This window comes from Oerskovia gallyi, assembly GCF_014836745.1.
Taxonomy (GTDB): Bacteria; Actinomycetota; Actinomycetes; order Actinomycetales; family Cellulomonadaceae; genus Oerskovia; species Oerskovia paurometabola.
This window is the reverse complement of sequence record NZ_JACSQE010000001.1, coordinates 199,005-256,092: the sequence shown is the minus strand read 5'-3', so window position 1 is coordinate 256,092 and position 57,088 is coordinate 199,005. Positions and strand designations below refer to the sequence as shown.

56 protein-coding genes, 1 other RNA gene and 1 pseudogene are annotated in these 57,088 nt (G+C 72.1%); 19 read left to right on the top strand and 39 right to left on the bottom strand.

The annotated features are described in order from the left end of the window. Window positions 1-25: 25 nt before the first annotated feature. The 5 genes from H9640_RS01130 (at window position 26) to ppk2 (ending at window position 5,405) form a co-directional block, all read left to right on the top strand. Window positions 26-1,450 (top strand): MFS transporter, encoded by a 1,425-nt coding sequence (locus H9640_RS01130; protein ID WP_318243590.1) that lies wholly within the window; start codon window positions 26-28, stop codon window positions 1,448-1,450. Then, a complete protein-coding gene (locus H9640_RS01125) occupies window positions 1,437-3,095 on the top strand; it encodes a pyridoxal phosphate-dependent decarboxylase family protein (protein ID WP_191788896.1) in 1,659 nt (552 codons plus the stop codon). Before H9640_RS01130 ends, H9640_RS01125 begins: the two co-directional genes overlap by 14 nt. A gap of 109 nt (window positions 3,096-3,204) precedes the next feature. After that, complete coding sequence (locus tag H9640_RS01120) at window positions 3,205-3,774, top strand: NUDIX hydrolase family protein (RefSeq protein ID WP_191788895.1); 570 nt, start codon at window positions 3,205-3,207, stop codon at window positions 3,772-3,774. Window positions 3,775-3,785: 11 nt separating this feature from the next. Next, entirely contained in the window at window positions 3,786-4,469 is a 684-nt protein-coding gene (locus tag H9640_RS01115; RefSeq protein WP_318243589.1) for a Pr6Pr family membrane protein, read from the top strand. Between the two features lie 87 nt (window positions 4,470-4,556). After that, a complete protein-coding gene (gene ppk2 / locus H9640_RS01110; protein WP_191788894.1) occupies window positions 4,557-5,405 on the top strand; it encodes a polyphosphate kinase 2 in 849 nt (282 codons plus the stop codon). A 16-nt stretch (window positions 5,406-5,421) separates the two neighbouring features. Here ppk2 and H9640_RS01105 read toward each other — a convergent pair whose 3' ends face one another. Next, window positions 5,422-7,143: an ABC-F family ATP-binding cassette domain-containing protein gene (locus H9640_RS01105; protein WP_191788893.1), complete on the bottom strand. Its 1,722-nt coding sequence runs from the start codon at window positions 7,141-7,143 to the stop codon at window positions 5,422-5,424. Window positions 7,144-7,277: 134 nt separating this feature from the next. Between H9640_RS01105 and H9640_RS01100 the strand changes: the two genes are divergently transcribed. Beyond that, window positions 7,278-7,703 carry a DUF3054 domain-containing protein gene (locus tag H9640_RS01100; protein WP_191788892.1) on the top strand — a complete coding sequence of 142 codons (426 nt, stop codon included), beginning with the start codon at window positions 7,278-7,280 and terminating at the stop codon, window positions 7,701-7,703. A gap of 217 nt (window positions 7,704-7,920) precedes the next feature. Here the strand turns inward: H9640_RS01100 and rdgB are convergent, their stop codons facing one another. The 7 genes from rdgB to clpS form a co-directional block, all read right to left on the bottom strand. After that, entirely contained in the window at window positions 7,921-8,586 is a 666-nt protein-coding gene (rdgB, locus tag H9640_RS01095) for an RdgB/HAM1 family non-canonical purine NTP pyrophosphatase (protein ID WP_191789144.1), read from the bottom strand. A 14-nt stretch (window positions 8,587-8,600) separates the two neighbouring features. Then, a complete protein-coding gene (gene rph / locus H9640_RS01090) occupies window positions 8,601-9,359 on the bottom strand; it encodes a ribonuclease PH (protein WP_191788891.1) in 759 nt (252 codons plus the stop codon). A 20-nt stretch (window positions 9,360-9,379) separates the two neighbouring features. Then, window positions 9,380-10,228 carry an MBL fold metallo-hydrolase gene (locus H9640_RS01085; protein ID WP_191788890.1) on the bottom strand — a complete coding sequence of 283 codons (849 nt, stop codon included), beginning with the start codon at window positions 10,226-10,228 and terminating at the stop codon, window positions 9,380-9,382. After that, window positions 10,228-11,031, bottom strand: coding sequence for a glutamate racemase (gene murI, locus H9640_RS01080; protein WP_191788889.1), 804 nt, complete (start codon window positions 11,029-11,031; stop codon window positions 10,228-10,230). Before murI ends, H9640_RS01085 begins: the two co-directional genes overlap by 1 nt. 247 nt (window positions 11,032-11,278) lie before the next feature. Further along, window positions 11,279-11,434, bottom strand: coding sequence for a hypothetical protein (locus H9640_RS01075; protein WP_168210118.1), 156 nt, complete (start codon window positions 11,432-11,434; stop codon window positions 11,279-11,281). 155 nt (window positions 11,435-11,589) lie between these two features. Further along, window positions 11,590-12,270, bottom strand: coding sequence for a DUF2017 family protein (locus H9640_RS01070; RefSeq protein ID WP_318243587.1), 681 nt, complete (start codon window positions 12,268-12,270; stop codon window positions 11,590-11,592). After that, on the bottom strand, window positions 12,240-12,503 hold the full coding sequence (gene clpS, locus H9640_RS01065) for an ATP-dependent Clp protease adapter ClpS (protein WP_307824305.1): 264 nt from the start codon (window positions 12,501-12,503) through the stop codon (window positions 12,240-12,242). Before clpS ends, H9640_RS01070 begins: the two co-directional genes overlap by 31 nt. Window positions 12,504-12,689: 186 nt before the next feature. On the opposite strand from clpS, the gene H9640_RS01060 reads away from it, so the two are divergent. Beyond that, window positions 12,690-14,090, top strand: coding sequence for a nicotinate phosphoribosyltransferase (locus H9640_RS01060; RefSeq protein WP_191788887.1), 1,401 nt, complete (start codon window positions 12,690-12,692; stop codon window positions 14,088-14,090). Between the two features lie 77 nt (window positions 14,091-14,167). Here H9640_RS01060 and H9640_RS01055 read toward each other — a convergent pair whose 3' ends face one another. From H9640_RS01055 to H9640_RS01015, 9 genes are all read right to left on the bottom strand, one after another. Continuing rightward, window positions 14,168-15,922, bottom strand: coding sequence for a DEAD/DEAH box helicase (locus H9640_RS01055; RefSeq protein ID WP_225226564.1), 1,755 nt, complete (start codon window positions 15,920-15,922; stop codon window positions 14,168-14,170). Window positions 15,923-16,014: 92 nt separating this feature from the next. After that, window positions 16,015-16,365 carry a DUF3039 domain-containing protein gene (locus tag H9640_RS01050; protein ID WP_138823974.1) on the bottom strand — a complete coding sequence of 117 codons (351 nt, stop codon included), beginning with the start codon at window positions 16,363-16,365 and terminating at the stop codon, window positions 16,015-16,017. 112 nt (window positions 16,366-16,477) lie between these two features. Further along, entirely contained in the window at window positions 16,478-17,260 is a 783-nt protein-coding gene (nagB, locus tag H9640_RS01045; RefSeq protein ID WP_191788885.1) for a glucosamine-6-phosphate deaminase, read from the bottom strand. Further along, window positions 17,260-18,240: an ROK family protein gene (locus H9640_RS01040; RefSeq protein ID WP_307824141.1), complete on the bottom strand. Its 981-nt coding sequence runs from the start codon at window positions 18,238-18,240 to the stop codon at window positions 17,260-17,262. Before H9640_RS01040 ends, nagB begins: the two co-directional genes overlap by 1 nt. 1 nt (window position 18,241) lies before the next feature. After that, entirely contained in the window at window positions 18,242-19,171 is a 930-nt protein-coding gene (locus H9640_RS01035) for a carbohydrate ABC transporter permease (RefSeq protein ID WP_372440741.1), read from the bottom strand. Then, complete coding sequence (locus H9640_RS01030; protein WP_191788884.1) at window positions 19,168-20,121, bottom strand: carbohydrate ABC transporter permease; 954 nt, start codon at window positions 20,119-20,121, stop codon at window positions 19,168-19,170. The genes H9640_RS01035 and H9640_RS01030 overlap by 4 nt, the downstream gene beginning before the upstream one ends. Before the next feature lie 158 nt (window positions 20,122-20,279). Then, window positions 20,280-21,578 (bottom strand): extracellular solute-binding protein, encoded by a 1,299-nt coding sequence (locus H9640_RS01025; RefSeq protein WP_191788883.1) that lies wholly within the window; start codon window positions 21,576-21,578, stop codon window positions 20,280-20,282. A gap of 134 nt (window positions 21,579-21,712) precedes the next feature. Then, window positions 21,713-22,873, bottom strand: coding sequence for an ROK family transcriptional regulator (locus H9640_RS01020; RefSeq protein ID WP_191788882.1), 1,161 nt, complete (start codon window positions 22,871-22,873; stop codon window positions 21,713-21,715). 174 nt (window positions 22,874-23,047) lie between these two features. Then, entirely contained in the window at window positions 23,048-24,025 is a 978-nt protein-coding gene (locus H9640_RS01015; protein ID WP_318243586.1) for a PfkB family carbohydrate kinase, read from the bottom strand. A 58-nt stretch (window positions 24,026-24,083) separates the two neighbouring features. Between H9640_RS01015 and H9640_RS01010 the strand changes: the two genes are divergently transcribed. From H9640_RS01010 to H9640_RS01000, 3 genes are all read left to right on the top strand, one after another. Next, on the top strand, window positions 24,084-25,130 hold the full coding sequence (locus tag H9640_RS01010) for an LLM class flavin-dependent oxidoreductase (protein WP_191788881.1): 1,047 nt from the start codon (window positions 24,084-24,086) through the stop codon (window positions 25,128-25,130). A 189-nt stretch (window positions 25,131-25,319) separates the two neighbouring features. Next, window positions 25,320-26,309, top strand: coding sequence for a DUF4349 domain-containing protein (locus H9640_RS01005; protein WP_191788880.1), 990 nt, complete (start codon window positions 25,320-25,322; stop codon window positions 26,307-26,309). Continuing rightward, complete coding sequence (locus H9640_RS01000; protein ID WP_191788879.1) at window positions 26,302-26,679, top strand: hypothetical protein; 378 nt, start codon at window positions 26,302-26,304, stop codon at window positions 26,677-26,679. Before H9640_RS01005 ends, H9640_RS01000 begins: the two co-directional genes overlap by 8 nt. Before the next feature lie 107 nt (window positions 26,680-26,786). On the opposite strand, the gene ssrA is transcribed toward H9640_RS01000, so the two are convergent. From ssrA to H9640_RS00920, 16 genes and pseudogenes are all read right to left on the bottom strand, one after another. Continuing rightward, window positions 26,787-27,155: a transfer-messenger RNA gene (gene ssrA, locus H9640_RS00995) on the bottom strand. A gap of 129 nt (window positions 27,156-27,284) precedes the next feature. Further along, window positions 27,285-27,698: a hypothetical protein gene (locus H9640_RS00990; RefSeq protein ID WP_191788878.1), complete on the bottom strand. Its 414-nt coding sequence runs from the start codon at window positions 27,696-27,698 to the stop codon at window positions 27,285-27,287. A 134-nt stretch (window positions 27,699-27,832) separates the two neighbouring features. Further along, window positions 27,833-28,303: an SsrA-binding protein SmpB gene (smpB, locus tag H9640_RS00985; RefSeq protein ID WP_030151535.1), complete on the bottom strand. Its 471-nt coding sequence runs from the start codon at window positions 28,301-28,303 to the stop codon at window positions 27,833-27,835. A 111-nt stretch (window positions 28,304-28,414) separates the two neighbouring features. Next, the gene (locus tag H9640_RS00980; RefSeq protein ID WP_191788877.1) at window positions 28,415-29,776 is read right to left on the bottom strand and encodes a M23 family metallopeptidase; all 1,362 of its coding nucleotides are present in this window, start codon (window positions 29,774-29,776) and stop codon (window positions 28,415-28,417) included. A 1-nt stretch (window position 29,777) separates the two neighbouring features. Beyond that, entirely contained in the window at window positions 29,778-30,689 is a 912-nt protein-coding gene (ftsX, locus tag H9640_RS00975; protein ID WP_191788876.1) for a permease-like cell division protein FtsX, read from the bottom strand. A gap of 204 nt (window positions 30,690-30,893) precedes the next feature. Further along, window positions 30,894-31,574 (bottom strand): annotated as a pseudogene (gene ftsE, locus H9640_RS00970) (cell division ATP-binding protein FtsE); the annotation flags it as partial. 181 nt (window positions 31,575-31,755) lie between these two features. Further along, window positions 31,756-32,880 (bottom strand): peptide chain release factor 2, encoded by a 1,125-nt coding sequence (gene prfB / locus H9640_RS00965; RefSeq protein ID WP_191788874.1) that lies wholly within the window; start codon window positions 32,878-32,880, stop codon window positions 31,756-31,758. Between the two features lie 73 nt (window positions 32,881-32,953). After that, window positions 32,954-34,186 carry a WxL protein peptidoglycan domain-containing protein gene (locus H9640_RS00960; RefSeq protein WP_191788873.1) on the bottom strand — a complete coding sequence of 411 codons (1,233 nt, stop codon included), beginning with the start codon at window positions 34,184-34,186 and terminating at the stop codon, window positions 32,954-32,956. Window positions 34,187-34,299: 113 nt separating this feature from the next. After that, entirely contained in the window at window positions 34,300-34,905 is a 606-nt protein-coding gene (locus tag H9640_RS00955) for a hypothetical protein (protein ID WP_191788872.1), read from the bottom strand. A gap of 221 nt (window positions 34,906-35,126) precedes the next feature. Beyond that, complete coding sequence (locus tag H9640_RS00950; protein WP_191788871.1) at window positions 35,127-35,552, bottom strand: pilus assembly protein TadG-related protein; 426 nt, start codon at window positions 35,550-35,552, stop codon at window positions 35,127-35,129. An 86-nt stretch (window positions 35,553-35,638) separates the two neighbouring features. Continuing rightward, on the bottom strand, window positions 35,639-36,049 hold the full coding sequence (locus H9640_RS00945) for a pilus assembly protein (protein WP_307824143.1): 411 nt from the start codon (window positions 36,047-36,049) through the stop codon (window positions 35,639-35,641). Window positions 36,050-36,210: 161 nt separating this feature from the next. Beyond that, the gene (locus H9640_RS00940) at window positions 36,211-36,633 is read right to left on the bottom strand and encodes a TadE/TadG family type IV pilus assembly protein (protein ID WP_318243585.1); all 423 of its coding nucleotides are present in this window, start codon (window positions 36,631-36,633) and stop codon (window positions 36,211-36,213) included. Then, a complete protein-coding gene (locus tag H9640_RS00935; RefSeq protein WP_204809523.1) occupies window positions 36,630-36,812 on the bottom strand; it encodes a hypothetical protein in 183 nt (60 codons plus the stop codon). Before H9640_RS00935 ends, H9640_RS00940 begins: the two co-directional genes overlap by 4 nt. 148 nt (window positions 36,813-36,960) lie before the next feature. Further along, complete coding sequence (locus H9640_RS00930) at window positions 36,961-37,857, bottom strand: type II secretion system F family protein (protein ID WP_191789137.1); 897 nt, start codon at window positions 37,855-37,857, stop codon at window positions 36,961-36,963. A gap of 50 nt (window positions 37,858-37,907) precedes the next feature. After that, window positions 37,908-38,768 (bottom strand): type II secretion system F family protein, encoded by an 861-nt coding sequence (locus H9640_RS00925; RefSeq protein WP_191788869.1) that lies wholly within the window; start codon window positions 38,766-38,768, stop codon window positions 37,908-37,910. 1 nt (window position 38,769) lies between these two features. Next, window positions 38,770-40,017: a CpaF family protein gene (locus tag H9640_RS00920; protein WP_191788868.1), complete on the bottom strand. Its 1,248-nt coding sequence runs from the start codon at window positions 40,015-40,017 to the stop codon at window positions 38,770-38,772. Between the two features lie 254 nt (window positions 40,018-40,271). On the opposite strand from H9640_RS00920, the gene H9640_RS00915 reads away from it, so the two are divergent. Then, window positions 40,272-41,540 carry a pyridoxal phosphate-dependent aminotransferase gene (locus H9640_RS00915; protein ID WP_191788867.1) on the top strand — a complete coding sequence of 423 codons (1,269 nt, stop codon included), beginning with the start codon at window positions 40,272-40,274 and terminating at the stop codon, window positions 41,538-41,540. 7 nt (window positions 41,541-41,547) lie between these two features. On the opposite strand, the gene H9640_RS00910 is transcribed toward H9640_RS00915, so the two are convergent. From H9640_RS00910 to H9640_RS00895, 4 genes are all read right to left on the bottom strand, one after another. Beyond that, the gene (locus H9640_RS00910) at window positions 41,548-42,870 is read right to left on the bottom strand and encodes an LCP family protein (RefSeq protein ID WP_191788866.1); all 1,323 of its coding nucleotides are present in this window, start codon (window positions 42,868-42,870) and stop codon (window positions 41,548-41,550) included. Window positions 42,871-43,059: 189 nt separating this feature from the next. Beyond that, the gene (locus H9640_RS00905; RefSeq protein WP_307824146.1) at window positions 43,060-44,343 is read right to left on the bottom strand and encodes a multidrug effflux MFS transporter; all 1,284 of its coding nucleotides are present in this window, start codon (window positions 44,341-44,343) and stop codon (window positions 43,060-43,062) included. A gap of 108 nt (window positions 44,344-44,451) precedes the next feature. Beyond that, the gene (locus tag H9640_RS00900; protein ID WP_191788864.1) at window positions 44,452-45,252 is read right to left on the bottom strand and encodes a hypothetical protein; all 801 of its coding nucleotides are present in this window, start codon (window positions 45,250-45,252) and stop codon (window positions 44,452-44,454) included. 23 nt (window positions 45,253-45,275) lie between these two features. Next, window positions 45,276-45,650, bottom strand: coding sequence for a PadR family transcriptional regulator (locus H9640_RS00895; protein ID WP_191788863.1), 375 nt, complete (start codon window positions 45,648-45,650; stop codon window positions 45,276-45,278). A gap of 127 nt (window positions 45,651-45,777) precedes the next feature. Here H9640_RS00895 and H9640_RS00890 point away from each other — a divergent pair, with 127 nt between their 5' ends. Beyond that, window positions 45,778-46,521: an SOS response-associated peptidase gene (locus tag H9640_RS00890; protein WP_191788862.1), complete on the top strand. Its 744-nt coding sequence runs from the start codon at window positions 45,778-45,780 to the stop codon at window positions 46,519-46,521. A gap of 9 nt (window positions 46,522-46,530) precedes the next feature. On the opposite strand, the gene H9640_RS00885 is transcribed toward H9640_RS00890, so the two are convergent. Both H9640_RS00885 and H9640_RS00880 read right to left on the bottom strand, forming a co-directional pair. Further along, window positions 46,531-47,706 (bottom strand): adenylate/guanylate cyclase domain-containing protein, encoded by a 1,176-nt coding sequence (locus H9640_RS00885; RefSeq protein WP_318243584.1) that lies wholly within the window; start codon window positions 47,704-47,706, stop codon window positions 46,531-46,533. A gap of 40 nt (window positions 47,707-47,746) precedes the next feature. Continuing rightward, window positions 47,747-48,715 (bottom strand): biotin--[acetyl-CoA-carboxylase] ligase, encoded by a 969-nt coding sequence (locus H9640_RS00880; RefSeq protein ID WP_191788861.1) that lies wholly within the window; start codon window positions 48,713-48,715, stop codon window positions 47,747-47,749. A 132-nt stretch (window positions 48,716-48,847) separates the two neighbouring features. Between H9640_RS00880 and H9640_RS00875 the strand changes: the two genes are divergently transcribed. The 7 genes from H9640_RS00875 to H9640_RS00845 all read left to right on the top strand — a co-directional run bounded on the left by H9640_RS00875 (window position 48,848) and on the right by H9640_RS00845 (window position 57,036). Beyond that, window positions 48,848-50,467, top strand: a complete 1,620-nt coding sequence (locus H9640_RS00875) for an acyl-CoA carboxylase subunit beta (RefSeq protein ID WP_307824148.1) — start codon at window positions 48,848-48,850, stop codon at window positions 50,465-50,467. 85 nt (window positions 50,468-50,552) lie between these two features. Next, the gene (locus H9640_RS00870; protein ID WP_225226508.1) at window positions 50,553-51,161 is read left to right on the top strand and encodes a hypothetical protein; all 609 of its coding nucleotides are present in this window, start codon (window positions 50,553-50,555) and stop codon (window positions 51,159-51,161) included. Then, window positions 51,158-51,424 carry an acyl-CoA carboxylase epsilon subunit gene (locus tag H9640_RS00865; protein WP_191788859.1) on the top strand — a complete coding sequence of 89 codons (267 nt, stop codon included), beginning with the start codon at window positions 51,158-51,160 and terminating at the stop codon, window positions 51,422-51,424. The genes H9640_RS00870 and H9640_RS00865 overlap by 4 nt, the downstream gene beginning before the upstream one ends. Further along, on the top strand, window positions 51,421-52,404 hold the full coding sequence (locus H9640_RS00860) for a hypothetical protein (RefSeq protein ID WP_191788858.1): 984 nt from the start codon (window positions 51,421-51,423) through the stop codon (window positions 52,402-52,404). Before H9640_RS00865 ends, H9640_RS00860 begins: the two co-directional genes overlap by 4 nt. A 168-nt stretch (window positions 52,405-52,572) precedes the next feature. Beyond that, window positions 52,573-54,234 carry a DUF885 domain-containing protein gene (locus H9640_RS00855; RefSeq protein ID WP_318243583.1) on the top strand — a complete coding sequence of 554 codons (1,662 nt, stop codon included), beginning with the start codon at window positions 52,573-52,575 and terminating at the stop codon, window positions 54,232-54,234. Further along, on the top strand, window positions 54,231-54,947 hold the full coding sequence (locus tag H9640_RS00850) for a Maf family protein (protein ID WP_191788857.1): 717 nt from the start codon (window positions 54,231-54,233) through the stop codon (window positions 54,945-54,947). The genes H9640_RS00855 and H9640_RS00850 overlap by 4 nt, the downstream gene beginning before the upstream one ends. Before the next feature lie 271 nt (window positions 54,948-55,218). Next, window positions 55,219-57,036, top strand: coding sequence for an acetyl/propionyl/methylcrotonyl-CoA carboxylase subunit alpha (locus tag H9640_RS00845; RefSeq protein ID WP_318243582.1), 1,818 nt, complete (start codon window positions 55,219-55,221; stop codon window positions 57,034-57,036). Window positions 57,037-57,088: the final 52 nt, after the last annotated feature.

Here is a 57,088-nt window from a genome sequence, read left to right as displayed (position 1 = left end):
CGAGATCACGTCTAGGCTGTGGCGCGTGGAACGCCTCAGGCCGCGCACGATCGCGGGATACGCCGTCGGTTCGGTCGGCACGGGTGGCTTCGGCACCCTGCCGGGCCTCATGCTCCTGTACTACCTGACCGACGCGCTCGCCGTGCCGGCCGCGGTCGCAGGCCTGGTCGTCACGGGCGCCAAAGTCTGGGACGTCGTGATCGACCCGTTCATCGGGTACGGCAGCGACCGCGACCTGGCGCGCACGGGCTCGCGGCGGCGCTTCATGACGATCGGCGCCTGCACGATCCCGGTGTTCTTCGCGCTGACGTTCGCGGTGCCGGGCGGGGCGTCGACGGTCGCGGCCTCGATCTGGGTGCTCGTGGCCTTCCTGCTCGCCGCGACGGCGTTCTCGCTGTTCCAGGTGCCGTACATCGCGCTGCCCGCAGAGATCGCACCGACGTACGACGAGCGCACGCGCCTCATCAGCTGGCGGGTGGCGACGCTCGCGTTCGCGATCCTGCTGTTCGGGGCGGGGGGCCCGGTGCTGCGCGGCGAGACGAGCTCGCTGTCGGGGTACCTGACGCTGGGCGTGGTCGCGGGGCTGGTGATCGGCGCGGGCATGTTCGTCGCGTCCCGGGTGGCCCCGCGTGGCGCACGAGCAGCCGGCCCGACGGCGTCGCTCCCCGCGGGCGCACAGGCCCCGCAGGCGGCCACCTCGGCCGCGGGCGCCTTCCGCGTCGCGGTCTCGGAGGCCGTCGCGACCCTGCGCCGCAGCCAGCCCTTCCGGGTCCTGCTCACGGCGTTCTTCCTCCAGGCCCTCGCGACGGGCCTCATGCTCGCGGCCGCGAACTACGTCGCGACCTACGTCCTCGAGTCGACCCTTGCGGTGAGCCTGCTGTTCGCGGCGCTCATCGCGCCCGCGCTGCTGGTCATGCCGCTCTGGAACCGGCTCGCGCGCCGGGTCGGCAAGGAGCGCAGCTTCGTCCTCGCGAGCTCGCTGTTCGCGGTCGCGACGCTGTGCATGGTGCCGCTCGCGTGGGCTCCGGGTGACTGGGTGTACCTGCCGACCGCGCTCGCGGGCGTCGGGTACGCGGGCATGCAGGCGCTCCCGCTCGCGATGCTGCCCGACGTGATCGCGCACGACGCCCGTACGGTCCCCGTCGCGGGCCAGGGGCCGTCTGACCGTGGCGGGGCGTTCAGCGGCGTGTGGACCGCGGGCGAGACGACGGGTATGGCGTTCGGCGCCGGGCTGCTGAGCCTCGTGCAGTGGGTCACGGGCTACCAGTCGTCGAGCGCGGGCTTCACGCCCGAGCAGACGACGGCCGCAGTGGACGGCATCGCGCTCTCGTTCTCGCTGGTCCCGGCGGTTCTTGTCGCGCTGAGCCTCCTGGCCCTCGTACGCTATCGACTGCGCAGGGGCGACATCGACGTGCCCACCGAGGAGCCCGCAGCGCATGAGCGCCCTTGACGACACCCCCCTGCCCGCCCCGCCCGTCCTGCGGACCGAGGGCATCCTCGACCGCCTCGCAGCGCTGCGGGCGGCCGACGCCCCGACGCACGGAGGACGCGTCCTGTCGTACGTCTACGACCCGGACCTGGCCGAGCTCGACGCCCTCGCGGGGGACGCGATCCGGGCGGTCCAGCCGCTCAACGCCCTGGACCCCACGACGTTCTCCTCGGTCGCGGTCATGGAGCGCGAGCTCGTGGCCTTCGCGCGCGACATGCTGCACGGGACGGGCGCGCAGGACGCGAGCGGCGTCGTCGGGACGGTGACGTCCGGCGGGACCGAGAGCTGCCTGCTCGCCGTCAAGACGGCCCGTGACGCGTTCCTCGCGGCGCAGCCGCCGCGGGCGGACGGCACGCCGCACACGCTCGCGACGCTCGGCCGGGCGCCCAAGGTCGTGGCGCCGAGCACCGTCCACGCGGCGTTCCACAAGGCCGCGACCTACCTGGGGCTCGACCTCGTGCTCGTCCCCGTGGACCCGGCGACGTGCCGCGCGGTCCCGGCCGACCTGGCCGCGGCGGTGGGCGACGGGAGCGACGTCGCCCTCGTCGTGGTCTCCGCGCCGTCGTACCCGCACGGGGTCGTGGACCCGGTCGAGGAGGTCGCGGCGGCCGCGAGCGCCCTGGGGGTCCCGGTCCACGTGGACGCGTGCGTGGGCGGTTGGGTGCTGCCCTTCTGGCCCGACGACGCCGCGCACGTCCCGCTCTTCGACTTCCGCGTGCCGGGGGTCACCTCGATCTCCGCCGACGTCCACAAGTACGGCTACGCCCCCAAGGGCGCCTCGGTCCTGCTCACGCGGGACCGGGACCGGCAGCGCCACCAGCTGTTCGCGACGACGCGCTGGCCGGGCTACCCGGTCGTGAACTCGACGATCATGGGCTCCAAGTCGGCGGGGCCGCTCGCCGCGGCCTGGGCCGTGACGCAGGCGCTCGGCGTGCCGGGCTACCGGGCCGTGACGGCACGGTGCGCCGTCGCGACGCTCGCGCTGCGCCAGGTGCTCGACACGGTCGAGGGCCTGCGCGTGGTCGGCGACCCGGTGGGGCCGCTCGTGGCGGTCGCGACCGACGAGTCGCTGCCCGCGGACCGGCGGGTCGACCCGCACGTGTGGTCGGACGCCGTCCGCGCGAGCGGGTTCGTGCTCCAGCCGCAGCCCGGGTACACCCAGCCCGACGGCTCACGCCTGCCGCACACGACGCACCTCACGGTGACCCCTGTGACGGCGAGCGTGGTCGATGAGCTCGGTGCCGCGCTGGTCACCGCCGCGGAGGCCGTGCGCGGTGTGCCGCGCCCGGACCCGCAGGAGGTCCTGGGCGCCCTGATCGCGAGCCTGGCCCCGGGGATCGAGCCCGCCGAGGCGGTCGCCGGGCTCGGGTCGCTCGACGCGGCCACGGCGTGGGGGCTCGTGCAGGCCACCGTGCTGGGCGGCGCGGACCCGCGCGGCGGCGACGCCCCCGAGCCCGGCACGGGTCCCATGGCTCCGCTGCTGGCCCTCGTCGAGGCGCTGCCGTCCGCGGTCGGCGAGCGCCTGCTCGTCGAGCTCATCGCGCGTCTCGCGGAGCCCGTGGCACCGCCGGTCGACGCCCTGGCGGCGGAGCCCGGGGGCTCCTGAGACTCGACCGGTGGGCAGGGTCCGGGGCTGTGCAGCCACCGCTGCCCGGGAGCCGACCCCGCCCACCGGGTTCAGCGCGAGTCCGCGTCCCGGGTGGTAGAACAGTCAGGTGACGGACACCGCCGACTTCCCGCCCGACGACTTCTCCCGCGAGATCCCCCAGCCCGCCGGGTGGCTGAGCGCGGAGGACCTCGCGGCCGCACGCTCCCACCTGCCCCTCGTCTACGTCGACGCGGTCCCGGTCCGGGTCGACGACTCGGGCGACGTGGTCGCCGTCGGGCTGCTGCTGCGCGTGACGCCCGAGGGGCAGATGACCCGGGCGCTCGTGTCGGGGCGCGTGATGTACCACGAGCGGATCCGCGACGCGCTGCTGCGGCACATCGAGAAGGACCTGGGGCCCGTGGCCCTGCCCCACGTCCCGGCGTCCCCGCAGCCGTTCACTGTCGCCGAGTACCTGCCCACCCCCGGGATCACGGGGTACCACGACCCGCGCCAGCACGCGGTCTCGCTCGCGTACGTCGTCCCGGTCTCGGGCGACTGCCAGCCGCAGCAGCAGGCGCTCGAGCTCGCATGGCTCACGCCGGAGCAGGCGTGCAGCGACCAGGTGCAGCTCGAGATGCACGGTGGGCAGGGCACGCTCCTGCGGCAGGCCATGGCGTACGTCGGCCGCCTCTCGTGACCTCCGCTCCCGTGACGGCGTCGTCAGGCGTGGGCGACCGCCTGCGCGGACCGGCCGCGGCGCGCTGGTGGCACGGCGTCGTCGCGGCCATGGCGCTCGTCGGCGTCGTCTGGGAGCTCTTCGGCACGCTCGGGCGCGGACCGCTCCCGGGCGACACCACCACGGATCTCGTCGTCCACTTCTTCAGCTACTTCACGATCCTGTCGAACGTCCTGGTCGGGGCCACGTGCGCCCTGCTGTTCGTGGACCCGCTGCGGGACGGGCGCGTGTTCCGCGTCGCGCGCCTCGACGCGCTGCTGTGCATCGCCGTGACGGGCCTCGTGTACAACACCGTCCTCGCGGGCCTCCAGGAGCTGAGCGTCGCCGGGATCTTCACGAACCTCCTGCTGCACCAGGCGGGGCCGCTGCTCGCGGTCCTCGGGTGGCTCGTCGTGGGGCCGCGGCCACGCATCGACACCACGACGATCTGGTGGTCGGTCCTCGCACCGCTCGCGTGGATCGTCTACATCTTCGTGCAGGGCGCGTTCTCGCACTGGTACCCGTACCCGTTCATGGACGTGACCGAGATCGGGTACCCGCAGGCGCTGCTCAACACGGGCGTCGTGGCCGTGGTGTTCCTGCTGCTCGCGGCAGGGCTCGGCTGGGTCGACCGGCGGATGAAGCCCGCGCCCTCGCCCGTGGCCACAGGGCGCTGACGGGCGGACGGCCACAGCCCGTGGGGCGCCCGCAGGCGTCGAGCGCGTCCCGCCCGCGTCGTCCCGGCCCAGCGGTAGCGTGACGCCATGTCGAAGACGTCGAAGAAGAAGTCGAAGAAGGACAAGGGGCTGCCCCGCGAGGTCTACGAGGCCGAGCTGTTCCGGCTGCAGGCCGAGCTCGTCAGGCTCCAGCAGTGGACCCAGGCCACCGGGGCGCGTGTCGTCGTGATCTTCGAGGGGCGCGACGCAGCCGGCAAGGGCGGCGTGATCAAGCGCATCACGCAGTACCTGAGCCCGCGCGTCGTGCGTATCGCGGCCCTGCCGACACCGACCGAGCGCGAGCGGTCCGAGTGGTACTACCAGCGGTACGTCGCCCACCTGCCCGCGGCGGGTGAGATCGTGCTGTTCGACCGCTCCTGGTACAACCGGGCCGGCGTCGAGAGGGTCATGGGCTTCTGCACCCCCGAGGAGTACGACCGCTTCATGCGGCAGACGCCCGTCTTCGAGCAGATGCTCATCGACGACGGGATCATCCTGCGCAAGTACTGGTTCTCGGTCTCGGACGGCGAGCAGCTCAAGCGCTTCCGGTCGCGCCTCTCGGACCCGGTGCGCCAGTGGAAGCTGAGCCCCATGGATCTCGAGTCGATCCACCGCTGGGAGGACTACTCGCGCGCCAAGGACGAGATGATGGTGCACACCGACGTGCCCGGCAGCCCGTGGTTCGTCGTCGAGTCGGACTCCAAGAAGAACGCGCGGCTCAACATGATCTCGCACCTGCTCTCGACGATCGGCTACGTCGACGTGCCGCACGACAAGGTCGTGCTGCCCGAGCGCCCGCCCGCGTCGGGCGACTACGTGCGTCCCCCGCGCGAGCTCGCGAACTACGTCCCCGACCACGTGGCCCAGCTCCTGGGCGACCCCGAGAACGGGTTCTGACGCCTCGCCGGGTGCGCTAGAGCTCGAGGGTCGGCCAGTCCGCGAAGTCCTCGCGCATCCTGCGGTCGTGCGTCGCGACGACCACGGCCGCAGGCGTGACGCGCAGCGCCTGGGTGAGCTCGTCGACGAGGTCGATCGAGAGGTGGTTGGTCGGCTCGTCGAGCAGCAGGACGTGCGGCACCGCGAGCAGCGCGCGGGCCAGGTCGAAGCGGCGGCGCTGCCCCGCGGACAGCTCGCGCAGGGGGCGGTCCAGGTCCTCCTCGGTCAGCAGCCCGAGGAACGCGACCGGTACCAGGAAGTCCGGGTCGAGCGTGCCCGCCGAGAGCAGGTCGAGCGCCTCCTGCGCGTACTCCTCGAAGCCCGTGCGCTCCTCGGCGCCCGGCGGTAGCGCGGGCCCCTCCTGCGCGACGATCCCGACCCGCACGCCGTCCGCGACCGTCCTGGTGCCCCGGTCGAGCCCCACCGTGCCCGCGAGGGCCGCGAGCAGGGTCGACTTGCCCGAGCCGTTCGGCCCGGTGATCAGCAGCCGACCCGACGGCGGGATCGCGATGCGCGTCCCGGGCAGGTCGAGCCGGGCACCGGTGGGCACGGCAGAGGGCGCGGCGGGGGTGACGACGCCGGGCAGGGCGGGGCCGCCGTCGGGCAGGTCGCCCGGCGCGCCGCCCCGCTCCCGAGGCGTGGCGTCCACGCGCGGGCTGCGCACCTCGAGCAGCGGGGTGTCGGGCGACCAGCCGGGCGACATGGCCAGCAGGTCGGGGAAGCGCAGCTCGAGCGGCGGGACGGGGACCTCGACGGCCTCGGCCTCGAGCTTCTGCACGAGCCGGTCCGCAGCCTTGACGTGGATGCGCGCGTGCGTCGCACGCCGGTGCTTCTGGCTGCCCTTGGCGGGGCGCCACTCGTCCGAGAGCCCCTCGTACGACGCGTCGAGCCGTTCGGCGAGCTTCTCGGCGCGCTTGCGCTCGGCCCGGTAGCGCTGACGCCACCGGTGCAGGGCCTGGTTCTTCGCGAAGCGGTAGGCCAGGTAGCCGGGCTGGCCGTACAGCACGGGCTTGCCGTCCATCGCGGGGTCGAGGTCGAGGATCTCGGTCGCGACGTCGTCGAGCAGCTGGCGGTCGTGCGTGACCATGACGACCCCACCGCCCCACGCCACGATCTCGCCCGTGAGGAAGTCGATACCGCTCGTGTCGAGGTGGTTGGTCGGCTCGTCGAGCAGCAGCAGGTCGCTCCGCTCGGCCAGGCGGCATGCGAGACGGACTCGGTAGCGCTCGCCCACGGAGAGCGTCGAGAGCTCGCGCAGCGGGTCGCGGCACGCCCCCAGCCGGGACAGCGCGACCTCGACGCGCCGGTCCGCGTCCCACACGGCCAGGTGCTCGGCGCGGGCCAGGACGTCCGAGAGCTCGGCGAGGTTGCCGTGCTCGTGGTCGAAGTCGCGCGTCACGGCGTCGAGCTCGGCGCCCACGGCACGCACCGTCGCGAGGCTGTCGCGGACCAGGTCGCCGACCGTCTGCCCGGGCTGCGGCACGAGCTCCTGCTCGACGACGGCGAGCGAGCCCTGGCGGCGCACCTCGCCCCCGCTCGGGGCGAGCGTCCCGGCCAGGACACCCAGGAGGGTCGACTTGCCCGTGCCGTTCTCCCCCACCACGCCGAGCCGCGTGCCGGCGCCGACGCGCAGCGAGACGCCCGAGAGGACGGGGCGTCCCGGGTAGGAGAAGGAGAGGTCGTCGACAGCCAGGTGCACAGGTCAACCCTAAAGGGAGCAGGTGGACGGGCGCCCCACCCCGCTCCGAGCCCTTCGTCCCGTTCCCCGGACGCGGTACGCGCACCACCTGGCCCGCGCCGGCTCGGGGGCCGTGCTCCGGTAGCGTCGTGGCCATGACCTCGACGCCTGCCACCGCCCCGAGCCCGCCCCGCCCGACCGTCCGGACGGGCATCGTCGCTCTGGCCGTCGTGCTCGATGTCGTCGCGGTCCTCGCGTTCGCGACCGGCGGGCGGGCGACGCACTCCGCCGACAGCCCCCTGACCGCGATCCTGACGATCGCGTGGCCCTTCCTCGTGGGGCTCGCGGTCGGGTGGGTCCTCCTGCGCGCCTGGCGGTGGCCGCTCGCGGCCTGGCCGACCGGGGTCGTGCTGTGGGTCACGACGTGGGTCGTGGGGATGGCGTTGCGCTGGGCCACGGGCGAGGGGCTCGCGACCGCGTTCCTCGTGGTGTCCGCGGCGTTCCTGCTCGCGACGCTCGTGGGCTGGCGGCTCGTCGCCCTCCTGGTCCTCAAGGTGCGCGGGCGTGTCTCGACGTCCTGAGCCCCCTGGTGCCGAGAACGAAGTTGAGGTCGTTCTGCCCGCCTTGGCGACCGCAACCTCGTGGTCGAGCGCACGGAACGTCGTTCTCGACGTGCGGCCCGACGTCCGGGCGAGCGCGACCCGGAGGTCACGCCCGCTCGGACGTCCTTGGCCGATCCGTCCAGTGGGCTGGCACGGGCCACCACCTGCGATCAGGCGGGACCCGGCCGGGGACCGTTCAGGCGAGCGGCTGAGCCTGGGGTTCGTCGACCGTCGTCCCGGTGAGCACCGCGACGACCTGGGGCGCGAGAGCGCGGAACGCCTTGCCCCGGTGGCTGATCGCGTTCTTCTCCTCGGCCGACAGCTCCGCGGCCGAGCGGGACTCGCCGTCGGGCAGGAGGATCGGGTCGTACCCGAAGCCGCCCTCGCCGCGCGGGGCGCCCAGGAGCGTCCCGCGCATCTCGCCCGTGCGGACCCACTCCCCCCCGTCCGGGGTCACGAGCGCGGCCGCGCACACGAAGCCCGCCGCGCGGTGCTCCGCCGGGACGTCGCCGAGCTGCGCGAGCAGCAGGTCGAGGTTCGCCCGGTCGTCGCCGTGCCGACCCGACCAGCGCGCGGAGAAGATCCCCGGCGCCCCACCCAGGACGTCGACCGCGAGGCCCGAGTCGTCGGCCACGGCCGGCAGACCGGTCGCCGCGGCGAGCGCGCGGGCCTTGATGAGCGCGTTCTCCGCGAACGTCACGCCGTCCTCGACGGGCTCCGGGGCACCGACCTCGCGCGCCGAGACCACGGCCTCCGGCGGCAGGTCCAGGCCGGGCTGCGCGGCCAGGATCGCGCGGAGCTCGGCGAGCTTGCCCACGTTGTGGGTCGCCAGGACGAGCCGGGCCCCCGCAGGAACGCTCACACCGGACCCAGCGCTCACCGCGACGCCTCGTCGAGCGCGAGCTGCTGGATGATCGCGAGCTCGGACGTACCGCGCAGGGCGAGGTCCAGCAGCACGTCGAGCTCGGTGCGGTTGAACGGCGCGTGCTCGGCCGTGCCCTGCACCTCGACGAAGTCTCCCGAGCCCGTGACCACGACGTTCATGTCGGTGTCCGCGCGCACATCCTCGACGTAGGGCAGGTCGAGCATGGGGGTGCCGTCGATGATGCCGACGCTCACCGCGGAGACCGAGTCCGTGAGGACCTTCTTGCCGCCCTTGATCGCCCCGTGCTTCTTGCCCCAGGTCACGGCGTCGGCGAGCGCGACGTACGCACCCGTGATCGCCGCGGTGCGGGTGCCGCCGTCAGCCTGCAGGACGTCGCAGTCGAGCACGATCGTGTTCTCACCGAGCGCCGAGACGTCGATGACCGCTCGCAGCGAGCGCCCGATGAGGCGCGAGATCTCGTGCGTGCGCCCGCCGATGCGTCCCTTGACGGACTCACGGTCGCTGCGGGTGCTGGTCGCGCGCGGCAGCATCGAGTACTCGGCCGTGACCCAGCCCTGCCCCGAGCCCTTGCGCCAGCGCGGCACGCCCTCGGTGAACGAGGCCGCGCACAGCACGCGCGTGCGCCCGAACTCGACGAGCACGCTGCCCTCGGCGGCGTCGAGCCAGTTCCGGGTGATCGTGACGGGGCGGAGCTCGTCGGGCGTGCGACCGTCCGCGCGGACGGTCTGGGAGGTGGAGGCTGAAGTCATGGAGCCAGCCTATCCGGGCCTCAGAGCGTGAAGACCCGACCCGTCGCCGCGAGGTCGACCGGCCCGGCGTAGACCGCCGTGGCCTCCTCGCGCGCCGCCTGCTTGTCGTTCCAGGCCGGCAGGTGCGTGAGGACCAGCCGCTGGGCGCCGGCCGCCGTGGCGACCTCGCCCGCGCGCCTGCCCGTCAGGTGGATGCCGCGGTCGACCGCGTCGTCCCGCCCCTCCTGGAACGCGGCCTCGGCGAGCAGGAGGTCCGCGTCGCGCGCGAGCTCGACGACGGCGTCGCACGCGTCGGTGTCCCCCGTGTAGGCGAGCGTGACCCGCTCGCCCGGGACCAGGCTAGAGGGCCCCGTGACCCGCACGCCGTAGGCCTCGACCGGGTGGTAGACCCGGAAGGGCTCGATCTCCAGAGGACCCACCGTGACGACCTGCCCCGGCTCCCAGGCCTCGAACGCGAACTGGGACTCCATGGACTCCCCCGCCTCGAGGCCGTAGGCCGCCCCGATGCGCTCGGCCGTGTTCGACGGCCCCCAGACGGGCAGCGCCCCCGCGGCGGGCGCGTCACCGGGCCGCACGGGAGACGTCGCCGACGCCGCGGCCGCCCGGTCCGGGTGGTACTTCAGGTAGACGTACAGCCCGCACACGTCGACGAAGTGGTCGGGGTGCAGGTGGGACAGCCCGATCGCGTCGAGCCGACGCGGGTCGACGAACCGCTGCAGCGCGCCGAGCGCGCCGTTGCCCATGTCGAGCAGGAGGTTCCACTCGCGCCCGTCCGGTGAGACGTCGTCGGGCACCTGGACGAGGTACGAGGAGGCCGGGGAGTCGGGGCCCGCGAACGAGCCCGAGGAGCCGATGACGACCAGGCGCATCAGACGGCCTCCACGAGCGAGACCTCGGGCCCGAGGAAGCGGCGCGCGAGCTGGTCGAACGGCTCGGCGCTGCCCGTCGCCCGGAACCGGTGCGCCGGCGCGCCCGCCTCGCGCGAGCGTTCCAGACCGTGCGCGACGAGCGTGCGGTACACGTCCTTCGCGGTCTCCTCGGCGCTCGACACGAGCGTGACCTCGTCGCCCATGACGTAGGAGATCGCCCCCGCGAGGAGCGGGTAGTGCGTGCAGCCGAGCACGAGCGTGTCCACGCCGGCCGCTCGGACGGGGGCGAGGTACTCGTGCGCGATCTCGAGCACCTCCGGACCGGACGTCACCCCGGCCTCGACGAGACGCACGAACTCGGGGCAGGCCTGCGACGTGAGCCGCAGGCCGGGGGCGACCGCGAACGCGTCGTCGTACGCGCGCGACTCGATGGTCCCCCGCGTCCCGATGACACCGATGTTGCCCGTCCGGGTCGCGGCCACCGCACGCCGCGCAGCAGGCAGGATCACCTCGATCACCGGCATCCCGTAGCGGGCCGTGTACCGCTCGCGGGCGTCGCGCAGCACCGCCGACGACGCCGTGTTGCACGCGATGACGAGCATCTTGACACCCTCGTCCACGAGCTGGTCCATGATCGAGAGCGCCATGGCACGCACAGCGGCCAGCGGCTTGGGTCCGTACGGGCTGTTCGCCGTGTCACCGATGTACAGCAGCGACTCGTTCGGCAGCTGGTCGAGGATCGAGCGGGCGACCGTGAGGCCACCGACTCCCGAGTCGAAGATGCCGATGGGTGCGTCGTTCACGGTGACGAGCCTAGTGCCGGGGCGGCAGAAAGGGAGGTCGCGCTGCCTGCAGCGGCCTGTGGGACCGACCACAGGGGCGTCCTGCGGCCGCGCGCGGAAGCGGTCCGGGGAAGAGTCAGGACGACGGAGGAGGCGACGTGCCGGTGAACACCGCCGGGTCCGGGCACGACGAAGGGCGCCGCACTCGCGTGCGACGCCCTCGGTCCCGGCTCCCGGGACGCTGCCCTCAGGCGGCGACCCGGGTCCCCTAGACCTTCGCCTTGCCCCGTCCGATCAGCCCCACCACGAGGCTGACGACGAGCACGATGATGCCGAGCCAGATCAGGAACTTTGCCGCTTCGACTGCCACACCGAACACGAGCAGCACGACTCCGACGAGCAGGATGATGAGCCACGTAGGCATGTTGTCCCTCTTTCTCTCGGCCAGGACGCGGACGTCCCGGTTCAACCAGGACAATCGTGGCACTACTCCACCCCTCGCGCATCTTGACACACATCTCGCGAGTGGCTTATAAGCATGATAGGCGGGCACGGGTGGCCCGACGGGCCCCGGCGAGGTCAGCGGGGCGTGCGCCGCACCTCGGCGAGCATCAGCTCGACCAACGACTCCTGCAGCCACCCCGAGAGCAGGAACACGCTCGCAAGGAAGCGCCGCGCGGCGTCCGGAGCCTCCTCGGGGGGCTCGGCCCCCGACTCCTCACGCGCCAGCAGCTCGTCGTGGAGGTCCTCGACCTGGTCGTCGGTGCGCAGGTCCAGACGCTCCGCGAGGACGACCCGGATGTCGGTGAGGGCCCCCGCGACGCGACGGGCGTCGTCGGGCCGGACGATCAGCGGCGTGAGCACCTCCGCGTCCTGCGGGTCCCCCGCGAGGAGCAGGTCCGCGAGGAGCAGCAACCGCTGCGACTTCTCGGCCGCCAGGTCGCCCTGGGTGAACCGGCGGAACTCGGCCGAGACCCCCGCGTCCTCGGGAGCGGCGTCAGGGAGCAGACGGCGGACCGCAGGGTCCGTGGGCGCGCGCACCTCCTCGGGTGGCGCCGACAACGGCGCGACGCCCTCGATCCGTGCGGCCTCGAGGCCCTCCGCGGGAGCCGTGCCCGTCTGCTCCTGCAGGAGCTCGACGACGTCGCCCACCACGTGCGCGAGCACGAGGCGCTCGGACGCGCTCAGCTCCGCGACGTACCCGCGACGCGCCCGCCGGAACGGCCGCACTACTCCCCGCTCCGCTGCATCGTGGCCCACAGCCCGAACTCGTGCATCGCCTGCACGTCCACCTCGACCTTCTCCCTGCCGCCCGACGACACGACCGCGCGCCCCTCCTGGTGCACCTGGAGCATGAGCGTCCTCGCCTTCTGCTGCGTGTACCCGAAGTAGCTCTCGAAGACGTACGTCACGTAGCTCATGAGATTCACCGGGTCGTTCCACACGAGGGTCACCCAGGTGTCGGCGAGGGACAGCCCCTCCCGCGTGTCGATCTGCTCGTCGAGGCGAGGCCCCGCGGTCGCCGTTCCAGTCACTCCCCCACTCTATGGGGTGGGTGAAGTCCAGCAGTGCCGTGTCCACGCCCCGAGGGCCTGTCCACGGCCTGGTGGGAGGCCCGGAACGTGTCCACGGGCGTCCCGCGCCCGCCGCCGCGCCGTCCTCTGCCCTAGGTTGGGCACATGAGCCCCGCAGACCACCCGGGCACGGACGCCCCGGCCGCCCGGACCGCCCCGTTCGCACCGTACGCCCCCTCCCCGCAGACCTCGCTCCTCACGGATCGCTACGAGCTCACCATGCTCCAGGCCGCGCTCGCCGACGGCACCGCCGACCGGCACTGCCTGTTCGAGGTCTTCACGCGCCGCCTGCCCGCAGGTCGGCGCTACGGCGTGCTCGCCGGCACCGGCCGCGTCCTGGAGTCGCTCGCGACGTTCCGCTTCACGGACCTCGAGCTCGCCTGGCTCCAGGAGGCGCGCGTCGTCGACGACCGCACGCTCGACTACCTCGCGGGCTACCGGTTCACCGGCTCCGTCACCGGGTACGCCGAGGGTGACGTGTTCTTCCCGCAGTCCCCCGTGATGGTCGTCGAGGGCACGTTCGCCGAGGCCGTGCTGCTCGAGACCCTCGTCCTGTCGATCCTCAACTACGACTCCGCGGTCGCGTCGGCCGCCTCACGCATGACGAGCGCCGCCGTCGACCGCCCCTGCCTCGAGATGGGCTCACGCCGCGCGAGCGAGCTGGCCGCGGTCGCCGCCGCCCGCGCGGCCGCGGTCGCGGGATTCGCCGGGACGTCGAACCTCGAGGCGGGGCGGCGGTACGGGATCGAGACGATCGGCACGGCCGCGCACGCGTTCACGCTCCTGCACGACGACGAGCAGTCGGCGTTCGCCGCCCAGGTCGCCTCGCTCGGGGTCGGCACGACCCTGCTCGTCGACACCTACGACGTCCGCCGGGGCGTCGAGAACGCGATCGCCGCCGCGGGCACGGGGCTCGGCGCGGTCCGTCTCGACTCGGGCGACCTCGGCATCCAGGCCGTCGAGGTGCGCAAGCAGCTCGACGGCCTCGGCGCGACCGGGACCCGCATCACGGTCACGTCCGACCTCGACGAGTACGCGATCGCCGCCCTGGCCGCAGCCCCCGTCGACGCCTACGGCGTGGGCACCTCGCTCGTGACCGGCTCGGGCGCCCCGACCTGCGGCATGGTCTACAAGCTCGTCGCCCGCTCCGACGCCGACGGCGTCCTGCAGTCGGTCGCCAAGGCCTCGACGCTCAAGACCAGCACCGGAGGGCGCAAGGCTGCGGCACGCCAGTACGGCGAGGACGGCAGGGCCCTCGCCGAGGTCCTCGTCACCGGGCCCGACGACGTCGTGGCAGCCTGGGAGCCGGGCGACGACGAGGACCTGCGCCCCCTGCACGTTCCCCTCGTGGTCGACGGCGCCGTCGACTCGCGCTGGATCGGCGCCTACGGGGTCCACAACGCGGCACGACGGCACGCCGAGGCACGGGCCGAGCTGCCCCGCGGCGCACGCCGCCTGTCCGCGGGCGACCCCGCGCTGCCGACCGTGACACGCACGCTCGACTGACGCACGCCCCCCGTCGACGGTGCGAGGCCCGCACGCTCGGTGAGCGTGCGGGCCTCGCACCGTCGTGGCACAGGTCGCTACTTCTTGCCGACGAACCATCCTCGGAGCACCGCGACCCGCGCGTCGAGCTGGGCGACCGTCGCCAACGGCACCTCGGGCCCACCGCAGCGGCGGCGCAGCTCGGTGTGCACCGTGCCGTGCGGCTGCCCGCTGCGGCGCGCCCAGGCACCGACGAGCTGCGACAGCTCCTTGCGCAGCTCCGCGGCACGACGGTGGTCGAGCTCGCTGCGCTCGACCTCGGCCGCCCGCGACTTCTTGGACCTGGCGGACATCTGGTCGGCCTGACGCTGGCGCAGCAGGCTCGTGACCTGGTCCGCGTCGAGCAGCCCCGGCAGACCGAGGAAGTCCTGCTCCTCGTCAGAACCGACGTCCGCCTCGGTGCCGAACTCGCCCCCGTCGAAGAGCACGCGGTCGAACGACGCCTGCGCCTCGAGCGCCTGGAAGGAGCCCTGCATGCCGTCCGCGAGATCGTCGGACGCCTTGTCCTCCCGGTTGGCGGCCGCCATGAGCGCGTCCTCCGGGTTGTACATGTCCCCCTGCTCCTCGGCCGTGAGCGGCCGGTCGAGCGCATGGTCGCGCTCGAGCTCCAGGCCGTTCGCGAGCGCGAGCAGGTGCGGCACGCTGGGCAGGAAGACCGATGCCGTCTCGCCGCGCCTGCGAGCACGGACGAACCGTCCCACGGCCTGCGCGAAGAACAACGGGGTCGCGGTCGACGTCGCGTAGACGCCCACGGCGAGCCGCGGCACGTCGACACCCTCGGAGACCATCCTGACCGCGACCATCCACCGACCGTCACCGTCCGAGAACTCGTCGATGCGACCGCTCGCGCCGTCGTCGTCCGACAAGACCACCGTCGGCGACCTGCCCGTGATGCGCGCCAGATGACCCGCATAGGCCCGCGCGTCGGTCTGGTCGGTCGCGATGACCAGGCCGCCCGCGTCGGGGATCGCCCGACGGACCTCGGTCAGACGCTTGTCGGCCGCTGCGAGCACCGACGGGATCCACTCGCCGTCCGGGTCGAGCGCCGTGCGCCAGGCCTGGCCCGTCATGTCCTTGGTGAGCGCCTCCCCGAGACGTGCGCTGACCTCGTCGCCCGACTTGGTGCGCCAGCGCATCTGTCCCGAGTACGACAGGAAGATCACCGGGCGCACGACGTGGTCGCGCAGCGCGTCGCCGTAGCCGTAGGTGTAGTCCGCGGCCGACCGACGGATGCCGTCGGCGCCCCGCTCGTACGTCACGAACGGGATCGCCGCGGTGTCCGACCGGAACGGGGTGCCCGTCAGGGCGAGGCGCCGGGTCGCGGGCTCGAACGCGTCCCGGACGGCCTCGCCCCACGACAGGGCGTCGCCACCGTGATGGACCTCGTCGAGGATGACCAGGGTCCGCTCGGCCTCGGTCCGCGCAGTGTGCAGCGCGGGCTTCGCCGCAACCTGGGCGTACGTGAGCGCGACACCGTCGTAGCTGGAACCGTGGCGTCCCTGACTGTTGCGGAAGTTCGGGTCGATGCGCACACCCACGCGGGCCGCTGCGTCCGCCCACTGGTGCTTGAGGTGCTCGGTGGGCGCGACGACGGTCACCCGGCGGACGACCCCCTGCTCCAGGAGCTCGGTCGCGACACGGAGCGCGAACGTCGTCTTGCCCGCGCCCGGGGTAGCGACCGCGAGGAAGTCACGCGGCGCACGGGTCCGGTAGAGCTCGAGCGCCTCGGCCTGCCAGGCGCGCAACTTGGACGCCGTGCCCCACGGGGCGCGACGAGGAAAGGCCGGCGACAGGTGCGACGCGGCGGCCGAGGACGCCCCGAGCGGGGCCGTTGGGGGAAGGTTCGAGGACGGGCGAGCGGACGAGTTCGAGAGAGGTTGCCCGCTCACTTGCCGGAATCACCCTCGCCGTCCTGCGGGGCGCGAAGGCCGTCGTAGATCTCCTTGCACGTGGGGCACACGGGGAACTTGTTGGGGTCACGGCCCGGCACCCAGACCTTCCCGCACAGCGCGATCACCGGCTTGCCGGACAACGCCGACTGCATGATCTTCTCCTTGCGCACGTAGTGCGCGAAACGCTCGTGGTCCCCGGGCTCGACCTCCGCCGTGGTCTCCGTGCGCTCGAGGACGCTCGTCGACGTACCGCTGCTCGGGTCGCTGTCCGGGACGATCGGTTCCGGTCCGGACGGGCTGCCTGCCGCAGGTCCGTTGGTGGGGAGGGTCAAGGGTTCGATCATGATCTCGAGTCTACGTCGGGGAAGGAGAAACCCGTCGGCTCCGACCAGGGGCGTGATCGGAACCGACGGGCGGCTGTGGGTCGGGCCTGCACGGCCCTCCGGAGTGGGTCGGTCAGAGACCCTGCCACTCCGGCTTCGAGAGGAACGTCTGGCGGTAGTAGTCGCCGAGCTGCAGACGCGAGGCTGCGGCATCGTCCACCAGGACGGTCGCGTGGGGGTGCATCTGCATGACCGTGGCGGGCCACATCGCGGAGACCGGGCCCTCGACGAGCTGGTGGACGGCTTCTGCCTTGCCCTTGCCCGACGCGAGGAGCACGAGGTGCTTGGCCGACATGATGGTCGCCAGGCCCTGGGTGAGGCAGTGCTGCGGCACCTGCGCGAGGTCGTCGCCGAAGAAGCGCGCGTTGTCCTCACGGGTCTGCGCGGTGAGCGTCTTGATACGCGTCCGCGAGGCGAGCGACGAACCCGGCTCGTTGAACGCGATGTGCCCGTCCGTGCCGATCCCGAGGATCTGCAGGTCGACGCCGCCGGCATCGACGATCTTGCGCTCGTAGTCGGCGCACGCCGCGACGAGGTCCTCGGCGTTCCCGTCGGGTCCCTGCACGGCGTCCGGGGCGAAGTCGACGCGCGAGGCGATCTCCTTCTCGATGACGTTGCGGTAGCGCTCCGGGTGGTCCTCCGCGATCCCGACGTACTCGTCGAGCATGAAGGCCTTCGCCTGGGCGAACGAGAGCCCCTCCTGCGTGTGACGACGGACGAGCTCGTCGTACACCTTGAGCGGGCTCGAACCGGTCGCGAGACCGATCACCGAGTCCGGCTTGGCACGAACCAGCTTGTCGATCGCCTCGGCGGCGAGCACCGCGAGCTGATCGGCGGGCGCAATCACAACTTCCATCAGGACACCTTCCTACGGCCGGCGATGGCTGCTCCCACCGCGGCAACGGGCACATCGCTGGGCGCCAAGGAGACACGCTTCTCCAGCTCCAGCGAGGACAAGAACGGCGACGTGCTCGCCTGGGCGACCAGGGCCCCCCGCACGGCGTCGAGGAGAGGCTGACCGAGACCGGTCACTCCACCTCCGAGGACGACGTGCCGGACGTCGACCGTCAGCTCGAGGATACGGACAGCACTCGCCACAGCGGCAGCGAACTCGCCCTTGATCCTGAGCGCTTCGGGATTCCCGGCCGCGGCCGCCTCGAAGAGCTCGAGCGGCGCCGGACGGCCGAACTGCGAGGGCCATCGAGCGCTGAGCGCCGTGCCCGAGGCGTAGGTCTCGACGCAACCGCGCTGCCCGCACGCGCACAACGGCCCCTCGGGGTTGATCGGGATGTGGCCGATCTCACCGGCCGCCCCGCTCACACCACGACGGAGCCGACCTCCGAGCACGATGCCGGCCGCGAGCCCCGTACCGAGGGCGAGGAAGGCCAGGTCCTGACCGTCGGCGCCCATCGCGTGCGAGGCGCCGAGCGCCGCGACGTTCAGGTCGTTGTCGACGTCCACAGGGATCCCCCCGAAGATCGCCGACAGCTCGTGGGCGAGCGCGAACGGCTCACCCTCGATCCCCAGGTTCACCGCGTGCATCACGGACCCGCTCTGCGGGTCGACGAGCCCGGGGACACCGAGGCCGAGTCCCGCGAGCGCGGCAGGCTCGAGGCCTGCCGCGTCCGTCAGGGACCGGACGGCCCGAGCAGCACTGGAGACCACACCCTGCGGGCCTCGAACGGTCGGCAGCTTGACCGACCCCTCGATCGAGCCGTCCGGTCCGAGCAGGACGCCGAGGACCTTCGTTCCTCCGACGTCCAGGCCGACCGAGTGGCCGCCGGGCAGGGCGGCTGCCTCGCCGAGCGACGAGGCAGCCGTTCTCACCTCGCTCACGTCAGCCCTTCACCGCACCCGAGACGAGGCCACCGGTCATGCGTCCCTGGACGATCAGGAAGAAGACGACCACGGGGATCGCGATGAGCACCGAACCGGCCATCAGCCCGCCCCAGTTCGTCGCCTGGGTCGCCTGCTGGAACGTCCGCAGCCAGAGCGGGAGCGTCATCGACTCGGGACGCGTCATGATGATCAGCGCCATCACGAACTCGTTCCAGGCCTGGATGAACGCGAAGACACCGGTCGCCACGAGGCCGGGGGCAAGCAGCGGGAAGGTGATCCGCCAGAACGCCTTGGACCGCGAGCAGCCGTCGATCATGGCGGCCTCCTCGAGCTCTGCCGGGACGCCTGCCACGAACCCACGAAGGGTCCAGATCGTGAAGGGCAGCACACCCGACAGGTAGACGATGCCGAGGCCGATGATCGTGTTGAGGAGCTGCCAGCCGTCGATGATCCGGAAGATCGAGATCATCATGGCCTCGCCCGGGATCATCTGCACCGCAAGGATCGCGATGATGAACGCCTTGCGACCCTTGAAGTTGAACCTGGTCACGGCGAGCGACGCCATGAACGCGAGGATCATCGACACGATCAGGACGAAGAACGTGACCAGGATCGAGTTGCCCAGCGCGGGCAGGAAGGGCGCGCGCTCCTGGTTGAAGATCGCGTCCTGATAGTTGTTGAGCGTGAAGTTGGACCCCGGGAAGAACGTCAGGTCCTTGTTGCGGATGAGGTTCGTCGGGAGGAACGACGAGTTGACCATCCAGTAGACAGGGAAGATGGAGCAGAGGAAGACGACCACGGCGATCACGCTGTAGATCGCGTTCGAGACCTTCTTGCGCTGTCCCTCGCGGGTCTTGCGCGGTCCGCGCCCCGCCGACAGGGGTGCCACCTTCGCCGTCCCGGCGACGGTGGGGTTGAGGGTGCTCACAGCTCTTCCTCCTTGACGGTCTGGCGCACGTAGTAGTACGAGATCCCCATCATGATGAACACCAGGATCACCGCGATGGCGCTGGCGGCGCCGTAGTGCCCCTGCGCCATGCCCATCTGGTAGATGTACACGCCGATGGTGTTGGTCTTCTCCGCGATACCGCCGATGCCCTGCAGCGCGAAGATCTGGGTGAAGACCCGCAGGTCCCAGATGATCGACAGGATGATGAGCACCACGATGATGCTGCGCACGTAGGGCACCATGATGAGGCGGAAGCGCTGAGCCGGGGTGGCGCCGTCGAGCGACGCGGCCTCGAGCACCTCGCCGGGGACCTGGGTGAGGCCGGCGTACATCGTGAACGCGACGAACGGGACGCTCTGCCAGACGATGACGAGCGTGGCGACGAGGAAGAACATCCACGGGTTGATGAGCCACGAGTGACCCATCCAGTTGTCCCCGGTGATCTTCGTGAGGATGTTGTTCACGACGCCGTACTGGGTGTCGAAGATCCACCCCCACACGATGACGGCCGCGAGGGCGGGCATCGCCCAGGCGAGCAGCAGGCCGACCGAGACGAGCAGCCGGAAGAACTTGTTGAGACGCATCATCAGCAGGGCGAGGAGGATCCCGATCGCCATGGTGAGGAACACGCACACGACCATGAAGGCGAAGCTGCGCGCGAGGACCGTCCAGAACATCGGGTCGGTCAGCGTGTCCGTGTAGTTCTCGAGGCCGACCCACTCAGCAGGCACGCCCATCAGCTGGGCGCGCTCGTACTTCTGGAACGACATGATGAAGAGGTTGATCAGCGGGTAGCCGACCATGATGCCGAGCACCAGCAGGCTGGGGGCGAGCAACAGCCACGGCAGCTTGGGCGAGCGCTTCTTCGGGGGCTTGAGAGTGTCCTTCAGCTCGACCGCTGGGGACGACTCGAGGGTGGATGAGCTCATTTTCTCACTCCGTCGAGGGGGTGCACGGTTCGAGCAGGACCGTGCGGGGTACAAGTCGTGCGATGGTCCAGTCATGCCGAGGGGCGGGGGCTCCGTGGAACCCCCACCCCTGCGGCACCTGGTAGGGCACCCCTCCTCACGAAGGCGTACCCCGGGGATCAGCTGTTGAGGGTTTCCTCGATCTGCTGGTCGAGCTTCTCGGCGATCGCCTTGACGTCGCCACCCTCGGCGATCTGGACGAACGCGTCCTGGAGGTAGCGCTTGGCCTCGACGTCAGCCCACTTCGGGGAGGCCGGGGTCAGCTCCGAGTTCTTGGCGGCAGCAGCGCCGGCCAGCGTGATCTCGTCCTGCGGGAGGAACTGCGCCTGCGATGCCTTCGCGGGGATGTTGCCCTTCTCCGCGAGGAACTTCTGGTAGCCGTCGCTCAGCATGATCTCGAGCGCGCTCAGCGCGAGCTCCTGGTTCTTCGACTTGGCCGCGATGGCCAGGTTCGAACCACCCGCGAAGACCTTGGCGGCCTCGCCGGCCGTCGCACCCGGGAGGGCGAAGGCGTGCAGGTCCGAACCGTAGGTCGTGGGGCAGCCGGGCGCCTTGGCGTCGTCCTCAGGCGTCTTGATGGCGCCCTGCAGCCAGGTCGGAGCGGACAGGTAGCCGATGTTGCCCTCGCAGAACGGAACCTGCTGGTCGGTCTCCTGGCCGTCCTTGGGAGCCTTCGAGGCCGTCGTCATGACCTCCTGCACCTGCTGAAGGCCCTTGATGCCGCCCTCGGACGAGAAGCCGGCCTCCCACTTGCCGTCCTTCTGCTCGGCGATGAAGCCGCCGTTCTCCCAGACGTAGGGCAGAGCGTTGTACCAGTCCTGGCCGGGCCAGTAGATGCCCGAGCGCGTGTCGGTCGTCATGGCCTGGCCGTTCGCGACGTACTCGTCGAGCGTCGTCGGGACCTGCGTGCCGGTCTGGTCGACGACCTGCTGCGAGTAGAAGACCACGCGCGCACCCGAGTAGTACGGCGGGGCGTAGAACTTGCCGTCGTACGAACCGGCCTTGACGAAGCCCTGGAGCAGGTCGTCGCCGCCGAGCTCCTCGTACTGGTCCGTCAGGTCCGTGAAGAAGCCGGACGAGGTGAAGGCAGCGGCCTGCGTGTTGCCGACCTCGACGACGTCAGGGCTGTCCGAGCTCGCGAGCGAGGTCGTGAGCTTGTCGACCAGGCCGGTCCAGGACTGCTCCTCGATGGTGAGGGTCGAACCCTTGTTCTCGGCCTCGAACGTCGTCTTCAGGTACTCGCGCGCTTCCTTCGGCGTGTCCGTGGCGCCGACGAGCCAGACGCGGATGTCGCCGGTCTTCGCGTCGCCGGACGCGGTCTCGCCGGAGCCGGAGTCGCCGGAGCCGCAAGCGGTCAGCGCAAGCGCAAGGGTGATCGTCGAAGCCACCGTGGTGGCGACGAGGCGGTTCCTCTTCACTGGGGTACTTCCTCTCGGTAATTCGAAGTGGCGGCGTCGATGACACCACCTGAGGTGAAACGGGAGGTACTGCGGTACTGCTACTGGGATTACTGCAGGACCGGTTCAGCCCGACGGGAGCTCACGAGCAGTGCTCACGAGACGCCCAGCTGGCCGGACAGGATGAGGACGGCGGCTCCGGCGAGGACGACGTCCTCGTCGAGAGAAGCCATCCGGAGCTCGAGGCCGGAGTTGATGGCCGGCATCGTTCGAGCGTTGATGGTGTCGATCGCTGCATCGCGCAGAGGACCGTCGAGCAGGTCCGCCGGACCGCTGATGAGGATCTCGCCGAGGTTGAGCGCTGACACAACAGGCGCCAGGGCGATGCCCAGGAGCCTGCCGACCGAGGCCAGGACGGCATCGGAAGATTCCTTGTCGAGCCCGTCCACCGCGCGGCGCAGAGCCGGCACAGAGAGGATCGTCTCGAGGCACCCCGACCGCCCGCAGGCGCAGGGCAGACCGTCGTCGACGACGGTGACGTGGCCCAGCTCGCCCGCCGCGTCGGCAGCGCCGCGCACCCGGGAACCGTCGAGCATGATTCCCGCGCCGACACCCTCGCCGACGGTGAGGACCATGAGGCCCGTGCCGTCCGCGCCGCCGAACGTGAACTCACCGAGGGCCGCGATGTTGGCGTCGTTGGCGACGTGCACGGGCAGGGCCAGGCTCTCGCTGAGCTGCTCTGCGAGCGGGACGTCGTACCACCGGCGGTTCGGCGCCTCGACGACGCGCCCCTCGCTGTCGACGACACCCGGCGAGCCGATCCCGACCCCGAGCACCGGACGCGTCGCGACGGCGATGAGCCCCCGGCAGAAGCGCGTCAGGAGGTCCACGAGCTCTGTGCCGGCACGACCTTCGATCGGCAGGCTCTGCCGGACCACGAAGTCGCCCGTCAGGGACATGACGGCCCCACGCATGAGGGCGTCGTCGGTGAGGTCGACGGAGACGATCTGGTAGGCGCTCGTGCGCATCCCGATGAGGATGGCCGGCTTGCCCACCCGCTGCCCCGGACGGATCCCGAGCTCCTCGACGAGCCCCTCGGCGATGAGCACCGAGACGAGGTCCGAGATGGTGACCCTCGTCAGCGAGGTCGCTCGCGCAAGGTCTGCACGCGACGTCGGGCCCTCGTGGAAGAGGTGCTGGAGGACGAGCGAACGGTTGTGCGCGCGAGCGTGCTCGGGAAGCACCTTGGAGGTGGGCCTGAGACCTGTGCTCAGACCTCTCCGGGTGACTGCACTTCGCGTGACTGCCGTTGTCATGTTTGTTAGTAGACCTCCTTTACTAAGCGCGTGTCAACCCGCTCGGGCCGCCGAGACCAAACCGTTGTACTTCGTTCGGGCCGCTGCGCATCCCGGCCGGGAGCGCCCGAGGTCAGACCACTCGGTAGCCGCGGGATCGTGCCGTTCCGGCCGTGCGCGGACGACCCGAGCGACTCAGTGCGCGATCCAGCCACGCGCTCCTTCGAAGGTCACGGAGCGGCTCGCGACGACCGACGCCTCCCGCAGCGCTCCTTCCCACGACCGCCCGCGGGACACCTCTGCGGCGAACGCACCATGTAGGACGTCGCCGGCTCCCAGCGTGTCCACGACGACCCCCGCCGCCGGTACGGGGAGCTCGGAGCGACGGCCGTCGTCGAGCACCTCGAGCGGCTCGCCGCCGCGTGAGCGGGCGACGAACGCCGGACCGAGAGCCGCCACGTCCTCGAGCACGTGCTCGACCTGACCTCCGGGCACCCTGAAGTCCTGCGAGAGCACCACCGCGTCGCACAGCCGGACGAGCTCGGCGGTGCCGTCCTTCCACGAGCCGCCGTCGAGCACGACGAGGACGCCCAGCTCGCGAGCCCGCTCTGCGAGCGCTCGGGCGAGCCGAAGATGATGGCCGTCGAGGAGCAGCACGTCGCGCCCGCCGGCCGACGCACGGCGGGTCGAGCCGGTCGCGCCGCTCGTCCCCTCGCCGATAGCGCTGACGGACACCGACCCGACGGTGGCGACGGAGCGCACCCCGTCGAACGCACGACCCACCGCGCCCGCGTCGCCGGAGGCCGCGGGTCGGTCCGTCGCGTTCGTGCTCACGACCGCACGTTCGCCCGTCCCACCGGGCACCAGGACGGTGGACACCGCGGGCCCCCTCACCACCGCATCCGCTGCACCGGCCGCACCCACGGTCACGTCGACCAGGTCGACCCCGGTGGCGAGCACCTCGGCGCGCACGACCTCGGCGAGAGCCCCTGCGCCGATCGCCGTGACGAACCGCACGGGCACCCCGAGGGCTGCAGCCGTCGCGGCCGCGTTCGCGGCCGGCCCTCCGAAGGTCGCGCGCTGCGACGTCGCGACGACCTTCTGGTCCGGCCCTGGCATCTCGTGGACCACCTGGGTGATGTCGAACGTCGTGAGCCCGCAGCAGATCAGCACACCTCATCCTCGCGCACGCGACGGGGAATATCCGCCTGCTCCATACGTTTGCATTGACATGCGACTTGGCTTCTACACCTTCGGCGACAACGCCCCCGACCCGACCACCGGCGAGCAGATGCCGGTCTCCCAGCGTCTGCGCGACGTGCTGGAGCGGATCCGCCTCGCGGACGAGGTCGGGCTCGACTACGCCGGCATCGGCGAGCACCACCGTCCCGACTACGCGATCTCCTCCCCCTCGACGATGATCGCCGCGGCGCTCGCCCAGACGGAGCGGATCACGGTCGGGAGCGCCGTCACCATCCTCTCGACCGAGGATCCGGTGCGCGTCTACCAGCAGTTCGCGACGATGGACCAGTACTCGGGAGGCCGCGTGGAGCTGCTCGCCGGGCGCGGTTCGTTCATCGAGTCGTACCCGCTCTTCGGGGCCGACCTCGACGACTACGACGCGCTCTACGACGAGAAGATCGTGCTCCTGCGCCTGCTCGACGAGGGCAAGCCCGTGACATGGTCGGGCAAGTTCCGACCGCCGCTCGAGGATGCGCTGATCCTGCCCCGACCGTTCGACAAGCCCGGGCGCGGCGAGCACCTCGACATCGCCATCGCCACCGGCGGCAACCCGCAGTCCTCGGTGCGCGCAGGCGTCCTGGGCCTGCCCGTCAACTACGCCATCATCGGCGGCAAGCCCGCGCAGTTCGCCCCACTGGTCGACCTGTACCGCCGTGCCGCGACCCAGTCCGGGCACGACGCCGCCGCGCTCGAGGTGTCGGTGTCGACCATGGGGTTCCTCGCGGACGACGGCAAGCAGGCTCGGGACTTCTTCTATCCCTACTACCTGCAGAACATGAAGAAGATCTCGGCGGAGCGCGGGTTCCCCATGCCGAGCCGTGTCTCGTACGAGGCGACGGCCGCACGCGGAGGCGCCTACTTCATCGGCGCGCCCGAGGAGGTCGCGGAGCGCATCGTCGAGCTGCACGGCGCGCTCGGCCACGACCGCCAGATCTTCCAGATGGACCTGTCGGGCGTCCCCCAGAAGGAGTCGCTGCGCGCGATCGAGCTGCTGGGCACCGAGGTGGCGCCCCGCGTCCGAGAGGCGCTCGGCTAGGCTCCGGCGCCCCCTCACGGACCCCGGGTGGAAGCGTTCTCGCAGGTCGAGGGGCTGGGAAGGGCCCCTCGACCGACGCCCCGTCGCGGCACGGCCACGTGTATCGGTGCGATGTCGGGGAGTTCACAAGACGGTCACGATCCGCCCGAAACACCGCCCTCCGGGCGACCCCCCACCTAGGGTCGTCGCATGCGTACCTCGCCCCGCACGCCGTCGGTCGTCACGATCGCTCTCCTCGGCAGTCTTCTGCTCGCGGGGTGCTCCGCCACGGACCGCGGCACCGACGCGTCGGACGCCGCGGGGGCCGCGGGGGCCGTCAGCCAGCAGAGCGTCGCAGACGACGGAGCCGACGGAGCCGACGGTGGGTCCGGCCTCCAGGTAGGGGCGTCGGTCCCCGACGAGGACCGCGAGGTCATCACCACGGGCGACCTCACGGTCGTCGCGGGAGACCCGCGAGCGGCGGTCCAGGCCATCAGCGAGCTCGTCGAGACCGCCGGCGGCCGGGTGGAGAGTCGCGCCGAGCACGTCGGGGACGACGGCGAGGCCTTCGGCAGCCTCACGGTCCGCGTCCCCGCGGAGAAGGTCACGGCCACCGTCGAGGCCCTGGACGGGATCGGCGAGGTCCAGGACGTCTCCCTCGACGCCCAGGACGTCACCGCGACCGCGATCGACCTGGACGCGCGCATCCAGGCGCTCAGCACCTCGGTCGCCCGCCTCCAGGCGCTCATGGCCGAGGCCGCCACGACCGCGGACCTGCTGGCGGCGGAGAAGGAGCTCACGGCACGGCAGGCGGAGCTCGAGAGCCTCCAGTCCCAACGTGCGTCGATCACCGACCGGGTCGACATGTCGACCCTCACCGTCCAGGTCCTCTCACAGGCTCCCGAGGTGACGATCCGTCCCGCGGGCTTCCTCGGGGGCCTCTCGGCCGGTTGGGGTGCGCTGCTCGTCGCGCTCAACGCGCTCGTCGTCGCCGTCGGCGCGCTGCTTCCCTGGCTCGTGGTCGCCGCGCTCGTGCTGCTGGTCGTCCGCGCGATCGTGAGGGCCTTGAGGAACCGGCGCCCGGGCACCGCCCGTCGCGGCGGGCACGACGGCCCCGAGTCCCCCGGCGACGACGGCGGCGGCGGAGACGCTCCCCACCAGGACGCCCGTCTCGTCGGATCCGGTGGTCGCCGTGGATGAGCTTGCAGCGGTCGAGGGGCGCGAGCAGCGACTGGAGACGTATCGGCGTCGCGTCGGGAGGGTGTACGACGGGGCCGCTCCGATCGGTCACCTCGTGACCAGAGTCTGCACGCACTGGGAGACCGTGGGCCCGCAGTCCTTCCCGACCTACGTCAACCCCGAGGAACGCCTGCAGTGGCGCGTCCACTTCGACGACGCCGACCGCGTGGACGCCTTCAGCGACGACCGCGACCGGTACGTCACCGACCTCCTGGGCCGCGAGATCGACGCCTGGGAGGCGGGGCGCCTCGAGCTCGGCGACCTGGTCCTGCGCATCGAGTGGCTCGACGGCGACGACGGAGCCGCGGCCTGGCGGGCGAACGGCTGGTAGCGGTTGCCGGCCCCCCGTGAACGGCAGAGACGGACACGACGAAGGGCCGCCCCGTGGGGCGGCCCTTCGTCGTGACAACTGGGGTGATACGCCGCCCGAGGGCGACATGGTGGAGGTGCGGGGAATCGAACCCCGGTCCGGTGGCGCAAATCCAGGACTTCTCCGGGCGCAGTCTGCTGTTGATTTTCTCGGCCCCAGCACTCACGCAGACAAGGTGCTGACGGGCTCAGTCATCTAAGAGTCCCTACGCCGCCGGTGACGAACGTCGTAAGCAGTGGCTCTCTAGCTGACGCCAGGGACCGGGGCGAGAGCAACCCCGGGCTGACGGACTTCGAAGGCTCGCTCAGGCGGCGAGTGCGAAGTCGGTGCGCTTGGAATCGGCACCTATTGGTTTGCAGACGTCGTTTACGAGATAAGTCTGCATCCTCGGCCCGCTTCTCCTCGAAGCACGACCACCGTCGAAACCGATCACCCCCTGTGCAGTTGTCAATCACCGACCGAGCCCCGCCCCGTCCGGCCGCCGTGGCGACCGTCCGGTTCGACACCGGGTCAGTGGTACCAGCCTACGGGATCAACACCACCGCGGGCGAACGTATTTCCAGGTGCTACTTCTTACGGCTCAGGGCGTCGACGAGGAGCCCGCCGGCGATGCCCAGGAGGAAGACGTCCTTGGCGAGACCGATCCCCTGAGGGGTGGGCCGGATACCGTCCTGCTCGGTCATCCCGGGCGTCTTGAGGTACATCGAGACGAGCCCCGCGGAGAAGGCCCCGAGCCCGAGCGCGACCACGCCGGTCGGCACGAACGGGACGAGAAGTGCCGTGCCCAGCGCGATCTCGGTCGTGGACAACGCCTTGGTGAACTGCACGGGGTCCTGGTCCTCGAGGAACGGGAACGTCCCCGCGGCCATGCCGTGGATCCCCTGCGCGGTGGCCTCGTCCGCGCCGCGCTTCGTGAGTCCGGAGTTGAGGATGAAAGCGCCTGCTGCGACGCGAGGGATGTACTGACGGAGCTTGACCACGGGGCCTCCTCGGCAAGGTGACGACGACTACCCTGCGACGCTACGTCGTCGGGCAGCCGGATGCACGTCCACCGGCCGGGCGCGCCGTCCGACGGCGCGAGGAGGACGACGACGTCGCCCACCTCGCGCACTCGTCACCGGTTCTGCCGGTGGCGCATGGCGCGCTGCGCCTCACGGTTGTCCTGCTGCTCGCGCAGAGCCTGACGCTTGTCGTACTCGCGCTTGCCCTGCGCGAGAGCGATCTCGACCTTCGCGCGGCCGTCGAGGAAGTAGAGCGAGAGCGGCACGATCGTGTACCCCTTCTCGCGCGACTTCGCCTCGAGCCGCAGGATCTCGTCCTTGTGCAGCAGCAGCTTGCGCTTGCGCCGGGGAGCGTGGTTGTTCCACGTCCCCTGCGAGTACTCCTGGATGTGCACGTTCTCGAGCCAGGCCTCACCGCCGTCGACGGCCACGTAGCCGTCGAGCAGCGACGCTCGCCCCTGACGCAACGCCTTGACCTCGGTGCCGCTCAGGACGAGCCCGGCCTCGAACACGTCGACGATCAGATAGTCATGGCGGGCCTTGCGGTTGCTGGCGATGATCTTGCGGCCAGTCTCCTTCGCCATGAGGGCATCATCCGATCTGCTCGAGCTCGTGGTGCGCCCAGGACGGACCCACCCGCACCGTGCGGCGCGACGTCCCAGGTTACGCGAGTTCGACGCGCGACCAGTAGGTGATTAGCGCAGCCACTTGGCCGGGTCGACCGTCGACCCGTTCTCGTAGACCTCGAAGTGCAGGTGACAGACCTGGCTCGTGCCGGTCGTCCCCGAGTAGCCGACGAGGGTCCCCTGCGAGACGCTCTGCCCGGCCGAGACGACGTACCGGGTGAGGTGGTTGTAGCTCGTCATGAGGTTCTTGCCCCCCACCGTGCCGTGGTTGACCACGACCTGGTTGCCGAGACCGCCGTACGTCCGCGCGAACTGGACGGTGCCACCGGCCGCCGCGTAGATCGGGGTGCCGCAGTACGCGCGCAGGTCCATGCCCGCGTGCAACCTCGTCACGGGCAGGAACGGGTGCTTGCGCATCCCGTAGCTCGAGGTGATGTGCGGGACCGCCGTCGGGTAGGCCAGGAACCCGGACGTCACGGCACCGCCGCCGCCACCACCCCCGCCGCCGCCGGTGCTGCCACCACCCCCGCCGGACCCGCCACCCGTGGCGGGCGGCGGCTGCTTGGCCGCTTCCTCGGCGGCCTTCCGGTCGCGCTCGGTCTGTGCCGCGATGATGCCCTGGAGCTCGGAGGTCAGCGCTGCCTGCGCCTGCTCGTTGGCGGCCATCTGGGCGAGCGCGGCCTCCTTGCGCGACTCGATCGTCGCCTGCTTCGCCTGCTGCTCCGCAATCAGCCCCTCGATCTCGGCCTTGCGGTCCGCCGCCGCGGTCCGCGCGGCGTCGGCCGCGACGACGTTCTGGTCCGCCTGGACCTTGAGGTCCGCGATCGTCTCGCGGATCGCCGTCAGGCGCGCCTCACGGTTGCGTGCGATCGACTCGGCCTCCTGGAGGTCCGTGAGGGCGCGAGCCTGCGTGCGCGCCGCCGTCGACGACATCGCGTACTGCTCGATGAAGTCCTCGGTGCTCTGCGCCCCGGTCACGATGCCGAGACCGCTGACCTCGCCCTGGCCCCGGTAGGCCTGGCGAGCCATCTCCGCGATGCTCCGCTTCGCCGAGCTCGCCTTGCCCGCGGACTCCTGGATGTCCAGGTTGATGGCCTGCTCCTCGGCCTGCGCGTCCTGGAGGCGCACCTCGAGCTGCGCGGCCTCGCGCTGGGTGCGCTCGAGCTCCGCCGTCGCCGTGTCGAGCTCGGCCTGCGCCACGGGCAGGCGACCCTCGATGGTCTGCAGGTCCAGGATCGCCTGGGCCAGCTCCGCGTCGGTGCCCTCGAGCTGCGACTCCAGCCCCTCCCTGTCCTTGAGGGCCTGGCTCTGGCGACGCTCGGCCGCCGCACGCTTGTCGTCCAGGTCGTCGGCGGTCGCGGCGACCGCGGTTCCCAGGAGGAGGAGCAGCGCGGTTCCGCCCGCTGCGAGGCGTCGGGTCAGCTGGGACATGTCACACCCTCGTGTATCGGCTGAGCGTGACGACCGAGGAGATGGCCGCCAGGACGAATGCGATGAGGAGCAGCAGCGGCGCGATGCGCAGCACGTCTGACTCGGAGATGTACGCGATCCAGCTCACCGAGCTCTGGAGCCAGTCCGTCACGAGGTACTTGACCCCGAGCCACAGGCCCCCGACCGCGAGGAACGCACCGACCACCGCGGCGATCGCCCCCTCGAGGATGAACGGCAGCTGGATGAACAGCTTGGACGCGCCCACGAGCTTCATGATCTCGGTCTCGCGCTGACGACTCATCGCGGACAGGCGGATCGTCGTCGTGATCAGGAGCACCGCGGCGAGCATCATCACGACGGCGAGGCCACCGGCCATGAGCGAGGCGCGGTTGAGCGCCAGGAAGAGCGAGTCGAAGATCCGGCGCTGGTCCTCGACCCCCTCGACGCCCGGGCGGCCGGTCACGACGTCGTTGACGACCTCGTAGTTCTCCGGGTTGGTCAGCTTGAGGCGGAACGAGGCCTGCATGTCGTCGACCGTGAGCTGCGTGCCGTTGTACCCGTCGGGGAACCGCTCCTGGAAGGCCGCGAACGCGTCCTCCTTCGACTCGAAGTAGACCGTCTGGACCTCGGCACCGAGCTCGGTCTCGAAGAGCGACTCGAGCGACTCGACCTGCTCGGGCGAGGCCTCGCCCGCGGCGCACGTCGGGTTGGGCGAGTCGATGGGGCACAGGAAGACGGAGACCTCGACCCGGTCGTACCAGTCGTCCTTGAGCTTGTCGATCTGCATCTGGAGGAGCGCGGACGCCCCGACGAACGTGAGCGACACGAAGGTCACGAGGACGACCGAGATGGTCATCGCGAGGTTGCGGCGCAGGCCGGCACCGATCTCGGCGAGGATGAACTGGGCGCGCACCTGCTACCACTCCCCCCGGCTGGACCGCTGCACCTGCGTCGAGCTCACGGCGGAGCCGCGCGTCGCACCCTGCTGCGACGGCTGGACGCGAGCAGGCGGCTCGATCGTGGGCACCGGGCGCACCTCGACGGGCGGCGACCACGGCCGCTCCGCGAGGTGACCGGTCGGCTCACGCAGAGCGTCGCCGTCGGGCATGGGCACCCCCGCGCCGTAGACGCCGTCCTTCTGGTCGCGCAGCACGACACCGTTCGAGAGCTCGATGACGCGCTGGCGCATCTGGTTGACGAAGCCCGAGTCGTGCGTGGCCATGACGACCGTGGTCCCCGTGGCGTTGATGCGGGACAGCAGGTTCATGATGCCGAGCGACGTGTTCGGGTCGAGGTTTCCCGTGGGCTCGTCCGCGAGCAGGATCGAGGGTCGGTTGACGAACGCGCGAGCGATGGCGACACGTTGCTGCTCACCGCCCGAGAGCTCGTGCGGGCGCCGCTTCTCCTTGCCCTGCAGCCCGACCGTCTCGAGGACCTCGGGGACGGTCACGGCGATCATGTGACGCGGCCGGCCCGTCACCTGGAGCGCGAACGCGACGTTCTCGAAGACCGTCTTGTTCTGCAGCAGGCGGAAGTCCTGGAACACGACGCCGATCTGCCGGCGCAGCGACGGGACCTTCCAGCTCGACAGGGTCGACAGGTCGCGGCCGGCGACGAAGACCTTGCCCTGCGTGGGCCGCTCCTCGCGCAGCGCGAGCCGCAGGCAGGTCGACTTCCCGGAGCCGGACGCGCCGACCAGGAAGACGAACTCGCCGCGCTCGATCTCGGCGGACATGCCGTTCAGGGCAGGTCTGGCGCCGCGGGCGTAGACCTTCGAGACGTTCTCAAAACGGATCACAGGGGTTGACCAGTCTCTCGTTGGGGGAAGCGAAAACAGTTCGCTGGTCGCCCACGAGAGTAGGCACGCCCTCATGCCCTGACACCGCTGACACGCCGGGTGCGTCGGGATCCGGACCGCCGGAGGGACGTTTCACCCCGGGTGACGGAAGAGGCCGGGACACGAGGTCCCGGCCCCTCCGTCAGGCCTGGTCAGCGCTGCGGCGCCACCGGATCCCGGCCTCGATGAAACCGTCGATGTCGCCGTCGAAGACCCCCGAGGTGTTGCCGACCTCGTACTCGGTCCGCAGGTCCTTGACCATCTGGTAGGGGTGCAGGACGTACGAGCGCATCTGGTCGCCCCAGCTCGCCTTGATGTCTCCTGCCATGGCCTTCTTGGCCGCGCTCTCCTCGGCCTGACGCTGCAGGAGCAGGCGGGACTGGAGCACGCGCAGGGCCGCGGCACGGTTCTGGATCTGCGACTTCTCGTTCTGCATCGAGACGACGATCCCGGTGGGGATGTGGGTCATGCGCACGGCCGAGTCCGTCGTGTTGACGGACTGCCCGCCGGGGCCCGACGAGCGGAACACGTCGACCTTGATCTCCGAGTCGGGGATCTCGACCGAGTCCGTCTGCTCGATGAGCGGGATGACCTCGACAGCGGCGAACGAGGTCTGGCGGCGGCCCTGGTTGTCGAACGGCGAGATGCGGACCAGGCGGTGCGTGCCGGCCTCGACCGACAGGTGCCCGAACGCATAGGGCGCCTTGACCTCGAACGTCGCGGACTTGAGGCCAGCCTCCTCGGCGTAGGACGTGTCGAGGACCTGGGTCGGGTAGCCGTGGCGCTCGGCCCAGCGCAGGTACATGCGCATGAGCATCTCCGCGAAGTCGGCCGCGTCGACGCCGCCGGCACCGGCGCGGATCGTCACAACCGCCTCACGGGCGTCGTACTCGCCCGAGAGCAGGGTCTTGACCTCGAGGACGCCCAGGTCCTTGCGGATCAGCTCGAGCTCGGACGCCGCCTCGGCGAGGGTCGCCGCACTGTCAGCGTCGCCGACGTCAGCATCACTGGCCATCTCGACGAGCGTCTCCAGGTCGTCGATCCGGTCGCTCATGTTCGTGATGCGGTCGAGCTCGGACTGCGTCTGCGAGAGCGCGGTCGTGACCTTCTGGGCGGCGTCCGTGTCGTCCCACAGGTCCGGCGCCGACGCCTTGTCCGACAGCTCGGCGATCTGGACGCGCAGGGCGTCCGGGTCGCTCACGGCGCTGATGGTGTCGAGCGTCGATCGGAGGGCGCGGATCTCGTGCGGGAAGTCGATGGTGGCCACGGTCCTCAAGGTTACGCGACGACGGCGCCCCGCACGGCCCGGTCCCGTGGGCGTGCGCCCGCAGCGTCTCTCGTCAGCCGCCCGACGACGGCGCTCGCGCCCCGTGGACGGGCTCGACCTCGGCGTCGGGTGCGGCGAGCGTGCCCGTGCCGGGCTGCGCGGGAGCGGTGCCGTCGTCGGCGGCGGGCTCACCTGCTGCCGAGGCGCGACCTTCGGCGCGGGCCTTCGCGAGGAGCGCCTCCAGGCGCTGCTTGCGACGTCGGCGGTTGTCGCGCACGCCGAGCACGACGAGCACCACCACGGCGACGAGGAGCAGGTGGACCCAGGGGACGGCCCAGGTCGTCACCGTGACGGTGACGGGACGCAGGTCCGCGGCGGGGACGTCGATCGCGCCGCCCGTCTCCCCCTCGGTCGCCACGAGCGACGGGACCACGACGACCTCGGTCGTCACGGGGCCGACGGGCCAGATCCCTCCGATCGTCACGGCCGTCGAGCGCGACGTGCCGGGGATCAGCTCCTTGACCCCCTCGACGCCCCGGTCGAGGGTCGTCGCTCCGATGCCGAACGCCCCGGAGGCCTTGATGGTCTGGTCCCCGCCGACCCGCAGGTTGCCGTCGTTGGTGACCTCGTAGGACACCCGGACGTCGCCGGGCGCGAACGGGTTCCACGACGGCGTGTAGGTCGCGGTGACCTGGTCGAGCGCGATCGACGGCACGACCTCCCCCGGCACCCGCAGGTTGACGCGGACACCCACCCGGCTCTCGACCCCGACCCCGGGGCCGGCGGCAGAGGATGCCGTCGTGACCGTCGCGACGATCCCGGCGGGGTGGTCGCCCGGTGTCACGTTGTCCGGCACCGTGATGGTGAACGGCACGATGACGGTCTCCCCTGCGGGGACCTCGACGCTCTGCTGCACCTCGAACCACCCGCCGGAGTCCTGGGGCTCCTGGTCGGAGGTGCGGATGTCGAAGCTCCCCGTGGGTGTGAAGATCCCGTCGTTCGTGACCATGGCGAACGTGACGGGGGCAGGGCCGTGGTTGGAGACGGCGACCTGGTCCTGGATCTGGGCGCCCGGTTCCGCGACGAAGTCGAAGATCCTCCGGTCGTCGGGGCCGTCGGGCGAGGCCGTGGTGACCGAGAACCGGATGCCCCCCGGGTCGGGGGCGGTCGCCTGGGCAGATCCGACGACGCCTGTCAGGGCGAGGGCCAGGACCCCCAGCGACGCGAGCCCGCGCACGAACCCGCCACCGGGCCTCCTCGCAGGCCGAGGTCCTGTCTCACGCGCCTTCTTCATGTCCGTGCTCACCACGACTTCCGGTCTTCGTCGAACGGGATTGCTGCTCCGGAGACGGTACAGGGCCGACGGACATCCGTCGGCCCTGCGTCGTCACCGTCCGTGACTGGTCTCGCGAGGAGCCGTCAGCTCTCCATGAGCGTGAGCGTCAGCGTCGACGCGTACGCACCGGAGGGCGTGCCCTTGGGGACCGTGAGGTTCAGGCCGGCCTTGACGCCGAACGACTGCCCCTTGGCCTCGAGCGAGGAGCCGCTCGACACCAGGAGGTCGCCGACCTGGACGCCACCCGTGAGCCAGTCCCCACCGGGGCCCTCGCCTGCGGGGACCTCCTGGAGCTCGCCCGCGATCGGCTGGCCCGGCGTGACGTTGAAGTCGCCGGGGATCGGGTTCGCCAGCTCGGGGACCCAGCCGAGGTTGGAGGAGTCGATCTCCGGCAGGCCTGCCGCCGTGAAGCTGCTGACCTGGCCGGTGACGGTCCAGCTCGCGTCCGCACCCACGTCGTTGCGGTCGTCGGTCACGCTGATACCGTCGAGGAGACCCGTGAACTCACGGTTCCCAGCGGCCCAGATGTCCTCGTCCGTCGTCTCGCCCAGCGTGACGGACGGGTTGGCGACGTTGAGCGCGAGCGCTCCGACCGGCGTGACGGCGACCTGGATCTGGACGTCCTCCTCACCGTGGGTCACCTCGTCGGCGACGGCCCCGGAGGCCATCGCGACGGTTCCGAGAAGCATCGCACCGAGTGCTCCGCCGGCAATCCACTGCTTCCTTGCACGTGCGTTCATGTAAGTCTCCGTCGTTGGAGGGTGTCGGACCGGATCACCATAGCGGCGAACCCTTGTTTTGTCAGTCATCAGACAAAAGTTGCATGGTTCGTTAAGAAAGTGAACGTACTTGGTCACCTTGTACCGCCCGTGTTCACCGGATGGTCATGCGTACCACCGACCCTCGGGACTCACCAAGCGCGCGCGCTGGACTCGGCACGCACGAGGATGCCGTCCGACCACAGCTGGGTCACCCAGGTGACGAGGACCGGGCGGGACAACCCGACCAGCCGGACCTCCGCGGTCCGTCCGTCGGGCGTCGACGCCTCGACGATGGTGACAGCATGCAGGTCGTCCAGCATCTCGGGGTGCGCGGCCACGAACTCCTCGACCGAGGCCCGCACCTCCGCGTCGCTGAGCCGGAGCACCGCCTGCTCCCCAGGGACGGGCACCCGCCCCTCGTAGAAGATGTCCTCGCTCATCGAGTCGGCGGCGTCGAGCGCCGCCGCGTCCGCGACGTCGAGAAGTCGCTTGCGGTCGAGGTGGACCCCCGTCGCCGAGACCACCACGGTCACCAGGAGGAGCGCGAACGCAACGAAGGCGCTCGTGAGGAGCATGATCTGGCCGTCATCGTCGCGCCCCCGCACGAGCCGGCCGCGTCGTGCGTCGGTCCGGGGCGCTGACGCGGTCCGGCGTCCGCGCCTCACGGCCGGGCCCCCGCGTACCGGTCCACGGGCGAGACGTGGGCGGCCTCGACCGGGACGGACAACGGTACCCACGACCGGACCCCCGGCGGGACGAACGGGAGCGGGACGTCGTAGCGCACGACCGTGGCGACCTCGCTCCCCGGGGCGAGGCAGTGCGGGCTCGAGCACGAGATCGACAGGACGTCGGCAGGTCGCACGTCCTCGAACCCCTGGTCGGCCAGCGCCAGGGAGACCGCGACGCCGGCCCGCGCCTCACCCTGCGCGACCGAGTCGGCCGTGACGAAGGCACGGGCCGACTCCTTCGCGGCGCCCTCGACCGCGAAGGTCGCCGCCTGGATCCTTCCGAGAGTCAGCGCGAGGTACATCACGGGCAGGAGGAGCAGGAGTGCGGCTCCCAGGAACTCCACGATCGCGTTCCCCTGCTCCCGCCCCCCGAGACGTCTCGAGCGACGCCTGCGGACCGCGCGGGGCCAAGGCCCCCTTCGCGGCCCTCGGACTGCCCCTCGGGCGGCCCCTCCCTCCCCGGCCGCCCGCTCACGCTGTCGCACTCCGGCCCCCTCGCGCCCGCTCACTGCTCCTCCTTCAACGCGTGCCCGTCCACCGTGACCGCTCCCGACGGGCCGAGCAGCCCGACGACGGGCAACGGAAAGGTCACCGTCACCTCGACGACCCGCAGCCCGTCGTGGTCGACCTCTCGCGCCGAGACGTCCTGCGCGAACCGCTCCGACAAGGCCGCGTCGATCAAGGCTCGCGTCCGCGCCACTCCGTCCTCGGTGGTCCGGTCTGCCGTGCCAGCCAGCCGCGCTCCCTCCGCCGCGCTGTCGATCACGATCGCTCGCACGTGCACCGCGAGCACCACCTGGAGAACGCCCAGGAACAGGACGAGGAGAAGGACGGAGACGAGGACGAAGTCGACGACTGCCGAACCCTGCTCCTGCGCGCGAACGCCCCGGCCAGGGGACGGGACCAGTCGCCGACGCGCCAGGCTCACGGACCGCCGACGCTGTTGATCGCGTTCGTGAAGGTCTCCGTGAGCGCGGGGCCCGCGACGGCCCACAGCGCGATGACCAGTCCTGCGGTCATCAGGGTCACCAGGACCCAGCCAGGGACGTCTCCGCGATCACGCTCCTGCGCGACCTGCTGGTACCTCGCACGCACGGTCCTGCTCATCAGTCGTCTCGTCATCTCGTTCCTTCGGTCGGTCGCGCGCTGCGGTCGCGTGCGGTCGTGGTCCAGGTCGGTCGTCCTGGTCGGTCGTCCAGGTCTTTTCATCAAGATCGAGAACGGACCGCGGGTCGCCCGCCGTCCGGAAAGGTCGTCACAGGCCGATCCTCAGGGTCGCGATCGACGGGAATATCGCGAACACCACGGTCACGGGGAGGATCAGGAAGACGACGGGCACCATCATGAGAACCTCCTTGCGCCCACCCGACTCCATGAGGGCCCGGCGGCCCGCCTCCCGGACGTCCTGCGCCTGCGCGCGCAGGACGTCGGCGAGCGGCGTGCCTCGCTCGACGGCCACGGCGACCCCCTCCGCGAAGCGTGTGAGGCTCGTCAGCGCGGTCCGGTCGGCGAGCCCTTCGAGAGCACGGGCCAGCGGCACCCCCGAGCGGACCATCGAGAGCGTCAGCGCGAGCTCGGTCGACAGCTCGCCCCGGGCCATGGTCGCGACGCGCTCCATCGCCGCGACCGGCCCCTCCCCCGCCCCGACGGACAGCGCGAGCAGCTCCGCGATCGTGGGAAACTCCATGAGCATGCGCTCCTCGCGCCGGGCGACCTGCCGAGAGAGCCGGTAGTCGCAGCCGAGCAGCCCACCAAGTCCGCAGAAGGCGACGAGAGCGGCCAGGACCACGGGGGACGATCCCCTGGTCGCGGCCAGGAGCAGGGCGAGGAGAAGGCCGCCGACCAGTGCGAGCGCTGCCCACACCACCTGCTGGGCCCGGAACTGGTCGACGCTCTCGAGTCGGCCGGCCTGGTCGAGGCGGCGGCGAAGCACCGCACGGGTCGACCCGAACCTCTCGAGCCCCCGCCCGACCTCGGCGAGCCACGGGCCTACGAGACGGTCGAGGGACGGGAAGGGCGATCGCGTCGACGACTCCTGCAGCAGTCCCGACGTGGTGCCGATCACGCGCAGATACGGTCCGACCCGCTCGTCGAGGCGGACCCGCCTGGCACGCAGACGCGACACGACGACGAGGAGCCCGCATCCCAGCATCGCCCCGGCCACGACGCCGATCCACGACACCTCGATCCCTTCGGACCCGTTCACCGCAGGACCCGCACTTCTTCGGGCAACCGCCCGATCCGACGCATGATCTGGTAGGCGACCACCGAGGTGAGCGCGCCGGCTCCGAGCACGACGGCCCCCTGGAACGAGCTGTAGGCCTGCGCGGTCTCGGGTCGGGTGGCCAGCAGGGCCAGGACGACCCAAGGCCCTGCCACCGCGAGTCGGGCGCCGTTCACGGTCCACGACTGGCGCGCCTCGAGCTCGCCTCGCGTTCTGGCGTCCTCGCGCAGGAACATCGCGAGCGTGCGCAGCAGCTTGCCGAGATCCGTGCCCCCCACCTCCCTCGTCATGCGCAGGGCCTCGACGATGCGGTCGGCGACGGGATCTGCCAGGCGCGCCTTGAGCGCGTCCAGGCAGTCGCCGAAGCGCCCGGTCGCACGAAAGTCCTGGGCGAAGCGAGCGAAGGGTTCCCGCAGCTCGACCGGCCCCCGCTCCCCGAGCTGGCCCACCGCCTCGGGCAGCGAGAGGCCCGCACGCACGCCCGAGGCAAGGTGGTCCACGACCTCGGGCCACACGTCACGCAGGCTCGAGCGGCGCCGTCGGGCACGCGAGCGCACGAGAGCGACGGGCGCAGCGCCCGCCATCGCCGCGAAGCACACCGCGACGGGCAGCGCCCGGGTGAGTGCGAGCACGACCAGCAGGACGAACGCTCCGAGTGCCACGCTCACGCCCACCAGGGCGCGCGGGGTGACCGTCGGGGCCCCGGCGAGCACCAGGAGGTCCTGCGTCCTCGTCGACCAGGCGTCGGCCCGACGGGGAGGGCGAGGCGCCGGCTCCCACCAGGCCCACCAGACGCAGAACACCCCGACCCCGAGCAGCAGGCCCACCATGACGCCCATGTCAGCGGCCCTCCCCCGGTCGTGGACCGACCATGAGCGCCGCGAGGTCGATCCCGGCCCGGGCGAACCGCTCCTCCGCCGGCGGGAACCCGTCGCCGCGCACGAGACCGCCCCCGACGCGGTGGAAGAGGTCCGAGGTCTCGACCACCCCCTGCTCCACGCGCCCGGGGACCCCGACGATCTCGCGGACCTGACGTCGACCGTCCGCGGTCACGCCCAGGTGGACCACGACGTCGACCGCACCGGCCACGGTCGGGACGACGAAGCGGTCCGAGACGTTCTCCCCGGCCAGCAGCGGCAGGGTGCACATCTTGGAGATCGCCTCCCGGGCCGAGTTCGCGTGGATCGTGCACATCCCCGGGACGCCAGCGTTCAGGGCGATCAGCAGGTCGAAGCTCTCCGCCTCGCGCACCTCGCCGATGACGATCCGGTCCGGACGCATGCGCAACGCCTCCTTGACCAGACGTCGCAGCGGGATCTCCCCCGTGCCCTCGAGGCTGGGCTGACGACACTGCATCGAGACGATGTCGCGCACCGCGAAGCGCAGCTCGAACACCTCCTCGCACGTGATGACCCTCTCGTGCGAGGGGATCGACCCGGCAAGCGCGTTGAGCATGGTCGTCTTGCCCGCCTGCGTGGCGCCCGCCACGAGGACGTTCAGCCCCGCCCGGACGCAGGCGTGCAGGAACGCCGCGGCGTGCGGGGTGAGGGACCCCAGGCGCACTAGGTGCTCGAGGTGAGAGGCCCGCACGACGTGCTTGCGGATGTTCACGGCGAAGTGCTCGCGCGTGACGTCCGGGATCACGACGTGCAACCGCTCGCCCCCGGGCAGCGCGGCGTCGACGAAGGGGCTCGAGAGGTCGAGGCGCCGACCGGAGGACTTGAGCATCTGCTCGACGAGGTCGCGGACCTGGGTGCTCGTGAGGATGGTCGAGGTGAGCTCGGCCGTCCCACCGCGCGCGACGAAGACCTGCGCGGGCGAGTTGATCCAGACCTCTTCGATCTCCGGGTCGTCGAGGTACTTCTGGAGGGGGCCGAGCCCCGCGACGGCGTCGAGGACCGCCCGCACGGCGCCGGGGACGTCGGCGAGCGGGGGCACGACGCCCAGCGCGGTGCGGGTGTCGTAGTCCGCCAGGGCGTCGGCGACGAGCTGGTCGATCCCCGCCTTGTCGCGCAGCGGGTCGACGCCTCGGCGGCGGATCAGCTCGCGGACCTCGCGCTCGAGGATCGCCACGCCTGCGGTGCTCATCGTCGTGCCACGCTCCCCTGCGTCCCTGCGCGCCCCCCGCGCAGTCGACCACCCGGCGGGGTGGTTGCGCGCCGAGACTAGGGCACGACCGGCCGGGTCCGCACCGCCCCCTGTGGACAACCGCTCAGGATCCGCGGGATCTCGCGGATCACACCTCGGTGGATGTCCGAACTGTGGTCAGGGCCCCACGAGCTCCGGGCAGGGCAGCAGCGCGGGCCGCCACGGCGAGCGCACACCCGGCATAGGGTCGGCGCATGTCTGCGAGCACCCCCGCCGTCCCCCGTCCCGCCCTTCCCCAGGTCCCCGGCCGTTGGCGCGCCGCGGCCGCCGCGACGGGCCTGCTGCGCCCCGACGGCTCGGTGGCCTCGACGATCTTCGCCGAGATGACGAACCTCGCGCTGCGCACGGGGGCGATCAACCTGGGCCAGGGCTTCCCCGACGTGGACGGCCCGCACGCGATCAAGGAGGCCGCGATCCGCGCGATCGAGAACGGTCACAACCAGTACCCGCCGGGCACGGGCATCCCGGTGCTGCGCGAGGCGGTCGCGGACCACCAGCGCCGCCACTACGGTCTCGACCTGGACCCGGACACCGAGGCCCTGGTCACCACGGGGGCCACCGAGGCGCTGGCCGCGACGATCCTGGCTCTGGCGGGACCGGGCGACGAGGTCGTGACCCTCGAGCCCTTCTACGACTCGCACGCGGCGTGCATCGCGCTCGCGGGCGCCACGCACGTGCGCGTCCCGCTCCACCCGACCCCGGACGGGTTCCACCTCGATCCCGCGCAGGTGCGCGCCGCCGTCGGGCCGCGGACGCGGTTGATCCTGGTCAACACGCCGCACAACCCGACCGGGACCGTCCTGACGCGCGCCGAGCTCGAGGTGGTCGCGGAGGCGGCGCGGTCCGTGGACGCGGTCGTCGTGACGGACGAGGTCTACGAGCACCTCGTGTACGACGACGCGGTGCACGTGCCCGTCGCGACCCTGCCGGGCATGGCCGAGCGCACGATCACGATCTCCTCGGCCGGCAAGACGTTCTCCTTCACGGGCTGGAAGATCGGCTGGCTGCACGGCCCGGCGCACCTCGTGGAGGCCGTGCGCACGGTCAAGCAGTTCCTGACGTACACGTCGGGGGCGCCGTTCCAGCCCGCGATCGCGCAGGCCCTGGCCGACGACGAGGCGCCGCGCGCCCTGGCCGCGTCCCTCGCGGCCCGGCGGGACCTGCTGTGCGAGGGCCTGGTGGCCGCGGGCTTCGAGGTCGTCGTGCCGCGGGGCACGTACTTCGTGGTCGCCGACGGCGCACCCCTGGGCTTCGAGGACGGCACCGAGCTGTGCCGCCGGCTGCCCGGGCTCGCGGGCGTCGTGGGCGTGCCGGTGAGCGCGTTCTGCGCCGCGTCACCGGGCGATGGGGACCCCTCTGGCCCGACGACGGCGCAGGCCCTGGCCTCTCGGGTCCGGTTCACGTTCGTCAAGCGTGAGGACGTGCTCCGCGAGGCGGTCTCCCGCCTCGCGGAGCTGCGCTGACGACCTGTCAGGAGGCGCAGACCCCTTCGAGGAGCGGAGGCGGGGTGGTCGTCGTCGTGCCGGTGTCGGCGGGCGGCGCGACCTCGCCGGTCGTGCCGGCGTCGGGGACGGTCGTGCCGGCGTCGGGGACGGTCGCGCCGGCGTCCGGGACCGTCGCACCCGCGTCGGGAACCGTCGCACCAGCGTCGGGGGCTGCTGCACCGCCGTCGGCCGGGGGCGCAGCAGTCTCGTGACCGGGCGGCGGCTCGTCGGCGGCCATGCGGTCCCAGATCGCCTGGGCGTCCTTGGTCCACACCACGCGGTTCTTGTCGTTCGGCGCTTCGACGACGGGCAGCGGCGTGAAGACGATCTCGGACGGCTTGATGTCCTTGAGCGAGAAGGCGAGCCCTGCCAACGAGTCGAGGCCCGCGAGGTTGGGGCTCGCGCTGATCGAGGAGAGCACGGCCTTGATGAGGCCGTACAGCTGCGGGGTGTCCGTGATGATGTTCTTCGACAGGAGCTCACGCATCATCGAGTCCAGGAACGCCTGCTGACGCGCGATGCGGGCCAGGTCGCTGCCCATCTCGAGTCCCATGCCGCTGCCCTTGCGGGCGCGCAGGAAACTGATCGACGTACGACCGTCGAGGACCTGCTCGCCTGCCGCGATGTTGAGGTCGCGCGAGTGGGATCCACCCACGACCGGCTCCGGGAAGCACATCCGCACGCCACCGAGGGCGTCGACGACCCCGATGACACCGGTCATCTTGACCACGACGTGGTCGGTGATGGTCAGCCCGGTGAGCTCCTGGACGGTCGTGATGGTGCACGCCGCGGCGCCCACCATGTCGTCGACTCCGCCGGACCCGATCTCGAACGCGGAGTTGAACATCGCGTCGTTCTGCTTGCGGGTGGTCCTGCCGTCGGACAGGTTGCACGCGGGGATGTCGACGAGCGAGTCGCGCGGGATCGACACGACCTCGATGCGGCTGCGGTCGCCGGAGATGTGCACCACGAACGTCGTGTCGGAGCGCATGCCGTCCTCGGCACCGGCGAGCTCGGCGTTCTCCTCGTCGCGGTAGTCGGTCCCCATCACGAGGATGTTGAGAGCCTTGCCCGCGTACGGGTCGTCCGGGTCTCGCGGCGCCTCGGGTTCCGACGGCGAGTCGACCAGGGCCGACACGTCGCTGACCGTCACGGCCGACTGCCAGTCCATGTAGGCGGCGGCTCCGCCGACGACGCCGAAGGCGAGGACCGCGGTGGTGACGAGACCGGTGGCACGAAGGACCTTGTGCGTGCGCTGCGAGCGCGCGTGATGAGGGCCGCTGTTCGAGGCGGTCTTCGGGCTGGGCATGAGACGAGCCTAGATGCACGGCAGGGCCAAGGGCTTCGTGTCGTGCAAAGGAAATGTGAAGTGTCCTGCTGGATCTGCTGCCCACGAGGCCGAGCCGGGCCCCTCCCGTGCTCCTTCATATGGCGCATCTCGGGCGATCTCGGGCATGGACGAGGCACACCAGGGCCTGGCACCGGCCCTCTCTGCGGTTCAGGCGGGCAGGTGCCAGCCACCCTTGCGGAACGCGGGCGTCGCGAGCCCGAGGACGAGGAGGGAAGCCACGACGGCCCCCAGCATGACCGTGCTCATGGCCACCGCGTCGCCTCCGAGGACCCCGACGAGGGGGCTCACGAGCCCGGCGACCCCGGCCTGGAAGGCCCCGATGACCGCGGCGGCCGTACCGGCCCTCTCGCCGTGCCGGGTCAGCGCCAGCGCGGAGGCGTTGGCCGGGATGAGTCCCTGGAGCGCGAGCGTGAGCCACAGCGCGGCCAGGAGCCCTATCAGGCCGCCCGCCCCGGTGAGCGCCACGACGAACAGCCCCACCGCGAACACCCCCTGGAGGACCAGGGCGGCGCGCAGGATCCGCACGGGGGCGACGCGCCGCACGAGCGAGGCGTTGACCTGGGCCGAGATCACGAGGCCGATCCCGTTGACCGCGAACAGGGCGGCGAACTGCTGGTGGGTGAGCCCGTACCCCTCCTGCAGGACGAACGGCGAGCCGACGACGTAGCTCATCAGGACGGCCATGCCGAGCCCGGGGAGGACGGCCAGGGCGACGAAGTGGCGGTCCTTGAGGAGCGCTCCGTAGCCGCGGAAGACGCTGCCGACCCCGCCCACCTGGCGGCGCTCGGTCTCGAGGGTCTCGGGCATGAAACGCAGGACGATGAGCCCCAGGACGAGGCCCAGGACCGCGAGGACCCAGAACACCCAGCGCCAGTCGCCGTGCCCGGCGACGAACGAGCCGATGGTCGGCGCCAGGAGCGGCGCGAGCCCGATGACGAGCATGAGCCGCGACAGGATCCTGGCGGCGTCCGACCCGGTGAACCGGTCGCGGATCACGGCGATCGAGACGACCTGGGCCGAGGCGTTGAAGAAGCCCTGGAGGACGCGCAGGACGATGAGCCAGCCGATGGTCGGCACGACCGCGCACAGGACCGAGGTCACGACGTGCAGCGCGAGGCCGATGATGACGGGCGCCCGGCGTCCGTACCGGTCCGACAGCGGGCCGATCACGAGCTGTCCGAACGCGCCGCCGACGAGCATCCCGGCCAGGGTGAGCTGCGCGAGGGCGGGGCTGGCGTCGAGGTCCGCCGCGACGTCGGGCAGGGACGGCAGGTACATGTCGACCGTGAACGCCGGGAGCGTGGCGAGTGCGCCGAGCAGGAGGACCCACTTGACGGTGGAGCGGCCGGGGCGCCGGGCCGTGGCACGCCCCTCGCTGTCCTTCGACGGCGCCGGCGGGGTGGGTGCAGTTCCTGCCGGGGGTGTCTCCATGGGTTCGATCATAACGATTCGACCGCCCGGCCACGCCCGGATCCGGGACCAGGTTTCGTGACGTGCCCGACGGCGCAGCCGCCTGTGCCACCCGACCTCACCGCACGCTCAGCGGCCCAGCAGGAGCCACGTGACGCCGAGGGAGACGAGCGCGAACGCCGGGACGACCCACGTGACCGTCGCCGACAGGCGTCGCGACCGCCGCACCGGGCCGTCCTGCGGTTCACCGGGCAGCGGCGAGACGATCGGGTCGTCGAGCGTGCCTCTCCTGGCCTGGACCGCGCTCCACGCCGTGCCCACGGCGAGCACGAGCGCACCGGCGACCGCGACGGGCCAGGCCGGGAGCGAGACGAGGACGCCGTCCAGCAGGACGGGGACCACGACGAGCACCGCCATGCAGCCCGCCAGGGCGAAGAACGACACCAGCGGTCGCTCCAGGATGGTTCGCAGCACCGGGGAGCTGAACCGGTAGAAGAGCAGGATCGCCGCCCCGAACGCCGCGATCATCGCGAGCATCCCGGCCGTCACGTCGACGCTCGGCGCCGCATCGCCGGCTCGCCCGGCCAGGGCCACCGCCGAGCCGCCCCAGCCGAGGAGCAGCAGCCCCAGGAACTGGGCGGTCACCGGCCCGAGCACCTTCACGACCTCCCACCGCCTGTCGGGCTCGACGGGCAGGTCGAGGCTCCTCGCGTAGGCCACGGGGTTCCCGAACGCCTCTGCGGCGGACTCTCCGCTCTCCGCGCAGTGGGACTCGACCTCGGTGAGCGCCCCACCGAGGGCGGCGCCCGGCACGTCGAGCAGCCTCAGCTCGATCAGGAAGGCCTCGGCCCACTCCTCCTCGACGTGCGGCGCGAGGCGCCTCTCGATCTCGTAGCGCGCGGCGGTCCGCTTCTCGCTCGTGCGGGTCATCGGTTCTCCTCGGTGGGGGTGGATCAACGGGCGGGGTCGTCGGCGCCGGGCTGCTCGGCCTCGGCCCCGGTGCCTGCGACGAGGTCACGGGTCGTCCGGGTGAACGCCTCCCACAGCGCGACACGCTGCGCGAGCTCGTGGCGGCCCGCGTCGGTGAGGTCGTAGTACTTGCGCCCGGGCCCGCCGTCTCCGGCCCGCCACTCGACCGTGACGAGACCGCCCGTCTCGAGGCGCCCGAGCAGCGGGTAGAGGGTCCCGCCCTTGATGACCCCGAGGCCGCCGTCGGCGAGGCGCGCGGCGATCGCGTACCCGTAGGTGGGGCCCGCGGCGAGGGTGCGCAGCACGCAGACGTCGAGGACGCCGCGGAGCCACTCGCTGGGCCAGGTGCTCTCGGTCATGGCTAGATCGTGTCGCTAACTAGTCAGCCTGTCAACCTAGCCACGACCGAGGCCCGACGGCGCCGCTCGCCGACACGATCGCCGAGCGCAGCGCGCGGCGTGGGTGGCACGAGGCATCCTGGGAGACATGTGCGGACGCTATGCCTCCTTCCGGGACGCCCAGGACCTCGCCGACGATTTCGCGATCGCCGACCTCGCCGACGACGCGCGGCTCCTGCCACCGTCGTGGAACGTCGCCCCGACCGACCCCGTGCGAATCGTCGTCGAACGAGCGGCCAAGGACACGGGCGAGGTCCGCCGTTCCTTGCGCGTCGCCCGCTGGGGCCTGGTGCCGAGCTGGGCCAAAGACCCCGGCGTCGGGGCGCGCATGATCAACGCGCGGGCCGAGTCGTTGCTCGACAAGCCCGCGTTCGCCAAGCCGTTCGCGGCCCGCCGCTGCCTCGTGCCGGCCGACGGGTACTACGAGTGGCGGAAGGTCGAGACGCCTCCGGCTCCCGGATCCACCGCGCGCAGGCCCAAGGTGACCAAGCAGCCGTTCTACATCCATCCGGACGGGCCCGCGGTCGCCGCCTTCGCGGGCCTCTACGAGTTCTGGCGGGACCCCGCCAAGGCCGACGACGACCCCACCCGCTGGCTCGTCTCGACCACGATCATCACGACCGACGCCGCCCCGGCGCTCGCCTCGATCCACGACCGCATGCCGCTCGCGCTCGCCCCGGACCGGTGGGACGCGTGGCTCGACCCTGCGGTCGGCAAGGACGAGGCTGCGGGACTGCTGGTCGCACCCGAGGTCCGCATAGAGGCCCAGGAGGTCGCGCCGCTCGTCAACAGCGTCGCCAACGACGGCCCGGAGCTCGTCCAGGCGGTCTGAGGCCCGACCTCAGCCCTTGTACGCCCACTGCAGGCGCACGGGCTCGATCACGCCGAGCCCCGGCACCTCGCGCTCGGGCTGCGCGGTCAGGGCGAAGCGCGAGTCCCGCGAGAGCAGCGCCGCGGTCTCGCGGTCCAGGAGGACGGTCGTCGGCTCGGCGATCTCGGTGAGCCGCGAGGCCAGGTTCACCGACGGGCCGAACACGTCACCGAACCGCGAGAGCACCCGACCCCAGACCAGGCTGACCCGGACGGGCGGCACCTCCATGCCTCCCCCGGCCCGCTCGCCCTCCTCGGCGAGACCGAGCGCGACCTTGGCCCCGGTCGCGACGTCGTCGGCGACGTAGAGGACCGCGTCGCCGATCGTCTTGACGACCCGGCCGCCCGCCGCGGTGATGATGTCGCGCGCACGGGTCTCGAAGAGCTGGACGAACTCCGCGAGCTCGCTCGACCCGAGGCCCGCGGTGCGCTTGGTGAACGACACGATGTCCGCGAAGCCCACGGCCCGTGGCAGCGGGAGCGCCTGGGAGTCCGCGACGTCCCCCGCCCGCGCCTCGGAGAACTCGACCGTGAACCGTGCCGCGACCGCCGCGAGCTGGCGGCGCCACGCGTGGCGCAGCTGGGTCTCCAGGACGGGGGCGAGGTCAGGCAGGCGGTCCAGGACGAGCAGGCGGGCGCTCGTGTCGTCGAGGTCGAACCGCTTGGTCATGTGCTCGACGAGGGCCTCGACCTGCCACAGCACCAGCCGCTCGGTCGTGTGCCCCATCGACCGGATCAGCGTCGTCAGCGACCGGTCGTCGAACTTCTCGCGCTCCGCGACCGAGTAGATCTCCTCGAGGGCGACCGCGTCGTCCTCGGTGAACATCTGCTCCTGCTGCTCGGTGATGGGCAGGCCGAGCGCCTGCCAGTAGGAGCGCACCTGCCGCTCCGTGAGCCCGGCCCGCTCGGCGAGCCCCTCGACCGTCAGCGCGCGGGGCCCGCCCAGGAGCGCCTCGTCCAGGTCCGCCTCGACCGGGGAAGGGGCGGAGGGCGCAGAGGGCGGGCCGCCTGCCCCGGAGAGCGCGGAGAGCGCCGCCACGTCGGCTCGACCCTCCGGCCGACTCTCCAGCCGACTCTCCCCAGCAGCCTCGGTCGTCTCGATGGTCTCGATGGTCTCGTCGGCTGCCTCAGGGATGTCGTGCGTCACAGACCGATCCTAGTTCAGGCGACCTGACACCCCGTCGCACTCACCCCGCGGGGACGTCGCCGCCCGCCCCTGCAGAGGGGGTAGGCACAGCAGAGGGGGTCGGCACCGCAGCGGGGGCCGCAGCGCCTGCACCCGCGGGCGCCCCGTCCCGCAGCCGGAGGTGGTGCACGTCGCCGCTGTGCAGCACGCGGGACGTCCCGTCCTGCTCCCGCACCAGCAGCGAGCCGTCCGGCCCGAACCCGTAGGCCTCACCGCTCACCTGGCCGCCGCCCGTGAGGTCGACCCGCACCTGCGCCCCGAGCGTCGCGCTGACCTCGGCGCACTCCTCGGCGAGCCCGGCCTCGACGGCGTCGCCCGCTGCCTCCTGCCACCGGCCGAGGGTCTGGGCGAACGACTCCTCGAGCGCGGTCAGCAGCACCTCACGGTCGGTCGTCGCGGCCCCGACCAGGGCGAGGGAGGTCGCCGACGCGACGGGGAGCTCGCTCTCGCTCTGCCGGACGTTGAGCCCGACGCCCACGATCGCCCCGCCGTCGGGCAGGAGCTCGCACAGGATGCCCGCCACCTTGCGGTACGTGCCCCACCCGGCCATCTCGACGACGGGTCCCGCGCCCGGCGCAGGGACCAGGACGTCGTTGGGCCACTTGACCACGGCCTCGACCCCCGCGGTCGCGCGCAGGCACCGGACCGTCGCGAGGCCCGCGAGCAGCGGCAACCAGCTCAGACGCTCGCGGGGCACGTCGGGACGCACCAGGAGCGAGCCCGTCAGCGCGGTCCGGGCGGGCGTCTCCCACGCGCGGCCCGAGCGCCCCCGCCCGGCCACCTGGTGCTCGGCCACGAGCAGCGCGGGCGCGGGCCAGGCCTGCGGGTCGGCGGCCACGGCCGCAGCCAGCTCGGTGTTCGTCGAGGCCGACTCCGCCACGACCTCGAGCCGGGCGAGCGGGCCGTGCGGGGCCACGAGGAGGTCCGCCAGGAAGCCGGGGCGCAGCGCAGGGTGGTCGGCAGTCGTCATGTGCTCATCATGCACGCGCACGGGCCGTGCACGGCAGAGGGAACACCTTGTGGAAACCCTCCAACGTCTGCGGCCACGCCGGTGCGATCCCTCGCACCCTCTTGGTCCCACCCACCAACTAGGCTCGGCTGCGTGAACGAACCTGTCGCCGGCACCACCCCGGCCCCCACCGGTCAGCTCATCGGCACCGCAGCGAAGCTCGCCGACCTCGACCGTCGGCGCGCCGAGGCGTCGCTCGCGCCCGAGGAGGCCGCGCGTGCCAAGCAGCACGCCCGGAACAAGAAGACGGCCCGCGAGCGCATCGAGGCCCTGCTCGACGAGGGCAGCTTCGTCGAGCTCGACGCTTTCGCCAAGCACCGTTCGGTGAACTTCGGGCTCGAGAAGAAGCGCCTCGCGGGCGACGGCGTGGTCGTGGGCCACGGCACGGTCGACGGCCGCCAGGTGTGCATCTACTCGCAGGACTTCACGGTCTTCGGCGGCAGCCTCGGCGAGGTGCACGGCCAGAAGATCACCAAGGTCCAGGACCTCGCGCTGCGCACGGGAGTCCCCCTCATCGGGATCTCGGACGGCGGCGGTGCGCGCATCCAGGAGGGCGTCGCGGCCCTGACCCAGTTCGCGGAGATCTTCCGCCGCAACGTCGCGGCCTCGGGCGTGATCCCGCAGATCTCGCTCATCCTGGGCCCGAGCGCGGGCGGCGCGGTGTACTCCCCCGCCCTCACGGACTTCATCGTCATGGCCGACCAGACCTCGAACATGTTCATCACGGGCCCGGACGTGATCCGCGCGGTCACGGGCGAGGACGTGGGCTTCGAGGAGCTCGGCGGGGCACGCACGCACAACGAGCGCTCGGGCGTCGCGCACTACATGGGCACCGACGAGGACGACGCGATCGACTACGTGCGCCATCTCCTCGGCTACCTGCCGCAGAACAACCTCTCCGACGCGCCGAGCTTCGCCCCCGAGGACACCGAGCTCGAGGTGAGCGACGAGGACCTCGAGCTCGACGCGCTGATCCCCGACTCCGACTCGCAGCCGTACGACATGCGCACCGTGATCGAGCACGTCCTGGACGACGGTGACTTCCTCGAGGTCCAGCCGCTGTTCGCGAAGAACGTGATCGTCGGATTCGGGCACGTCGAGGGGCAGTCGGTCGGCGTCGTCGCGAACCAGCCCCTCGCGATGGCCGGCACGCTCGACATCGACGCGGCCGAGAAGGCCGCCCGGTTCGTGCGCACGTGCGACGCGTTCAACATCCCCGTCCTGACCCTCGTCGACGTCCCGGGCTTCCTGCCGGGCGTCGACCAGGAGCACCAGGGCATCATCCGGCGCGGCGCCAAGCTCATCTACGCGTACGCCGAGGCCACGGTCCCGCTCGTCACGCTCATCACGCGCAAGGCGTACGGTGGCGCGTACATCGTCATGGGCTCCAAGCAGCTCGGCGCGGACGTGAACCTCGCCTGGCCCACGGCCCAGATCGCGGTCATGGGGGCCGGCGGCGCGGTCAACATCCTCCAGCGCGGGGCCCTGAAGGCCGCAGCCGACCAGGGGCTGGACGTGGACGCCGAGCGCGCCCGCCTGGTCGCCGAGTACGAGGAGGCCATCGTGAACCCGTGGGACGCGGCCGAGCGCGGCTACGTCGACGCGGTGATCCGCCCGTCGGAGACCCGCGTGCAGGTCGTGCGCGCGCTGCGCGCCCTGCGCACCAAGCGTGCGAGCCTGCCCCCCAAGAAGCACGGGAACATCCCGCTGTGATCCTGGGGACGCGTTGACACCAGGGCCGCCACCGGCCCTGCCCCCGACACCACCACCGAACGACGAGACCAACGGCGAGGACGACATGCCCGACCAGCAGCACGGCGACGACCACGCAGGACACGGCCACGAGCACGCCGAGGGCGGCCACGACGGCGAGTCGCACGGCCCCACCCCCCTCGGCCCGGTCGACGAGGCCCCGATGCACGCGGCCGTGGACGCCTTGGCCGCGGCCCTGCACGAGTACGTCGGCACGGCAGTCGGGGTACGTGCCGAGTTCGGCGCCTCCGAGGCCGACGAGGACCCGCGCGTCCTGGCGCTCGAGGCCGCGATCGGCGCGCTCAACGCCCGGCTCTACGACGCGCTCCACGACTCGCTCGGCATGCACCCGGACCTGAGCTCGCTCGTGTGGGGCACCGAGGACGACCTCGGCGCGGGGACCGACGCCGACGCGCCGCCCGCCCCCGAGGTCGCCGAGCCGTTCTACCTGGGCTTCGTCGTGGGCCCGGGCCAGACCCCCGACACGTCGCTCGACTCCGTGATCGACTTCCTCGACAACGCGGGAGAGCAGGTCGTGGCCGCGCTCGTCGAGTCGGGCTTCGACGTCCCCGAGTGGGCCGCGTCGCGCGGCGAGGCGGCGGACTTCGACGGCTACGGCGACGCGGACGACGAGGCACCGGGAGGCGCCCTGTGAGCGAGACCGGCGCGGCGTCGTCGGGCCGGGAGCTGCGCGTGGTGCGCGGCGCCCCGGACGACGTCGAGGTCGCGGCGCTCGTCGCGGGGCTCGCCGCCGCGGCGGCCGCCGCGCACGTGCCCGACGACGAGGCGCCGCTGCCCGAGTGGACCAACCGGTCGCGCGGCCTGCGCGGGACGGGGTCGGGCGCGACGGCGAAGAGCTTCGGCGGACGCTCGGGTCGGCACAACGCCGACTCCTGGCGGTGGAGCCTGCAGTCATGAGCCAGACCACGACCGTCCTGGTCGAGCTCGCGGACGACCCCGGGGCCGTCGAACGTCCGCTGGCGGACGGCCCCGGGTCGAGCGTTCCCCCGCTCCCGGTACGTACCGGCTGGCGCCGGTGGGCGTGGGTCGTGCCGACCGTCCCCGCGGTCGCGCTCGTCGTCTACCGCCAGCTCGCGCCCTCCCAGGGCTGGCCGCTGCCCGCGGCCGTGCTGGGCGTCCTGGCCGTCCTGCTGCTGCTCGTCGCGGTCCTCGCGCTCGCGCGCTACCTCGACGACCGCGACGCACTGCGCGAGTCGCGCGCGCGGGACGCCCTGCTCGCGGGAGCCGAGCGCACCACGGGTTCGCTGCTCGTCGACGGTGCGGCGGGATCCGACGGGGCGGGCCAGGACTCGGCGCCCGCCCCGGGCGTCCTGCCCGACGGCGCCACGCACCTCGGCGGCCGGCTCACGTTCTCGGTCGACCACCTCCCCGTCCGGGCACCGTTCACGGTCACCGTCCCCGCGGGGGCGGCCGGCCCGCGCTCGGGCGACCCCGTCGCCGTCTGGTACCCCCGCGGTACCGACGGGCGACCGCGCGTCGTGCTCGTGCGCTACCAGCGCGCCTGGGCCGACGACCTGCTCGCGGCCATGCACCCGGGCCGGGCCGACGACCGGGCTCCGACCACCGAGGGTCCGACGTCGGCCGACCAGGGAACCGACGAGCCCGTCGCGGCCTCGAACCAGGACGTCCTGGCGGCCGTCGGTCGGGCCGGGGGCGAGCACCCCCGCCTGGCTGTCGAGGTGGTCGCCCCGACGGACGCGTGGCGGACCCTGCGCGTCGACCTCTCCCTCCCGGGCAGCGTGCGGTCGGTCCTCGTCTTCGAGGACGCCGAGGAGCTCGTGTGCATCGGACCCGACGGGGGCCGCCCCGTCCCGCTCGACACCCTCGACCCTGCCGAGGTCCTCGACCTGGCCGAACGGCTCCTGCGAGCCGACTGATCATCCTCCCGGACGACGCCCGACCGGGTACCGCGCAGTAACCTCTACCGGGTGACCTCCCCCCCCCCCCCCCCCCCCCCCCCGCCCCCCCCCCCCCCCCCCCCCCCCCCCCCCCCCCCCCGGACCCCCCGCACGCCCACGGCGATCGACGCGATCGCCGACGCCTACGTGCGCACGGTCGCCGACCTGAACCCGCTCGCCGCCACCGCCATGGGCCTCGCCGGGTACGACCACCTCATGACCGACCTGTCGCCCGCCGGGTACGAGGCCCTCGCAGCCGCTGACCGCGCAGTGCTGGCCCAGCTCGCGGACGCCGACCCCGTCGACGACGTCGACCAGGTCACGCTCGCGGCGATGCGCGAGCGCATCGGGCTCTCGCTCGAGCTGCACGAGGCCGGCGAGGACCTCGCGATGCTCAACAACATCGCGTCCCCGCTCCAGGAGCTGCGCGACATCTTCGACATGATGCCCACGGGCACCCTCGAGGCGTGGGAGAACATCGCAGCCCGGCTCGCAGCGCTTCCCGGCGCCATGGACGGCTACATCGCCTCGCTGACCGCCGCCGCCGAGCGCGGCAACGTCGCGGCGATCCGCCAGGTCCGCGAGGGTGTCAAGCAGGCCCGCGAGCTCGCCGACCCCGAGTCCTCGTTCTTCGTGGAGTTCGTCCGGGGCGAGGCCGCCGCCGCCGTGCTCGACGAGTCGTCCGCCTGCTCCCTGGTGCGCAAGGAGCTCGAGCTCGGTGCCGCGGGCGCCCTGGCCGCCTATGCCAGGCTCGCCGACTTCCTTGAGGACGACCTCGCGCCGCAGGCCCCCGTGGCCGACGGTGTCGGGCGCGAGCGCTACGCCCTGGCCTCGCGCGCCTTCCTCGGCGCCGAGGTCGACCTCGAGGAGACCTACCGCTGGGGCCTCGAAGAGCTCGCGCGCGTGGTCGCCGAGCAGGAGGCCGTCGCGGCACAGATCGCCGGGCCCGGTGCCACGGTCGAGGAGGCCGTCGCAGTCCTCGACGCCGACCCGAGCCGCAAGCTCGACGGCACCGACGCGCTGCGCGCCTGGATGCAGGAGACCTCGGACGCCGCGATCGCGGCGCTCGACGGCGTGCACTTCGACATCCCGACCCCCGTCCTGGACCTCGAGTGCATGATCGCCCCGACCCAGACCGGCGGGATCTACTACACGCCCCCGAGCGACGACTTCTCGCGCCCCGGGCGCATGTGGTGGTCCGTCCCGCCGGGCGTGACCGAGTTCAACACCTGGCGCGAGAAGACGACGGTCTACCACGAGGGCGTCCCCGGCCACCACCTCCAGTGCGGCCAGGCCGTCGCCGCGCGCGACACGCTCAACTCGTGGCGCCGGCTCGCCTGCTGGGTCTCGGGCCACGGCGAGGGCTGGGCCCTGTACGCCGAGCGCCTCATGGCCGACCTCGGCTACCTCGACGACCCGGGCGACCGCCTCGGGATGCTCGACGGTCAGCGCATGCGCGCGGCCCGCGTCGTGCTCGACATCGGCGTGCACCTCGGGCTCGACGCCCCCGAGGAGTGGCGCGGCGACTCCGAGGACCCCCGTTGGGACGCCGACAAGGCCTGGGAGTTCCTCAAGGCCAACGTCAACATGGACGAGTCGTTCGTGCGCTTCGAGCTCAACCGCTACCTCGGGTGGCCGGGCCAGGCGCCGTCGTACAAGGTCGGGCAGCGACTGTGGGAGCAGACCCGCGACGCAGCCCGCGCGGCCGCCGAGGCGCGCGGCGAGGAGTTCGACGTCAAGGCGTTCCACGAGCGCGCCCTGAACCTCGGGTCGGTCGGCCTCGACGTCCTGCGCGGGGCTCTCCAGTGACGGCTCCGACGACCTCGGCGCCTGCTCCGAGCATCCGTCTCCTGCTCGCCTCGCAGTCCCCCGCGCGACTCGCGACCCTGCGCTCTGCGGGGGTCACACCCGAGGTCCGCGTCTCGGGGCTCGACGAGGACGCCGTCCTGGCGTCGGCCGCGGCCCGGTTCGGCGCGCTCGACCCGGCCGACGCGGTGCTCGTCCTCGCCCAGGCCAAGGCGGAGGAGGTCGCCCAGGTCGTCACGCGCGAGGCGCGCGAGCGCGACGAGGCGAGCGACGTCGTCGGGCCGGACGAGGTCGCACCCCTCGTGGTCGGCTGCGACTCCATGCTCGAGTTCGGGGGCGCGATCCACGGCAAGCCCCGGGACGCCGCCGAGGCGACCGAGCGCTGGCGCGCGATGCGCGGCAAGACCGGCGTGCTCCACACGGGGCACTGGATCGTCGACCTGCGCGACCCGCAGGACGGCGGCAGCGGTGCCACCCTCGGGGCCACGAGCTCCACGACGGTCCATTTCGCCGACCTCTCCGACGCCGAGATCGCAGCCTACGTCGCGACGGGCGAACCCCTCGCGGTCGCGGGCGCGTTCACGGTCGACGGCCTGGGCGGTGCGTTCGTCGAGAGCATCGAGGGCGACCACCACGGCGTCGTCGGGATCAGCCTGCCGCTCGTGCGCGAGCTGCTCGGCGAGATCGGCGTGGCCTGGACCGACCTCTGGTCCTGAGGTCCCTCCGGCCCGGCGACTGCTGGGCCACTGCTCGTCAGGCGGCCCGACCGCTCCTCCTGCTCGTGCGCTCCGGCGCCGGGCGCGAGGACGCGGCGGGCCGCCTGCTTGTCGGTGCCGCACAACCATGACGAGCCACGGCCCGGTTCGCCCCGCCGACCATGGAGGGTTCCTACAAACGGCCCCGGTGAGCCTTGGCCTGATCTCCAATCTTGTCCAGTACCGCCGGTCGGAGCGTGAACCCAGGGCGCCGGACGCGCTACCGTGAGCCGTGCCCGAGAACTCCACGAACCCCGCGACCAGCCCGACCCGACGCCTGTCGAAGGTTCTCATCGCCAACCGCGGCGAGATCGCGGTGCGCATCGCGCGCGCCTGCGCCGACGCCTCGATCGCGTCGGTCGCCGTCTACGCGGACTCCGACCGCGAAGCCCTGCACGTCCGCCTCGCCGACGAGGCCTTCGCGCTCGACGGCGCGCGCGCCGCGGACACCTACCTCGACATCGCCAAGCTGCTCGACGTCGCCCGCCGCTCGGGCGCCGACGCCGTGCACCCCGGCTACGGGTTCCTCGCGGAGAACGCCGGGTTCGCCCAGGCCGTGATCGACGCGGGCCTCGTGTGGATCGGCCCGCCGCCCGCGGCCATCGACGCGCTGGGCGACAAGGTCAGCGCCCGGCACATCGCGCACCGTGCGGGCGCGCCCCTGGTCCCCGGGACGCCCGACCCCGTGGCCGACGCGACCGAGGTCCACGCGTTCGCCGCGGAGCACGGGCTGCCCATCGCGATCAAGGCGGCGTTCGGCGGCGGCGGGCGCGGCCTCAAGGTCGCGCGCACGGTCGACGAGATCGACGAGATGTTCGACTCGGCGGTCCGCGAGGCCACGGCCGCGTTCGGCCGCGGCGAGTGCTTCGTCGAGCGCTACCTCGACACCCCGCGCCACGTCGAGACCCAGTGCCTCGCCGACGAGCACGGCACGGTCGTCGTCGTCTCGACGCGCGACTGCTCGCTCCAGCGCCGCCACCAGAAGCTCGTCGAGGAGGCCCCTGCACCCTTCCTGACGGACGAGCAGCGCGCCGAGCTCTACAAGGCCTCCGAGGCCATCCTGCGCGAGGCCGGCTACGTGGGTGCCGGGACCTGCGAGTTCCTCGTCGGCGCCGACGGCACCATCTCCTTCCTCGAGGTCAACACGCGCCTGCAGGTCGAGCACCCCGTCACGGAAGAGGTCTCGGGCATCGACCTCGTGCGCGAGCAGCTGCGCATCGCGGCGGGCGAGCCGCTCGGCTACTCCTCGGTGACCACTCGCGGCCACTCGCTCGAGTTCCGCATCAACGGCGAGGACCCGGCCGCGAACTTCCTCCCCGCCCCCGGCCGCATCTCGCGCCTGCACTTCCCCAGCGGGCCGGGTGTCCGCGTCGACAGCGGCGTCACGCAGGGCGACGTCATCTCGGGGGCGTTCGACTCCATGATCGCCAAGATCATCGTCACGGGTGCCACGCGCCGCGAGGCCGTCGAGCGTGCCCGCCGCGCACTGCGCGAGACGGTCGTCGAGGGCATCCCCACGGTCCTGCCGTTCCACCGGGCCGTGCTCGACGCCGAGGACTTCGTCCCGGCCGACGACTCGGCCTTCCGTGTGCACACCCGCTGGATCGAGACGGCCTTCGCCGACGAGCTCAAGCAGCTCACGCCTGCGACCCCCGCCCCGGCCCCCGACGAGGACGAGGCGCCCGCGACCGAGCGCGTCGTGGTCGAGGTCGGCGGCAAGCGCCTCGAGGTCGTCCTGCCCGCCGGGCTCGGGATGGCCGCGGGGCGCGCACGTACGGCCAACGCCGCCCGTCGTCCCGCGCGTCGCGCCGCCGCCAAGGCCACCGCGGGCAACGGCACGACCCTCGCCTCGCCCATGCAGGGCACGATCGTCAAGGTCGCGGTCGCCGACGGCGCCGTGGTCGCCGAGGGCGACCTCATCGTCGTCCTCGAGGCCATGAAGATGGAGCAGCCGCTCGTCGCGCACCGTGCGGGCCGGGTCACGGGCCTGTCGGCCGGCGTCGGCGCGAGCGTGAGCTCGGGCACCGCGATCTGCGAGATCGTCGACTGACGACGCGTCGGGCGACCCGACGCGTCGCCCCCGCGGCCGGGGGGGGGGGGGG

Coding starts and splice junctions, on each gene's coding strand:
- H9640_RS01125 (WP_191788896.1), top strand. CDS start 1,437: ATGAGCGCCCTTGACGACACCCCCCTGCCCGCCCCGCCCGTCCTGCGG.
- ppk2 (WP_191788894.1), top strand. CDS start 4,557: ATGTCGAAGACGTCGAAGAAGAAGTCGAAGAAGGACAAGGGGCTGCCC.
- H9640_RS01100 (WP_191788892.1), top strand. CDS start 7,278: ATGACCTCGACGCCTGCCACCGCCCCGAGCCCGCCCCGCCCGACCGTC.
- rph (WP_191788891.1), bottom strand. CDS start 9,359: ATGACTTCAGCCTCCACCTCCCAGACCGTCCGCGCGGACGGTCGCACG.
- H9640_RS01085 (WP_191788890.1), bottom strand. CDS start 10,228: ATGCGCCTGGTCGTCATCGGCTCCTCGGGCTCGTTCGCGGGCCCCGAC.
- H9640_RS01075 (WP_168210118.1), bottom strand. CDS start 11,434: ATGCCTACGTGGCTCATCATCCTGCTCGTCGGAGTCGTGCTGCTCGTG.
- H9640_RS01060 (WP_191788887.1), top strand. CDS start 12,690: ATGAGCCCCGCAGACCACCCGGGCACGGACGCCCCGGCCGCCCGGACC.
- H9640_RS01050 (WP_138823974.1), bottom strand. CDS start 16,365: ATGATCGAACCCTTGACCCTCCCCACCAACGGACCTGCGGCAGGCAGC.
- nagB (WP_191788885.1), bottom strand. CDS start 17,260: ATGGAAGTTGTGATTGCGCCCGCCGATCAGCTCGCGGTGCTCGCCGCC.
- H9640_RS01030 (WP_191788884.1), bottom strand. CDS start 20,121: ATGAGCTCATCCACCCTCGAGTCGTCCCCAGCGGTCGAGCTGAAGGAC.
- H9640_RS01020 (WP_191788882.1), bottom strand. CDS start 22,873: ATGACAACGGCAGTCACGCGAAGTGCAGTCACCCGGAGAGGTCTGAGC.
- H9640_RS01010 (WP_191788881.1), top strand. CDS start 24,084: ATGCGACTTGGCTTCTACACCTTCGGCGACAACGCCCCCGACCCGACC.
- H9640_RS01005 (WP_191788880.1), top strand. CDS start 25,320: ATGCGTACCTCGCCCCGCACGCCGTCGGTCGTCACGATCGCTCTCCTC.
- smpB (WP_030151535.1), bottom strand. CDS start 28,303: ATGGCGAAGGAGACTGGCCGCAAGATCATCGCCAGCAACCGCAAGGCC.
- H9640_RS00980 (WP_191788877.1), bottom strand. CDS start 29,776: ATGTCCCAGCTGACCCGACGCCTCGCAGCGGGCGGAACCGCGCTGCTC.
- H9640_RS00955 (WP_191788872.1), bottom strand. CDS start 34,905: ATGCTTCTCGGAACCGTCGCGATGGCCTCCGGGGCCGTCGCCGACGAG.
- H9640_RS00950 (WP_191788871.1), bottom strand. CDS start 35,552: ATGCTCCTCACGAGCGCCTTCGTTGCGTTCGCGCTCCTCCTGGTGACC.
- H9640_RS00935 (WP_204809523.1), bottom strand. CDS start 36,812: ATGAGCAGGACCGTGCGTGCGAGGTACCAGCAGGTCGCGCAGGAGCGT.
- H9640_RS00930 (WP_191789137.1), bottom strand. CDS start 37,857: ATGCTGGGATGCGGGCTCCTCGTCGTCGTGTCGCGTCTGCGTGCCAGG.
- H9640_RS00925 (WP_191788869.1), bottom strand. CDS start 38,768: ATGGGCGTCATGGTGGGCCTGCTGCTCGGGGTCGGGGTGTTCTGCGTC.
- H9640_RS00920 (WP_191788868.1), bottom strand. CDS start 40,017: ATGAGCACCGCAGGCGTGGCGATCCTCGAGCGCGAGGTCCGCGAGCTG.
- H9640_RS00915 (WP_191788867.1), top strand. CDS start 40,272: ATGTCTGCGAGCACCCCCGCCGTCCCCCGTCCCGCCCTTCCCCAGGTC.
- H9640_RS00910 (WP_191788866.1), bottom strand. CDS start 42,870: ATGCCCAGCCCGAAGACCGCCTCGAACAGCGGCCCTCATCACGCGCGC.
- H9640_RS00905 (WP_307824146.1), bottom strand. CDS start 44,343: ATGGAGACACCCCCGGCAGGAACTGCACCCACCCCGCCGGCGCCGTCG.
- H9640_RS00900 (WP_191788864.1), bottom strand. CDS start 45,252: ATGACCCGCACGAGCGAGAAGCGGACCGCCGCGCGCTACGAGATCGAG.
- H9640_RS00895 (WP_191788863.1), bottom strand. CDS start 45,650: ATGACCGAGAGCACCTGGCCCAGCGAGTGGCTCCGCGGCGTCCTCGAC.
- H9640_RS00890 (WP_191788862.1), top strand. CDS start 45,778: ATGTGCGGACGCTATGCCTCCTTCCGGGACGCCCAGGACCTCGCCGAC.
- H9640_RS00880 (WP_191788861.1), bottom strand. CDS start 48,715: ATGACGACTGCCGACCACCCTGCGCTGCGCCCCGGCTTCCTGGCGGAC.
- H9640_RS00870 (WP_225226508.1), top strand. CDS start 50,553: ATGCCCGACCAGCAGCACGGCGACGACCACGCAGGACACGGCCACGAG.
- H9640_RS00860 (WP_191788858.1), top strand. CDS start 51,421: ATGAGCCAGACCACGACCGTCCTGGTCGAGCTCGCGGACGACCCCGGG.